Genomic DNA, 44,232 nt, shown 5'->3' with positions numbered 1-44,232 from the left:
ACTTTCTACGCCGTTAGTAACATTGGTGAGCTCTATGTCCCTGTTGAATGTCGGGATGCGGTTTTCGCGCGCGCACGCGTCAAGTTGTTCGCGCATCAGGAATTGAGACATCTCAACCGGATTTTCACACACATTCGGCACGGTGGCGTTGCGGTCGTGGAGGGACAGTGGGAACAAATTACCACTGTTATGGACTATATCCAACGCCACAAACAGGATTTGATCCAGCAACCTGATCGTAACACTAAACGACGGAATCGGAGAGATTCGCATCAGAGATCTGCGAGTGGCGCGCTGAAAGAAGCCTTAGCGCGACTCATGTGTTGGGCAGATGCTGACGGAATCTTACAAGTTGAACCTACGCCCGCCCTTCCTTATCTATTGGAGTTTGCCGGTGAGCCAGCAGAAGTGAATGAAGGCAAACCTTTTCTCCTGCCGCTCATAAAAATTCAACAGATTCAAGACGCGCTCGCGGAGACCTACCCTATCCGGGCACTTGATGTCTCGCTCGTTGCTTCCGAAAACGTTCTCGCGCCGCGTTCACAAGAGACGGTTGAATGCTTTCAGGAGGCACTACAGTATATCCGTTCACACGCCCCTACTAATAAAGTTGCTGACATCGGGTGTGGCAGTGGGTGTTTGACCCTGTTAGCACGACAGGAATTAGGTAAGCAGACTGAAGTGTATGCATCCGACCTGCTCCCAGAAGCAATCGCGACGACGAAGTTGAACATCCAACGCCTCCTCCCAAATTCAGACGCTATAGCGGTTATGCCTGTCGGTGATCTGTTTGATCCTTTTGCTTCCTATCAGTTTGATGTGATTATCTTCAATGCCCCGTGGGTTGTCGCCCGTGTACGCAACCGCGCTGAACTTGCTATTCACGATGAAAAACAGCAAACAGTGAAACGGTTTTTTGCACACGTCTCAAATTTCCTGAAACCTGATGGTGCTGTTGTGTTGGGGTATGCAGACGCTTCCGGTCCGAAGGCGATTGAGAATCTGGAGGCAATCATTACGGCGGCTGGTTTTAGGGAGGATGCCTGCTTTAAGAGACGAGTCGCAACGCATCGGTCGAAACGGAAGTGGGAGCAGATTCGGGTGTCCGTTTTACGTCGGAAATAGAGGCATCAAATTTTTCTCTAATTTTTACCCTAAATCCGGTAGGTGCGGTGTTTTTGCTGGGGTGTTTCTCTCCTAACCGCACCATAGGTGTCAATTTAGGGATTTTTCGTGCCATTCTCGTCCTATTAAGCCTGAACTGTGATTTCTGTGATTTTTCTGATTTTTGTGATAAGATCTCTGATGGAAAATAAGATGCTGATTGTGGTGTTGAAGTTTCTACAGAGATGGCGTTCCTACGGAACTGCTGAGTCGTCAGGACTCGGTTTTCAGTTTTCAGTTGCTTGTGATGGGTTCTCTTATCATGGGAATCATAGCAATCAGAGAAATCACAGTCCCGTAGGTTGGGTTGAACGGATACCCCAAAACGCTGAAAACTAATACAAGACTCAACCTACACCAGAGGGGGCACGCCAAACCGAAAACCGAGAGAAACCCAACGCTTTGTCGGTTTCCGGGCACCTGAGGGTTTCAAGTTGGGTTTCACTACGTTTTTGGATGTATATGACGACAAGTTGGATTTAGGGGTATTGGCAGACCAACATCTACTTTCTTAACACCATTCAACCTAACGGAAATCCGCAGAAATACGCAGAAACACCCTATCAAAGACCCCTATCAAAGACCCCAAGCAAAAACACCTACGGGACTAATCAAAGACCAAGACGATCCAGATTACGATTTCACGGAAGATGAAATAGACATGCTCGGTGCTTTCGGGGATGCTCTCAAGGATTTCCGAACACAATCTGAGCTATCCACAGATGCGGTTGAAGATGACAATACAGTGGATAACGAAGATGCAGCGGCGAAGCCTAGGTCTTCAATAGCAGAGCACTATGTTAGGGAGACAACCGAGGAAGAACGTAACACACTTGCGGTACAGATCGCGGAAATGCGTATAAACGCAGCGGGTTCCAGACCCATCGCGTGGAAAGATATCCGCGAGCAGTTCGGTCTCAAGAACGACCAGTTCCATAAGGTTATTAGGTTGTCAAAGGGCTACAGAGATGCCGTTATCGCTCGGATTAAGACTCTCAAAGCCCAAGATGGTGGTTGGGAGTATAACGGCAAACTCGGTAGCCTAACTGGGATTGACAATATAGAGGATTTTCTCAAGTAAACCACTTTTGAAAAAAGAGAACCGTTTCCATCAATTGTCTATAGCATTAAGAATATTCTCCAGGAACCTATCTTTCGGCATAGCTCCTGTGAAACGTCCGATAACCTCTCCATCTCGAAATACGATATAAGTTGGGGTGGCTCGGATTTGATACCTTTGTGGTATTTCATTACTTTCATCAATGTCGATCCTGGCAATCGTGAAGGTGTCTTGGTTCTCTAATCCGACTTCGGAGACAACTGGCTCCATCATACGGCAGAAGGGTCACCATTCCGCATAAAACTCAACCACGACAGGGAGTTCCGATTCGAGGACAACTGTATCGAATGTCTCATCGTCGACGAGAATGGGGATCTCTGGGGGCTCATCGACAGGTGGGAACGTAATCGTGTAACCGATCTCATTACCCGCAGTGTCGATGGCATACACCTCAATAATATAGGTAAACCCACTCTCCAGTGCTTTCGCGTAGCGGCGTTCAACGATCCCTTTATTGCCCTCAATTTCACTCGACCAACCGACATTAGTCCCCGCTGCTGTGAAGAGTATAGCCTGACCAATTACCGGTTCGTTGAACGTAATTTCAAACCGTGTCGTGTTTTGCGTCGGTTGCGGCTCAATGTTGCCGTCGCTATCCATGGCGATTACATTCGTAATCTGAGGCGGCTCAGTATCAGGTTCGCGAACGGTATACCGGAGTGTTTGTGTGCCATCTGCCCAAGTGACGACCAGGACAAGCGTCCCTGGGTCAAAAGGACCTGATAGTGTCACTGTGTTATCAACGACCGTTGCGACTCCCGTGCTGGTGGTAAAGGCTTCTGGCGTATTATCGAAAGTGAGGACGATTGTATCGTCAATCTCCAGCTCCGATTCAGGTTCTGGGTCCGCACTGACGAACACCGCAGGCGGCCTGACAGTTTCACCAAGATGGTTCGCGACAAACACCAAGTCAAGAATATTGACAGTACCATCCGCGTTGACATCTGAGTTCAGAGGCTGATCTGCGGTGGATGTCGCGCCCAAGTCCGCGGCAATCTGTACCAGATCAAGGATGTTTATCGTTCCATCAGCATTGACATCAGCTGCCCTCAAGATGTCAATATCCGTCTCTTCTTCGGCGTAACTTGCTGCGAAAACGGATAGTGTTAAACTGAGTGTTAGCAATGAACAGATCAATTTTCTCATCGGTTTCTCTCCTTAATAATAGGACTTACACAAATCGCTCTACAGAAGGCAAACCGTAGGGGTGAGGTCCCCTCGCCCGTCTGAAAGAGTGTGCAAGTCCTTTCAAAATCTACTATAGTATACTAAAGTTTGGACAGTTTGAGTGGCATTTAAATTCCCATCAATCAGAGTTCAGATATTGCTTGGTGTTTGAACTGTGATTTTTCTGATTTTTCTGATTACTATGATAAAAGAGGTATTCGTTGTGATAAACGCTTTAGGTATTGCGTTGTCTTTATCTCGTAAATCATATAAATCCGATCAATCACGGTTCAGAACTTGGAGGAAGCATTCTCACAAACGCTTCAGCGGACATGGAGGTTATCTTGTAATCACATAAATCCCATAGGAATTCTCAAAAATTGTCCAAAGTTTAGTATAACGCCAGTTTGAAAAAAGGTATTAGAAACCGAAGCGGACGCAAATTAAGCAAAAAAGCAATATATTCACCCCAAAAGAGGTAATTTTTAGGGATTTAACCCCCTAAATCCCCCTTATCAGGGGGACTTTAAGACGAATGCTTCCGCCCTAAATATTTATCAAACTCACGTTAGTATAGTATATGAAGATTAAGAATTTAATCGGGTAATTCTAAGACGTATGATTAACAAGTGGATCGGTTCGTAGTAGTGCGATTCATCGCACGTTGCGTAGCTGCGACTATCCAATTTATTTGTTAAACCTCATTAAGCAATATTAAATAATAGAGTATCAATTTTTCGGTTTTTCCGCAGGCACAAACCCCGTAGGGTGTTTTTGCTTGGGTGTTTCCCCCAGGGTTTCCCCGCCCGACATTGATCGGAAATGTGCAAATTTAATATTGAAACTTGCTTAACTATAGAAAATATTACTTCGCTATCAACATCTTACGCGTCGCAGTAAATTCGCCTGCGGTGAGGGTGTAGAAATACACGCCACTTACGACCGACTCACCTTGTGCGTTCCTGCCATCCCAATACGCCGCACGGCTTTTGCTCTGATACATCCCCGCGCGTTGATGCCCTAAATCCAAATCTCGCACGACGCGTCCTTGGATGTCGTATATTGTTAGTGTCACATCCGCAGGGGTTGCCAATTGATACGGAATCCACGTCTCTGGGTTGAATGGGTTCGGATAGTTTGCTAACAATGCCGTCTCTTTTGGCGTGAATGCTGCGAGTAGCTGCGCCAGGAAGCGGATCCCTCGGACAGAAGTTGCATCCGTGAGGTTTGCCTGCTGTGCCTGTGTAATCCAGTGCTGCACGTCTTCCTGTGTGAGGTGCGCTGCGCCTTGTTGACGCAGAACAGCAGGTGCCGCTGCGACTTCTCCGATTGCTGCAGCGACGGCGACGAGGTCTTGTATGTTGACTTCACCATCGCCATTGACATCCGCAGCGTTTTCACCGACTTCACCTAATGCTGCAGCGACGGCGACAAGGTCTTGGATATTGACTTCACCATCACCGTTAACATCCGCTGATAATTGAGGGAACTCATCAGCATCCGGAGTCGGTGTAGGTACAACCTCCCAGAAAATAATAACGGAATCCGCATCTCTGATCGTAGCGAGGGTGCTACCATCCGGACTGAATGCTATATCTCTGACGTGCCCCGCACCTTTGAAAGTTTTGAACTTATTCCACATCCCGACATACCACAGATGGACGCTATCATCGTGTTCCCCTCCCGTAGCGAGAAAGTCGCCATCCGGACTGAACGCTACCAATACGCCGAATCCAGCCCACGTATTTCCTGTGCCTGTGAGCAGAGCAAGTTCTTTTCCTGTTTGTACATCCCATACACGGGCGGTACTATCTACACTTCCTGTAGCGAGTGTGTTGCCATCCGGCCTGAACGCAACACTCTTAACAAAATGACTATGCCCCGTGAATCTTCTTAGAGATTGGCCCGTCTTCACATCCCACAGAACGGCATCTTTACCATCCGTCAAAGCGATCATAGTGCTATCTGGACTGAACGCTACGCTCTCAGAGCCTAGAAGGTAATCCACTCTGAGGGTGTGCCGGAGGCTTCCTGTCTCCACATCCCACAGATGGACGGAGTGATCATGATAACCCGCTGAAGCGATCAGAGTTCCGTCCGGACTGAATGCTACGCTATTGATGTAATGTTCATGTTTTCCTAAGACTTGCAGTTCATCTGTTCTTAGGTCCCACAGATAGAGGGTACCAGCACCTCTACTCCCTAATGCCAGAAGAGTTCCATCCGGACTGAATGCTATGGCCTCGACATTGGTGGGTGGTGTAAAGCTTCGTAGGTAGTTACCGGTCTTAGCGTCTCGCAGAACGACCGTTCCTCTCCCCGCTCCTGATTCTTCCAGAAGGGTTCCATCCGGACTGAATATTATTTTTTTTGTCCCCAATTCTGCCAGAAGGGTTCCATCCGGACTGAATACTATTTTTTCCCCCCCCAGTGGGCTATGGTCTATGAGCGTTCGCGGGCTACTATCCGCATCCGGTATGATTCTGATGAAACGCCCACCAGAGATATCGGTGGAACTGGTTACCAGACTCCCCGTATCCAAATCCCACAGATGGATAGTGCTGTACCACCCTCGGATTGCGAGCGTCCCTCCATCCGGACTGAACGTTACACCATACGCATACCCTTCAGGAACGTTGAAAAAGTTCACATAACCCCCTGTGGGGTATGGCGGCCAGACGACTTCCCCCGTCTCAGCATCCCATAGACGAACAGCAGCATTATCACTCGCGGATGCGATGATATTGCCATCGGGACTAAACGCTACGCCCGTGACCGAACTCATGTGCCCAGTGAGGGTTCGCAGCAGGCTCCCCGTCTCGGCATCCCATACACGGACAGTATCATCATAACTCCCCGAGGCAAGAGTGGTTCCATGGGGACTGAACGCTACGCTCCCAACCGCGCTTGTATGCCCAGTGAGGGTTCGCAGCAGGCTCCCCGTCTCGGCATCCCACACACGGATGGTTCCATGACCAATTCCCGATGCGATCATAACTCCATCGGCACTGAACGCTAACCGGCCGCCATGGATGCTAGGGACCAGAGGGATATACCCGCTGAGCTGGGCAAGTTCTTTGCCTGTGTTCACATCCCACACACGGATCGTCCTATCATAACTTCCCGATGCAAGCGTGGTTCCATCGGGACTGAACGCTATGCTATCATCAACCTGCTCCGTATGCCCAGTGAGGGTTCGCAGAAGGCTACCCGTCTCGACATCCAGTAGACGGATTTCTCGCCCAATCCCCAATGCAAGAATGGAGGCATTTGGGCTGAACGCTACGCTACTGGGCACCTGCTCATCCGGGGTGAGTAGGTCAAGTGCTTCACCTGTCTCCGCGTCGTAAAGCCGAACACCGACACTGCTCCGGACGGCTAACTTTGTACCATCAGCAGAATAGGCCATGCCATAAATATAGCCCTTGCCGATACGGAGTTTCGCACCTTCGGGTAGCCCCCATTTCGTTGTATCTACCGCAGCGGTGTGCGGTAATAATATGAAAAGTGAAAATGCGAACAGTATCAGTGTCCAAACCCAAGTCGTTTTCATGATAAAATACTCCTTTTTGGCATGGGTTAGGCGGTTCGGAAACCGCCCAACCTATCGTGCGCGCTTTCAATCGGCTATCCTATTTCCGTATCAGGAGTTTCCGCGTGGCAGTGAAATCGCCAGCGGTGAGCGTATAGAAATAGACACCGCTTGCGACGGGTTCACCGACAGCATTCTTACCATCCCAATACGCCGCACGGCTTTTGCTCTGATACATCCCAGCACGCTGATGTCCTAAGTCCAAATCTCGCACGACGCGTCCTTGGATGTCGTATATCGTCAGTTTCACATCCGCAGGGGTTGCCAATTGATACGGAATCCACGTCTCTGGGTTGAACGGGTTCGGGTAGTTCGGCAAAAGTGCCGTCTCTTTCGGTATCATTGCAGATAGCAGCTGCTCCAAGAAGAGAATGCCCAGTTGTGTCCTCGCATCTGTCAAATTTAACTGCCGTGCTTGAGTGATCCAGTGCTGCACGTCTTCTTGTGTTAGGTGCGATGCGCCTTCTTGCCGCAGGGCAGCAGGTGCCGCTGCGACTTCACCCAATGCTGCAGCGACGGCGACGAGGTCTTGGATGTTGACTTCACCATCCCCATTAACATCGGCATCATTTTCGTCAGTTTCTCCGATTGCTGCGGCGACGGCGACGAGGTCTTGGATGTTGACTTCACCATCCCCATTGACATCTGCCGTGACGCGCGCTGGTTCTGGTGGCGTGGGAGCAAGGTCCCACAGCAGGACGGTGTTATCACGACTTGCGCTGGCAAGCGTCTGTCCATCCGGACTGAAAGCAATGGACGCACCCCCGTGAAATCCGTGACCGAAGTTATGTCCTGTGAGTGTGCGGAGGCTGCTGCGCGTCTCAACATCCCAGAACTGGATGTAAGGCAACCCTCCCTTGAACGGGTCAGGAGATACCAGGGCAGCGAGTGTTTTGCCATCGGGACTAAAGGCTACATCCATGAAGGTCAGCTCCCTGTCCCTGAAGGTGTGGCGGATGCTGCGCGTCTCAACATCCCACAAGTGAATTCGAGAGAATCCGGAGGCAGCGAGTGTTTTGCCATCGGGACTGAGGTCCATCTGAAAGGACGAACCTATACCCATGGCAGGATCCAGACGGTTGCCCGTGTCAACATCCCATAAAATGATGTTGTCAACGTTGGAGTGGGTTTGAGAACTCAGGCTTGCGAGCATCGACCCATCACGGTTAAAACTTATATCAACTACAGGAAGCGTATGTTGGAGTGCGCGGAGCAGTCTGCCTGTGTTGATGTCCCATAAACCGATAGCCCCGTCGTGACTGCCACTTGCGAGTATCTGTCCGTCCGGAGAAAACAATGTTTTGGCGACAGTGTGGGCATGTCCTGTGAGAGTGCGGAGCAGTCTGCCTGTGTTGACGTCCCATAAACCGATAGCCCCGTCGTGACTGCCACTTGCTAACATCTGTCCATCCGGACTGAAAGCGACAGAATGAAAAGGATGGCCTGTCATCGTATAGAGGATGCTGCGTGTACTAAGATCCCATAAACGGATGGTGGGGGCAGTGCCGGCGTGACCGTCGCTGTCTCCACTCGCGGTTGCTAACATCTGTCCATCCGGGCTGAAGGCGACATCATTGATATTATTTGTATGGTCGTCTAAGGTGTGGAGGAGTTGTCCGGTCTCAACATTCCAAAAACGTAAGGTGCCCTCTCCACTCGCGCTTGTGAGCGTCTGTCCATCCGGACTGAAGGCAACATCCAGGATATAATAACTATGCCCGACAAGTGTGTGAAGGAGCGTTCCGGTGTCAAGATCCCATAAAGTGAGATCCCCACCATCATTTCCACGTATAGTATAACGGCTTCCAATGGCGAGTGTCTTTCCATCCGGGCTGAAGGCGATACTGTTGATATCATATCCATGTTCGGTGAAGGGGCGGAGGCGTTGTCCGGTTTCAACATCCCAAAAATATAAGATATCACTATGCCGACCTGCAATCGCGCTTGCGATCGTCTTTCCATCCGGGCTGAAGGCGACATCCGTAAAATAACTTTCATGTTCAAGCGTGTGAAGGAGATCCCCTGTTTCAACATCCCATAACTGGAGAATCTTGCCAATACTTGTACTTGCAAGTGTCTGCCCATCCGGACTAAATACAACATGAGCAGGCACAGCACCTTGGATAAGATTCAAATGAACCATGTCCTTCAGCACGAGGGTATGGAGGAGATTTCCAGTGTCTACATCCCACAGATAGATATCACTTCCGATGCTTGCGAGGGTCTTCCCACCCGGACTAAAAGCGACATAAGTGGCTATTAGGTCAGGCACGGTGAGGGTCCGAAGGCGTTGTCCCGTCTCAACATGCCATAGACTGATGGAGTTATAGTCCGCGCTTGCGAGGGTCTTCCCATCCGGACTAAACGAGACACTATAGCCCACGGTCCCGTGGCCAGTGTCAGTGAAAAAAGAGACTTCTTGATAAGTTTGTGTATCATAGAGCAAAATACCGGCAGAATTCGCAACTGCCAAACGTCTACCGTCCGGTGAATACGCGACTTGATTAATGCCACCTTTACCCAGACGCGCTATGGCACCTTCGGGTAAATTCCATGTTGTGTACTGCGGACGTATCTGACCAATTCTATGTTGCACGTGTACTTCCGAATGTGAGTCCAAACTTGACGGAACCTCGGAGGGTGGCAACAGAAGAGTCGTGTTAACCCGATACGTAGCATACGTAGAACCCAGGAAAATGTTTCCCTGCATATCAATAACATCAAGGTTTACGTCAAACGCATTTCCAGTGAAAATTGTCGGATCTGGGATGATAAATTCAAGTGTGCTGTCTGTGCTTCCATTTAATCCCTCATAATCGATCAGTGCAGGAAATCTAGGGAATCTATTAATTGCCCTTGATGTTAATTGTGCTTGATGCAGACCCTCCGGATCGGTTACTTCAAAGCGGAGGCGGATCGCATTGCTGGGGGATACAAGGCTGGGGGGCAGCATTTTAATCGTTGTGTTCCTATTGGTGAAGTATCCACCGGTGTTAAAAGCCGGATGGACGTCCAACCATTCTGCACTACTATAGGATAATTGGTTTTGTGTTCCGTAAGCCATCAGGTAGCCATCATTGCGAAAATTGTGTCCCAATCCAAAAAGGTGCCCGAGCTCATGCCCAAATGTGTAAACATCAAAACAACGACTCGGAATGTTTGCGCTTCCACCAATCGCGTCTCCGGGTACCCAGGCGACACCACAAGTGTGTAACCCGGCGAACGACAGCAACTCATTGCTCTCATACAACAAGAGTAGGTAATGAGGTCGCGGAAAGTTTTTTGGCTCATGATGCACGACTGCTTTTCCATGCGCGTCGGTTTCATACAAGAATGTTTTTCTCTCGAACCCGTGTGCTTCCATTTGGTCTGCAAAGAACTGCTGTGTGTCCTTTATCAATGTATCCAATTTCGCATCAATATTTGGCTGTGGGTTACCGCCACTCAGATAAACGAGGTGGACGATAGGTCTCTCACCTTGTTCGGTCTGTGCCAAAGCAACGTGCGGTAACAATATGAGAAGTGATAATGTAAATAATATCAGTGTCCAAACTAAAGTCGTTCTCATGATAAAATACTCCTTTTTGTAATGGGTTAGGCGGTTCGGAAACCGCCCAACTTATAGTGCGCGCTTTCAATCGGCTATTCGTCTGTCCACCCTTAAGTTGTAGGTGGATTCGTTCGTAGTAGTGCGATTTATCGCACGTCCAGCGGTCAGAACGGGCAATGAATTGCCCTACTACGAGCCGAGTTACTTGCAATTTTGGACTGAACAGAGTATATCCTACTTCCGTATCAGGAGTTTCCGCGTCGCAGAAAATTCACCTGCTGTCAACGTATAGAAGTAGATACCGCTTGCGACGGGTTCACCGACAGCGTTTCTGCCGTCCCAATACGCGGAGCGGCTCCGATTGTGATACATCCCCGCACGTTGATGCCCTAAATCCAAATCCCGCGCGACGCGCCCTTGGATGTCGTAGATCGTCAGTTTCACATCTGCGGGCTCTGATAGTTGATACGGTATCCATGTCTCTGGGTTGAACGGGTTCGGATAGTTTGGTAACAACGACGTTTCTTCTGGCATCTGCCACGCTTCAGAGTTTCCAGCTGCGGTGCTTGAAAACTCACCGAAGTATTGGAGGAGATATTCCTGAACTTCCGGTGAGAACGATTGAAATGGTGGATAATCCGCAAGCGACATCGGGTGAGCACTGGGTGCTGCACCGATATTATCTTTTAGATTCCATGTTGCTTCCCACTTATAACGCGACGACACACCATCAACGTTGTAATTTTGAACCACCGTGATATCTATGCTTGATAAGTCCTCTCTGATCACAAAGAGCATAGGCGGTAGAAACGGTTCGTATTGGTAATTTTCTAATCCTAACAGGCTCTCAAAAGCTAATTTTCCCAAGGCTTCAAAAATATTGCTTGGCGGCTCTACCGTTAGTGTGGGAGGAGCTGTAGGATCATCAGGGGCAACAAAATCAATAACTAAATCTATAACAACTCCGGCAATATTAAGTAAACCTAACACCTTGCTGGCAAGTTTGAGTACCCCATTCTTCAATTTGTCGAACCATCCACCTTTTTCGGTTAACCCATCAGGCACCATACCGACTACATTTAAACCAAATTTTAGAGCTTTTTCAGCTTTTTCAGCTGTCTCCTCTGCCCCCGTTTTCTCTCCTTGCGGTGATTCAAGGGGGAACATAAAATAACCGCTATCTGGGGTATGCAGCGTAACAGAGCATTTTGTGACATGACGTAGTGCTCCAGAGCCCGAAATATCTTTTAGCGAATGCTTCGTTAGAGTTTCGGATGAGTAGCGTTCAAGAGGCAGGGCTATACTGGCAGGCGGATTCACGACAAAGTAGGTATAACCGTCTGCACTGTGTGCTACGTTTTCTATTAACCATCGCGGAAGGCCCGCTTTGACATGGACCAGGACAGCTTCATCTTCAGAGGAGCAGTTATCCGCGGTCTGGATTTCATTCGACACACTGTCTACGCAAGCACTGTAATAGTAGAAACCCTCGATGTCGGGTGCAGTGACCATTAGTTCCATTTGAACCGCTTCATTACCAGATAGTGATACTTTGTTGCCCTCTCGGATCAGTTTTTTGGAAACAGGATTGGAATTGGGGGCGCGATAGTACAGGACCCGTGTTTGGTCAGATGTCGCAGCTCCCATATTTTTGAAGGAAACATAGAGTTTAAACTTATCTCCGGGGTTTACGGTGATGCCTTTATCTTTACTTTTACCATCCGATTGAGATACCGTAAGGGATTCAATCACTAAATTCGGTTCATCCTCCACTAAATTCGGTTCATCCTCAGACGGCTCACCGATTGGATTACCCTCAAGCCATAAAGTTGCCCCCAAGTCTTTGATCGGTGTAATATCACGTATCTGATTGTTCCGGAGCCCCAAAGTCCGTAGGTTTGTTAAACCCGACAGCGGTGAGACATTATCAATCTGATTACCATTGAGATGCAAGTACTCCAACTGTGTCAAGCCTGCAAGGGGTGTAAGATCACGTATCTGATTAACACCCAGTCCCAAATACGTTAAGTTTGTTAAGCCTGCAAGGGGTGTAAGATCACGTATCTGAGCATTATAGACGACGAAGTAATCTAACTGTGTCAAATTTGCGAAAGGGCGAAGGTCTCCAATCTGATTCCCTTCTCCGATAATACTGAGACGCCGCAATTGCGTTAAATCTACATTGCGGCGAAGATTCTCCATTAACGCCACGCTCGTCACAGATACCTCTAACTGGGCGAGTTGCGTTAATCCTGACAGCGGACTGAAATCGCTGATTGGGTTATACTGAACCTCTAAGGCTTTCAGTTGTGTGAATCCTTTGACGGGGGCGAGATCGCGAACCTCGTTGCCTATGAGATCCAAGTGTGTGAGTCGTGTTAATCCTGATAGCGGACGTAGATCGCTAATACTACCGAAGGAAAGTTCCAAGTATGTGAGATACTCTAATCCTGACAGCGGGCGCAGATCTTCAGTGCGGTGGGCAGCATGAAGTACCAACCAACTGAGTTGTGTTGCATGCTCCAAACCGGTCAAATCTGTTATCTTCTGCTGTATGTCACCTGTTAAATCTTTTATGTCCCAATTAGAAACGTTTAGCCGGTATAATGTCTGCATCTTCGATTTCGTGATTGGCGCGTTAGGTGCTAAATCCAAAGCATCTCGCAGAACACTCGCTAAAACCGGATCCGGAATATTTACGACCTGCGCAGAGGCGCCGTTCATCCAACAGCTGAGAACACTCAAGAAAACAAAAAGTCTATAAAATCGTTTCATTGTTTCCAACTCCTTTCATTTTTATACTTCATTGGTAGGTGCGGTTAGAAACCGCACCTACCGGTCCTGGGGCCACGAGGGTTGTTTTTCTAAAATTGACACTTATGGTGCGTTTTCCTAACCGCACCGGGCCCGACAAGAAAACCGAGAATTACCCGATTAAATTCTTAATCTTCATGCGGAGTGCTATGTGGATAAAAAGGTGGCAACTCGCGTTATCTCATAATTAAACTCGTCTACCTTTTCAGATCCGCCCAACCTGTTAGCAGTTTACCAGTTGCCGACACCAATCCTCTCAAGCGGACGGTTGCTAACTGTTTACGCGCACCGGCATACGATATATCTTCTATCCGATAATAGTAGACGGTATTCGGTGTAGCGGTGGTATCTGTCCACGTGTAAGTGTTCCGTTCACTCGTTGTGCCAACCCCTTGCAAAGGAATTGTGTCTGTCCTGTATCAGACTATTGTTCCTGCTTGATTTGCCCCCAACTTGTCGTCAACTTGCCGTGGGCAGTGACTTCCATAGAAACGCCTTCAGGCGATATAGTCCATAGGAAGTATTGACTATCCACCCAATCTCCATCTATTATCTCTCTTTGATCTTCAACAGCATAGAATGTGCCGTCTGGACTCACCCCGGCAAACATAGAGGGTTCAGAGATTTTTTTACTTTTCTCGTTGAAAACATTCCATAAATAAAGTCCATCCACATTAACAAAAGTATGACCAACAGCATTAGTGCCAGTAGTAGCACCAGTACCTGCCAGTATCATACCGTCTGGGCTAAACGCAAAAGGGGCATTCCACGCCCGACCATAATACCCGAATAGACGACCTGTTTCTTTTCTTGTAACAACATCCCATAACGTTATTAGAAGGCTGTCTCCAATGCCAGCTGCCAAAGCAGTTCCATCTGGACTGAACTTTAGATAGTCAACACCCCAAGGAGGCGTAGGTGTAACTATTTCGAGTTTAGCTATTTCGAGGTTTTCGTGGATATCCCATAAAAATAAATTAACGGCTTTTTCTCTAAATCCTGCAGTCCCAATCGCCAAGGTAGTTCCATCTGGACTAAATGTACTACACGTAGGGAAATCAGGTACTTCGATTTCAGATTTCTTCTTTCCCGTTTTAACATCCCATAAATATATAAACGCAGAAGATGTTCCCCATCTTCCAGCAGCACAACTCACCAACGTGGTTCCATCTGGACTGAAAGATATACTTGAGATCGTGTTTGCTCCAACATGTTCGAGTACGAATTTTGCGTTTCCGGTAGCGACATCCCACAAAGTTACCCGACTCTGTTCAGAACCACTGGCAAGTAGTGTGCCATCAGGACTAAAAGTAAGAACGGCACCGGCACCTATGCGGAACTCGCTTATGAAAACATCTTTTTTTGAGCCGGTAGCGGTATCCCACAAATGTATATCTCCCTTGAAATTAGAACCTGCCAATGTTTCACCATCTGGACTTAATGCGAAAAGGTTTAATGAAAGTCTTAAGACTTCTGGAGTCTCTTTCAATCGGACTTGAGCAAAAGCGTTTAGGGAAAGAAAGCTGAACAGTACAAAAAACGTCAATGTTGTTTTCGTTTTCATCGTAAATTCTCCTTTTTCATCGGTCTCCTTCCGGCGATCATAAGGTCTTATGTTTTTTCTCTTCAGATAAGTTGGAGGATTGGAAGATAGTGGACACGTTGTTTCTTCCATCCTTCCGAAAAACCTAAAATTTGCTTCTTAATATTTATTTAGCAAGATTCATGCCGGGCCAATTTTGCCAATATTAGGTGGAAAGACGACGATTCCAGCATAACTTTTGTAAAAATTTACAAAAGTTTTGTAGGAATTAGCATCGGTTTTGTAGAGAAAGTTGGATGTAAGATATTTTATTGAACCGTCTGTCTAACCTCCAAATACGAGAAAAAATATGGGGTGAAACAGGGGCAGGCACGAAGACCTACCCCTATGGCAATAGAGAAAGTCACTTTCGTATTAGCATCTTCCGCGTGGCGGTGAATTCGCCGGCGGTAACGGAGTCGCGTGTGGACTCCGTGGACAATGTATAGAAATAGATGCCGCTTGCGACGGGTTCACCGACAGCGTTCTTTCCATCCCAATACGCGGCACGGCTCCGAGTGTGATACATCCCCGCACGCTGATGCCCTAAATCCAAATCCCGCACGACGCGCCCTTGGATGTCGTATATTTTTAGCGTCACATCCGCAGGCGTTGCTAACTGATAGGGTATCCACGTCTCCGGGTTGAACGGATTCGGGTAGTTCGGTAGCAGTGCCGTCTCTTTCGGTGTGAAAGCTGCGAGCAGCTGCTCCAAGAAACGGATCCCTCTTACGGAGGTTGCATCTGTGAGGTTTGCTTGTTGTGCCTGTGTGAGCCAATGCTGCACTTCTGCCTGTGTGAGGTGCGCTGCGCCTTGTTGCCGCAGGACAGCAGGTGCCGCTGCGACTTCTCCGAATGCACCTGCAACGACAACGAGGTCTTGAATGTTGACGATGCCATCACCGTTGACATCCGCCTCGTTTTCGCCGATTTGTCCAAGTGCGCCTGCGACGATGACCAAGTCTTGAATGTTGACTTTGTCATCGCGATTCACATCGGCAGCGGGCCATCCGACCGACCAGAGAAGGATTTTCCCGTCCGAACCCGCGCTTGCCAACGTCTTACCATCCGGACTAAAAGAGACACTATTGACGAAACCGGTGTGTGCCTGAAGTGTCCGTAGGGGCTCGCCAGTGATAACACTCCATAGACGCACTGTCTGATCACCGCGCTTGCCAGAATCCGACCATCCGGACGAAACGAGACACGATTGACATCAAAGGTGTGTCCTTCAAGGGTATGTCGGAGTTCACCTGTTATAACATTCCATAGACGCACTGTCTGGTCCAAACCCGCGCTTGCCACAATCAGACCACTCGGATTAAAGGCAACACTTAAGACCGAATCGGTGTGTCCTTTAAAGGTATGTCGGATCCTGCCCGTCGCAGCATCCCATAGGTACACCTCCCCGTTAGAAACCCCGCCGGCAAGCATCCGAGCATCCGGACTAAACAGGACACTTTGGAAGCCACCGTACCAATCATACTCAAATGAATGATTGCGCCCAGTCGCAACATCCCATAGAAATATTTCATGGCGACCCGCGCTTGCCAACTTCTTACCATCTGGACGAAACGAGATACTTACGCGCCCAGAGTGCACGTGCCAGCTCCATAGGCGCGTGCCAGTCGCAACATCCCATAGATAAACGTTCCCGCTCGAATCCCCACTTGCCAACATTTTACCATCCGGACTAAAGGAGATACTAACGACCGAATCGGTGTGTTCCACGAGGCGCGTGACCTCTTGATGCGTTACGGTATCGTAGAGCCAAATACCGTTGGCACTTGCCGCTGCAAGAAGTTCTCCATCCGGAGAATACGCGATATCATTTATTGCTTCTCCGCCCAGATGCGCAATCGCACCGACCGGTAAGTGCCACTGCGGTGCGTCTGCGGCGAAACTTCTGGTTATGTGTATCGTTGATGCGAAAAAGAAAACAATCAGCGAAGCGATCAAGGGTCTCATCAAAATCTTCATAAAAAACTCCTTTGTCGTTAAGACAAAAATTCTCTTGCAATCTTGTGGTCTTATGGTACTATTTTCGTATTAACATCTTCCGCGTGGCGGTGAAGTCGCCTGCGGTGAAGGTATAGAAATACACGCCGCTTGCGACGGGTTCACCGACAGCATTCTTACCGTCCCAATACGCGGCACGCGCCTGACTGTGGTACATCCCTGCGCGTTGATGCCCTAAATCCAAATCCCGCACGACGTGCCCTTGGATGTCGTATATTTTTAGTGCCACATCCGCAGGCTGTGCTAACTGATAGGGTATCCACGTCTCCGGATTGAACGGGTTCGGGTAGTTGGGTAGCAGTGCCGTCTCTTCGGGGAGCGGGTGCCGTTCGGATGCATCGAGCTCCCGGTGTTTTTGGTCTCCGAAGTGATCCAGCAGTAACGCTTGGACTTCGGGGGCGAGTTCTTGGAACGGTGGATAATCGGCAAGTGACATATCGCGGGCGTATGGTGCTGCCGCGGCTGCCGACCGAAGCTGAAGTGTATAATTCGCCTCAACCCCTTCATGTATCGATTTAAGATACGGTAATTCCAATTTAAGAATAGGGTGGACTTCGCTCTCCTGATCCCATGTCGTAAAACTGTTGATTTCTGTCTGAGATATAGGAAAGAAGAGCTGATCCCACAGTGTGAGGAAATAGGTAAACTGAGTTTTTATATCTGCTTTCGTAGAGTTATCAAGCTGCGACGCATCATTGGCATTCCATTCGCCTGGCCATTGAAACCAGCGCGTCCCGGTGGATTTCCAGTATTCAAAAAGCGTCTCTACACTCTTTCCTACTTCCTCACCGTCTACTTCCGCATCGTCCGGTAGGTGGAGTCTTATATGTCGTTCACCCGCATCCCAAAATAGATCCAGATTACCCTTGAAGAATCCACGAGCACCTTCGTTTTTCATGATTGTGAGTGTCGTGGGGCTTACATCGACATCCTGCGTAAAGTAATGTGTTTTCGTCCGTATCGTTATTGCGTCTAATTTTTCAGGGATCATGACTAGATACCGTGGCTTTCTGTGATCCGAATCACTGCTCTCAAAACCAAAAACGGAATAATCTTCTATTACTTCGGACGGGTCCTTTAATGCATCGAGAATCACATTTTTGGCAACATTTTCCTCGGCGATTAAATCACGAGCATCCACAAATACGGAGTAGTATACCTTGCTCCGCGAGATCACTGCGTCCACGACTAAACTCCACGGTTGCGGAATTAGATCTATCACAAAGTCTACCGCGTCCTCTATTGCTTGTTTTGTTAGCTCTGTAACAAGATTTTTTGCCACCTTCCACCATGTGAATATCTCTCCCGCCGCCTTATATTCCTTCATAGGGTTTTCGGCGAGCGGTACTATAAAATACGGATATTCTGAGGGAAGTTTTCCTGCCGCCTCGAGTTCATCAATATCTTCGATGCCTTCTAAGGCACGGTCGTCGTCGTGGCGACTTATATCCAACGCGATGTTGCTTTGATACGGAATATCGTTCATGCCTCGCAGAACTTCGGGCACATCTGGTTTCCAGACGAAATAGGTTGCATTTTGCGTCACAGCGATATCCGTGAATTGATCGTCAAGTGTCCATTTCTTGACCACATTATTATTTGTATCATTGAGAGTTATGCCACTCTGTAAGGCAACCGGCCTACGGACGTTTAAGACAATATCGCCTCCTGCCGGTGTTTCTGTGTCTTCCGCTGTCTGTGTCGTGCTACCCCCCTGTATAGCAACAGGTTCTATCTCAGCAGCCAACCCATCATCACCAACCAGTAAGAAAGGTAAGACATTCCATTCGCCTAAAGCGTGACTACTTTTGAACAACAGATCATTATCACCAGGCACAAGTGTAATGCCCGCCGCCGTACCGCTAATGTCATTACCTGTCGCGGCTATATAGTTCAAAATCTCACTATCATTTAGCCAGACTTTAGCACTGGTATTACCGTGTACGACTACATGTAAATTAGCACCTATATCCTCAGTGTGATGATTTTTGATGTTCATCCGCGCATAAACCGTATGGTGATCTATATCCTCGTCCTCTTCCGCAAAACCGAGATCATTTAAGATTTTGTTGGTGTTCCCGAATTCCAATGCATCGGCACTAAAATCCATGTTATAGAGGCTAGTTGTGATGTCCGAGGTGGCCCCTACTAACTCACCAGGTGACGCGGCAAGTGGCCCAACTGCCCACTGATTTCCGTTTATTTCTGGCAGCGTAGGTTCTTCCAAGAACGCTAATTCTCTGAGTGTTCTACCTGTTGAAAAGTATAGTAAATCTACGTTTATATTGTTGATATGGTCTCCTGCTCTATTAGGTACCATCATTATACTCCACGGCGGAGGATCTAATCTATTGTCAAAAAGCGGTATAATAGTCTCAGCGTTCGCAACCTGGACTATTAGCAAAAGCGTTATGAGACAGAAAATCGTTGTTGATAGAAATCTGTTGCGTTTCATTGTCCAATTCTCCTTTTTCGTTAGAAAGTGCGTTATGAGACAGAAAATTGTTGTTGTTAGAAATCTGTTGCGTTTCATTGTTCAGTTCTCCTTTTTGGAATCGGTTAAATCGCAAACTGGGTCGACTTTCGTATCAATCTTGCCACGTAAAACCTTTTAGAACATAGACAGTGAGGGCATAAAAAAGGATAAATAATGCTAACACGATTAACGCTTCCTTCCACCCACGCTCGGGAACTTTCATAAACAGGAGCATAGTACCCAGTGGAATCCATAAAACACCCATGAGCCTGGAAAATCCTTTTCTCCAATTTATGAACATTGATCTCACTCCTGAGATTTGCATGAAGCCGTACGGGATTAGAGCGGTTGTCCGAAATCGAAGTCCGATTTTAGTATCCCGCATGCGACGACATCCTCAAAGTTTCCATCTTTTTTAACATGTTGCCGGAGACACCCCTCAGTGTGCATCCCGATTTTCTCAAGGACGCGTGCCGAAGCAGGGTTCCGTGTGTAGTAGTAAGCATAGATGCGATTCAGTTTCAGCACTTCAAAACCATAAGCAACCACAGCACGTGCCGCCTCGGTGGCATACCCCTGGCCCCAATAAGGTTTTCCGAGCCAATAACCGAGCTCGCCTTTCTCATGCTTTTGGTCAAGTTGTTCAAGTCCTATGGTGCCGATGAAGCGCTTGTCAGTTATTCGTGCAATTGCGAAGTGCACACCTTTTCCTTTTTCAAACGCGTCGTAACAGAAACGGATCCATTCTTCAGCCATGCCGTCTTCATAAGGATAAGGCACAGAAGTTAAGGTTGATGAAACATCAGGGTCACCCGCGGAACGTTGCACATCTGGTGCGTCCTGAAGCGTAAAGGAGCGTAGGAGCAGTCTTTCTGTGTGAAGCGTCGGAGCGGTTTTCATTTTTTAATTTCTCTTTCATTATTGGATTTATCCTAATAGGATTCTCGGTTTCTTGTTTCGCGGAACTGCTGTTTCGCGAGAGCTGCATCTAAAGGTTTTCGCGTAATATCCGTTTCGGTTAGAAACCGAACCTACCGGGCCTGGGTAATATCCGTTTCGGTTAGAAACCGAACCTACCGGGCCTGGGGCCCGCTAAATTGACACCTATGGTGCGCTTACAACGTGCACCAATATCGCTAAAAGTCGGACGCATCGTTCAACGGCGCATCACTTGTGACTTCAACCTCTACAACCCGTATTTCCATTATCGGAAAATAAGTTGCAAGATTCGTGCCAAGCCAATTTCACTAAGTATTGGGCAGAAAAACGGCGATTCCCGCATAAGTTTTGTAAAAATCAACATCCATTTTGTAAAAACCAGCAAAGGTTTTGCAAAGAAAGTAGCAATTCCGTTTACTTTTTATTCACATTTTTTAGCGGAATTTTAAAGTGGTTTCCTCGCCCTCTAAATATAGGGTTTCCGTAGGTTGGGTAGAGCGGAGCTGAAGACAGAGATGTGAGTGCTTCAAATACCCTGAAGTTCGCCCTGTCGTGTGCACGCAAGAACGCAGCGAAACCCAACTTCATACCGTCAATATCTCGGAACCGCAAAAGCGTTGGGTTTCACTCAGTCTGCGTTGGATGTAGTATATATGGAGAAAACCGCTTTTTTTCTATTGCTTTTCAGGGTTTTGTTGGTGTACGTTCAACCCAACCTACGATGCTATGATCAGTTTCTTCTTAAATTGACACATATCGTGCGATTACAAACCGAATCTACCGGGAAAGGGCGTGAGTCGAAAAAAGGAATAATCAACTGTGAAAAGTACAGATACCCCTCATCAGTAAATCAAAAAAATTGGGGTGTTTGGACGTTGTATTTTCAGATGCATACCCAACAATTGCCAGTTGGGTGGAGACGGGAGGTAGAGGGCCTACCCCGTTCATCCGTCTCCAACGTCCATTCGTAAGGATACAGGATTTTCCAAAGAAAACCGAGTAAAATTACGACGCTTGTTTAAAATATCAGACAAATCAATTATGATCTATGATATAATTAAACCCGCACTGACAATCTACGCTTGGCAGTGCCGCGGTTCGGGAGACTAGCCCTCTCGCCGAACCACCTGTAAAGGATTTTACGGATGCCAAGAGACATTATAGCAAAAAGGAAAATAAAATACAACATTTTTTCCTATCAGCCCAATTTTTATGCAAATTTCGGTCATCATCCTGCAGATTTTGAGGGTTCATGAATATTTTCCATGCACTTTCTGCATGCCGTCTTGCATTTTTGTTATCGAGCTCGCGCCGAGAAATATAATAGCAAGACTCATGCCAAGCAAATTTTGTCAAATATTGGGCATGAAAGTGGCGATTCCAGCACAGGTTTTGTGAAAATCTGCACAAGTTTTGTAAAAATCTGCATAGGTTTTGTAGATAAGATTGGATGTAAGACATTTTATATCCTGAAATCTTAAGTTGAATGCTTATTATAGTAAATCCCATAATTATTTCCACACACGGTAACTCGTAGGGGCTGGGTCACCCAGCCCCTACGAAGGGGAAAAGTGTAAACATATTTTCCGATTTTACTATAATAGTGAACACACGAGGCAAGCTAATGAAAAAAATATTAATTATTGATGACAATCAGAGTTCTCATGCCTTGGAGTATTTCCTAAGGACCGAGGGCTATTCTCCTATCATCGTTGGGGGCGTTGATGAGGGCTTGGAAAAAATTACCGCATCCGAAAATTTGAAAGTCGTCTTACTGAATGTGGAATTGTCAGCGAGAAGAGGTTTGGATGCGTTACGGAGAATTAAGCATGAACACCCACAGGTTATTGTAATTGTGATCGGAGCGGGGGTACAAACAGCGAGAAAAGCCCGCCCGCTGGGAGCCATAGAAGTTCTGTCTAAACGCACTGATATAGAAAATATCCGTAGGGCAGTTGATCGGGCGTTTGGCCGGATAGATAGCCGAAGCAGCACATTCTCATTTCCTGAAGAGGAAATTGAAGAAGACATGTCTGAGGAACAGTACGCTCTCGTTGGGGAGAGTGAAGCAATGTTTGAGCTGAATAGCGAAATTGGAGGTGCAGCCTGCTTTAACATTTCAGTGCTGCTTGAGGGTGAAACAGGCACTGGGAAAGGGCTGGTTGCGCGCCTCATTCACACAGAAAGTGAACGCGCAGACGCGCCGTTTATTTCAGTTGATTGTGGCGCGGTGCCGCATGAACTCCGTGAAGCTGAACTACTCGGTCATGAAAGAGGGGCATTCACAGGGGCGGAATCGGCGCGTCCCGGCGCATTTGAACAGGCTGATGGTGGCACGCTGTTCCTCGATGAAGTCAGCAATATGAGTCTATCACTACAAGAAACACTCCTCAATGTCTTGCAAGAAAGAGAGGTCCAACGCGTGGGCGGAACAGAGACACACACCGTGGATGTGCGCGTCATCAGTGCTACGCATCAGAAATTGCGGGAAATGGTCGCGCAAGGAACATTCCGAGAGGATTTGTACTACCGTCTCTGTGGACATCAGATATCTCTGCCGCCCTTACGGGAACGGACAGAGGATATTCCATTATTGGTCACGTACTTTCTGCAGCGTATTGAGGAAGAAAATGAGAGGGCGAGGTCCGATATTTCTGAAGAAGCGATGGGATTGCTCCAAACGTATAACTGGCCGGGCAATGTTCGCGAGTTAGAAAGATGCCTCGAAAGCGCGACGGTCACTTCCCAAGGCGAGGTAATTATGCCGAGGGACCTCCCGCAAGAAATCCGGATGTATAGTGGAGATGAAGGTTCAGAGGGGAGCGAACCAGAAACCCGATCTTCGGAAACGCCAGAAACACCGATATATCGAAACCTGATTGATTTGCCGGTCATGGTGTTCTGTCAGTTTTTCTCTCAGGGACAGTTCTGTCGGTTTCTCGCTGATGGAGCGTCAGGTATCACGGATCGCCAAATCGACGAGTGGTGGGAAGCGTTCTCTACTGATGGACGTGCCCGTGCCAATGGAGCGGAACGCGAAATTTATGACTGGCGACTCGAATTTAATACGACTGACTTGGAGATTCCAATCTTCTCGGACGACTGGATTAAACGGGTGATTGACGATGCCATTTCTCAGTTATCGAATCTTCGGTATAGTTCCGAACCCATAGAAGAAGCGGAGCCTGTCAGTATAAAAGGAAGAACCCGCAAAGGCAGCCTGACTGCAGTGCTACACGAAGTCGTAAAGGGTTACGGCGGAGACAGAAGAAAAGCCGCAAGAGAATTGCGTATTTCCCGCGTGCAGCTTGAAAGGTGGTTGTCGTATCGGACAGAAGATGATGATTCACTTTTCACATCTATAGAGGCTTCGCGCCGGATCGGACAGTTTCCTTCTGACGAGATCAGAAAACTTCTGACAGAACCTATCAACCTTTTCATTTTGGAGAATTTCTCACGTCCAGCATGGCGAAACAAAAGTCTGAATGGTCAGAAGCAGGCTGTTCACCTCGCTTTAAAAGTGCTATCTAAGCGTTTGGATAAAGATCATGGCTGTATCTATTTCGGCGGCATGACTTTTTCGCAAATTGAATGGAATGTCTATCGCCGGGCACCCTACCTATACACGGACCATGCTGAAGCGGCTACGGCATTAGACGTAGATATCAGAACCTTTAGGAGGTACTGGCCTGAGAACAAACCCTTCCCAAGTCATCACACGCTTTTTAGGGAATAGGAATGTAGCCTTAATTTTGTAAGCGCGGTTTGAAATCGCGCTTACCATTCCTAAATCGGGTTTACACGCCGCTATCCATCTAATCGGATGCAATGGACACCTTTGCCCCGTCTTGTAAGCGGTGTTGTTCATCACTAATTACCCGTGTGCCTCTGGCGAGTTGTGAGGCAACCTCAATTTCACCACTATAAACGCCGCCAACGTTCACCTGTTTCGTACGTGCCACGTTTCCCTCAACAACAAAAATAGTACCGCTACCGTTCTGGATATTCAAGACTGAGCGCAACGGAAGCAGTTGGACGTTCTTTCGTTCACCCGTTTTGATGGAAACCGTGATAGCCGTCCCGGGTTTGAGGCTGTTTTCGGAATTCGGTACTGTCGCGTGAACAAGCACGGTGTTGTTGTCAGGGTTAACAGTCGGACTGATGAAAGCAACCGTGCCGACAATATTCCGAATACCAGAATCCGTAGAAATCAAGACGAGATCGCCGTTATTAATGCGGCGCGCGGCTCCGGCAGGCATGTTCCAAACTGCTTTAAGAATATCTACTGCGACCACGGTAAATGTCGGTTTTGCTGTAGGCGATGAGGCAGGTTGGGCATAATCGCTGACGTTCAGGTGTTGCGTTGCGATAACACCATCAATCGGGGATTTGATCGTTGCATCACTTAACTGCTCCTGTGCCAACTTCAGTTGTTCCGAGGCTTGTGTTACTGCCGCTTTAGCGATGTCGATCTCGCCTTCCCAGGACTTTGCTTCGATGAGTTTCTGGGCTGTGTTGAGGCTGGCTTGCGCTTGGGTGACCTTCGATTCCGCTGAGGCGATCTCGCGTTCCCAACCGCGGCTCTCCACAATCTTCTGAGCGACCGCTAATTCTGCTTTCGCCTTCTCCACGGAAGGATGTGTCGCGCCTTCCTCAAACTGCCCTGCTGTAACCTTAGCTTCTTCTAAACGGGTTTCCGCCAATTTCAAACGTTTGTCTACGGATTCAAAATTGCTATCACTGATGAGTTGTTTTTCGTGAAGTGACTTGTTGCGATCAAAATTCGCTTTCGCATCATCGCGCTCCACGCGCGCGCGTTCCAACGCTTGTTCTGCATTTGTTTTAGATTTTTCAATTGTTTCTTTCGCTGCTTGATATGTGATCTCTGCCTGTGTGAGTTGATTACGGATGCGCATTTCGGCGAGAGATTTTGTCTCGACAAGTGTTGCTTGTGCTGCCATCAATGTCTCCTGTGCAACCGCTAATTGCGATTCAACACGTGCTTGTGCACTGGCTTGCGTCGTTATAAGTCGCGATTGTGCACTGCTTAATGCGGATTCGGCACGTATGACGGCGAGCGCAGCTTCTTTTGAGCTGCTCTGTGCAAGCACATCGCCTTTCGCTACACTTTGCCCTACTTTTCCGGCGAGTGAAACAAGTTTACCCGAAACATTGGCAAATACTTTAACTTCAGCCTTGGGTTGTAGATGTCCGGTGTAATCCTTCGCCGAGACAAATGTCCCGCGCCTTGGCGTTGTAACAGATACAGTTACCGGTGATGCAGTATTTTGCGCCACCACGGTGCTAACACTGAAGCAACAGATGACGAAAAGCCATAGTAACTGCCTTTTTAAAACATGTTTACTGCTCATTTTTGAGTTTGTCCTTAAAATCCTTTGTGAATTTTCGCATCTTCGGGTGGATTACAAATTGGCAGTACGGCTGCCTTGAATTTAAAAGAAAATAGTTCTGGTGATAATCTTCGGCAGGATAGAAGGTGTCAATAGGTGTGATCTCTGTGACAATCGGATCGTCCCACATATTAGATTTATCCATCTCTGCTTTAGATTGTTCGGCGATGCGCTGTTGTTCCTCTGAGTGATAGAAAATCGCGGAACGGTACTGCGTGCCGACATCAGCCCCCTGCCGATTTAACGTTGTTGCGTCGTGCGTGTGCCAAAGCACTTCCAAGAGTTCCTCGTAAGAGATGGCTGTCGGATCGAATTGGATCTGGATCACTTCAGCGTGTCCCGTCATCCCCATACACACGGCTTGATAAGTCGGGTTGACGGTGGTGCCACCTGTGTATCCTGAGACGACCTCGTGAACGCCTTCCAATTGCTGAAAGACTGCCTCAACACACCAAAAACAGCCCGCACCGAATGTCGCTGTCTCTAATTTCATTTTTTATCACGGTTTTCGCACCGTGGCGAACCCCGTACTTCTCCTTTTGTGTTTTGTAACGTGGATTTGCTGGCGAGGTTTCTGATCTCGCCTTTCTTCGCTTCGCAACCTTGTATGACTTGAAAGGGCAGAGACGTTTGATTCTCCATTTTCTGATCGAATCTTCACCCCCAGGTGCTGTAACTTGCAAAAAGCAAGCAGCTGTGGTATATTAGGTGCTATGCAACGTCTTCTTTTAATCCCCATACTTCTCTGCCTGATAGCGTGTCAATCGCAGGAACAGCAGGCAGAAACGCTTGTTGCCGAGTTTAGTGCAACGGAGGCAATCCGCCGTACCGAAGCGTCCAAAGCCTTAGTCGCAATGGGATCCGAGGCGATTGATGCCCTCATTCGCGGATTATCCAATGAAAATTCGCAGATTCGTGAGATGTCGGCGTGGACGCTCAGCGAAATCGGGGTCCCAGCTGCCCGCATTGCACCTGCCCTTATTTCAATCCTCGCCGATCCGGACGAAAACATCCGTGTTGTCGGTTCTGTCGCGCTACAGAATTTGGGTGAACCTGCTGTGCCGTATCTTATTGATGCCTTAAAAGCCGAATCAATGGAGATTCGATTGAATGCGGCTTACGCGTTAGGCGAGATCAGCACACCGCTGGATACAATTCTCCCCGCACTTATTAGCACACTTACAGACCCGGAATGGAACGTCCGCCGCCTTGTCGTGCGCGCCTTGGTTACGATTGGATCCCCCGCAGTTGAATCGTTAATCCAAGCACTCAATTCGGATGATCCTGACCTTCGCCGTATGGCAGAACGCGCTTTAAGCGACATCGGGACTCCAGAAGCACGTCGAGCAATCGCTGACGCGAAGCGACAATTTCCCTCTGACCGCTAAGGTTATTGAGACGGAGCCGCCTGTCCCTCAATGCGGAGGCAATCGTCCCAATAGGCGACAGCGTAGTTTTTTACAGGTTCAGGTTGCTGTGCCTGTTCGAGATACTTTGCAATCCAGTCGAGCAGCTGCTGCCGGAAGGAGTCTCGGATCTCACCGTCAACATAAGCCAATTGGTGAAAATCCTGCCGAGCGTCCTCGTCCAACTGGAAGTCAACTTGACGGTAAAGTACAAGGTTAGCTATCAATCCGAGCGTGAGGTATTCAATCGGATTCGGAAAGATACTGAGCGGCGGATCTAACACGAATAGATTATCTAACGGCAAGGCTTTCACGTAATCGCATCGATGCTCGATGCATGCCAGTTGTCGGTCAAGCATTTCGACTTCAGCCAAGTGGAGGAGCGGACGTGGGGTCTCGGTATCCCTGATTGTCACCTGAAGTGTCCGGATGGAGGTCCGATATATCAGCAACGCCTTTAGAAATTCGAGTTCTGCTTGTGTATAGATTTGGATGCCTTCGATCTCCAAGTCGGTATAATTGGTGCCGAGAAGCCGCTCTTCATCTCTACTGGGTGGCAGAATCACGGCATGTTCTAAAAGGTGGCGCGCCCTGTCGAGCAATTTCTCCATTAACGTATTACCGATTTGGAAAAACTTAACAGTCCGGGTTTTATGAAGGAGTTGCGCCGCTTTGTCCAGATCACCTTTGCTGCCGTATTCCAATCCGAGACTGGTGAGCGTAAAGGCAGTTTGGATATGCGTCCGAAGTGCTGATTCGTCAGAGAGGTCTGCCGTCTTCATTGTGATGAGTTTATGCGCAATGGCGGCGATATTTTGGTAAAGTGCATCTGCCTGCTCGCGCGAAGTATGACCGAGGGTATCGCCGTGCGCCAATGCTCGCGCGAGGAATAGCCGTCCGTCAAGACTTGCCTCAGCGACGAGAGAAAACTTATTCGTTGTCATCGTCTTCTCCGTCTTCATCAAATGAAATCGAATCTAAGTCAACTTTTTCCATGAGGTCGGCTTCCGTGACATCAACGCCTGCTGCCTTATCGCGTTCGACGACACGCTCGGCTCTGTCTGCCTGTGCGGCATCGAAAATAGCGGCAAGTTCTGCCTCAACATCACCCTCAGTATCAATTGCAAAGAGTTCGGTGATGAGCATCTCAAATACCTCATGATCCGCTTCCCAGATAGCGTCGGAAATTGCCCGGGCGCGTTCGTCGGCGTAATCAATCGCGTGAGAAGTTGGATCCAGAAGTCCACTTTCAAGAAGCAATCCAGCGTGTTGGTCTTGAAGTTTGATACGTCCGTGGAGGAGTGCTGCGAGTAGACGGATATCTAATTCTCTGAGAAACCGCCCCAGTTCGTCCCGATCACACTCAGAGAGTTCAAAGAGCCAGAGGTCCAATGACGCTTCATCAAGTTTGCCCTCGCGCCAGACGGCAATATCTAATAGTTCCTCAAATTGATCGTTTGACAGACACGGCAGCAGTGCCGAGGCGAGTCCTGAGCCGAGCATGGTGTCCAAAACTTGGAGTACATCTTCAGTCGGACTTTCCTGAATGAGTTCCGTACAATCCGGGACGAGATAGTAGAGTTGCTCGCGTGCTCTTGGGTTGCGGGTTGCACTGAGAATCTCCAATTGCTGTTGCTTTCCGTAGCTTTGAAAGAGTTGCTCTGCTTCGCGCGTCGGTAAGGACAGCAGCTTCTTGCTTTCGGAGCGTGGGATTATCGTTTTTGGGCTGTTCATGCCAACTCCTCCATGTAAGACGTTCCGATGTTGAAACTACGAATCTTCGATAACAGATGGCACTTTTGCGGTTGCCTCAAAAATTGTTCCTCACGAAATTGAGATTCTTTGCAGCAGACGCAACCGGATCGTCCTTACCGGGCGTTTCGAGTACAAACCAACTATCATATCCTACAGCGTGCGCAGCGTCAAAGACTGCCGGAAAATCGACATCACCTTCGCCAGCGTGATTGCCACCAGTGTCCTTGATGTGCATCTGTGTGATTGCGCTGCCCAAGCTCCGAATTTCAGATGGCGAATCGTAGCCTAATCCCGTGGCGTTCCCCATATCGTAATAGACCCCAACAGCTGATGAACCGACGTTATCAATAATTTGCTGGTGTTGTTCCGCGCTTAATGTCGATTCAATTGCGAGAAAGACCCCGTGTTTTTCGGCGGTTTCCGCGGCGGCTTTGAGTCCATCAATAAACCGCGGCGCCCTGATATGCTCGTCTTGGATTTGTCCGCCTCCAAAAAAGGGCACCAGAATCACTTTCGCGCCAAGTTGTGGGGCAGTTTCTGCGAGATATTGCAACTTCGCAATCCCTTCGCTGCGTGTGCTGTCGGTCGGATGCATAAACGAAAAAGCAGTGAAACCGCCCGGCGACAGTGAGGACACCTCAATGCCTGCGGCTTCTGCCAAACTGTTCACCGTATCAATCCCACCATCCTGCCAGAGGGCATGTTCACGGTAATTGGCTCCCATACAAAGTTCGATACCATCAAACCCAATATCTTTTGCTTTCTGAAACGATTCTTCAAAGGAAACGGGCAGCATTCCATCCCGAATACCTACCTTCATAATCTGCCTCCTAAAGGAAATAACATGTAATTGAGCGTGAATCTCGGTCAATTCTGAATTTTAACATAGTCTTAACGCGAATTGCAAGGAGATCTGCAATCTTTTTTCGGCTAATTTTAAATACGAAATAGTAAGAAAAAAGTTGAATTTTTCTAATTGGTGTGGTAATATATACAAGATTAATCACCTGTACAGGCGGTACCAAAACGGATCGGTGCTGTTCTGTACGAAAAAATAGAGAGGATATGTAATGAAACAGATTACTTGTATAGTTGCAATTTTGCTTCTATCTGCATACGTCATTCCCGGTGTTTTCGCACAAACATTGATGAGCGATGAATTCACTGGAGCCGGTCAAGATCTTCAATCTTTCTGGCAAGTCAAGGATGGCGACAAAAGCCCCTGGGAGTTGAAGGGTGGCATGCTCATGGCTGAAGCAGGTTTCGATCAAAATGTGTGGACGGATGATACCAGCACACGTTTCTATCAGGTCACGGATCAGGACCAGTTTGACATCGAAACGGCAATGACTGTTGATTATGGGGATGCTTGCACGGTTGCTGGCATTATTGTGTATTCAGCAACGACGAAGGATCACCAAGACCGTGATGGTCAGTGGGTGACGTTGAAGTTGTGGGGGCGCGGTGCTGCGCAAGGCAACAATGCGGTGCTCCAATACCAACGTCGTCAAAATGATTCTGCTGATTTGGGATATGTCGGTACACAACCCGACTACAACCCAAGTCAAGGGGTCATTCCTGTTGAATTGCGCGTCAAGCGTGACGGCGACGACTATGAGTCTTGGTTCAAACCGAACGCGGAAGGGGACTGGGTCTCCGTCGGTAAGGTGACCAACGAACTCGCTGAACCGCTTGAGGTTGGCATCTATGTCGGTATTTGTGAAGGCGCAAGCGATGCTGGCAGGATGACGGTCACATTTGACTATTTCCGGGAAGCCTCAAGCCCCGCAACGCCTGTTGATCCACGCGATCGACTCGCCGTCACGTGGGGTGAATTGAAAAGACAGTAGCAGCGATCAATGTTCGCGGCTTTTTTCAATCGCTGGCGGTTCCAAATACCGCCAGCATTTTTATGGAGACAAAATATGAAAATAGCAATTATTCTATCGTTTATAGGTTTTACGATGCTTTTTGGCACACTCCCTGCTGAAGCGGCACCTTCTCTCGGTGATCCGTTTGATGGAAACGCTCTAAAAAATCCAAATTGGAAATGGAAAACTTCCGACGAAGAGGGCGTTGAACCAAAAAAATGGGATATGGGCAAAACGAAAGCCGGATGGCTTCATGTCACCGGTGAACTGAATCGCAATCTCTGGCCCTCGGACACAACGAACCGCCTCTATCAGGAACATGAAGGTGATTTTGATGTAGAAACGCATCTCTACATGGATTATGAAGATGCTTGCGTGGTTGCAGGTATCGCTGCCTACTCGCCAACAACGAAGGACCGTCAAGGCCGTGACGGCGAATGGGTGACGATCAAACTCTGGGGACGCGGACCCGCAAACGGAAATAATGCCGTTATCCAGTACCAAAAACGGCAGTTTGATGGTGGCGAAGGGCTTGCTGGTACAGTTCCCAATTTCCAAGACCCTGCAGGCGAAATGGATATTTACATGCGACTCCGCCGTGAGGGTGATGCCTTCACAGCGTGGTGGAAACGGAAAACCAACGACAAATGGATTGACATCGGCGAAACCGAACAGGAATTTGATGAACCGCTTGAGGTCGGCATTTACGTCGGTATCTGTGACAGCAAAGGCAAGCAGATTGCGCAGTATGAGTACTTTGAAGACCTTCTCGTGCCGTTTGATGTTTCGCCGCGTGCGAAATTGCCAATCGCTTGGGGCGACCTAAAACGCCGGCATAGCGTGCCACGTGGTCGTTAGCGTTACTTAAGAGAAGCTATCATGAGCATGTATGAAATGCGCGTCATTGATTTGAAGGAGCTGTCGGTCAGTAATTTCATTGAATTCTTGCGTATGGAAATACTTAATGTGCATGGATATGGACCTACCTTTTTCGGACGGGTTCGGTACGCTCTCAATGGTGTTGAACAAAAAGAAGGATTGCCCATGGATCTGAGCAAAGGAATTTTCATTGCGACTCTTAGGGATGACCAATTAGGAGACATTCCGCGCGAGAAATTGGAAAAAACTTTGCAAAAGGCATCGGGAGAGATTATTGATATTGTTCGGAAAGCCCTAAGTAGGAAGGAGTTTTTGCTTAATGATGATTATATAGGACATGATGAAGACTGTTCTGTGGGGGAATTGGGCGAAATTTCTGAAAGCATTCTTGAGAATATCTTAGAAGATTACCCTTATCTGGAATATGATAAATCCTTTTCTAAACCGCCTGATGTTTTGAAGTGCCGTGTTACCAAGCCCAAAAGTCCACGGGATGTAGAAGATATTTTTGAAATAGCCAATAGATTCCGCATCGCCACCGGCGAGAATTATATAGTAGCATACGGCGGATCCTCTAGCACTGGCGATAATCTTGATGAAGTCTGGACCAGATTTTCTTTAAGGAGATTTGATTTTCAAGAAGCTAAGTCGAAATGAAATGTGCCTATTTTTCGATGCTTGTTCTCATTCTTGTGATCTGTGGTGATTTTGCTGTTGCTGAAGTTAATGAAGCAGCTCGGCGAATTCTTGAGACTATAGAATGGGTCGCTATTCCTAAAGGTGCGTTCCTGATGGGTTCAACCCCTGAAGAAGCAAACGCCGCTTATCAGGACGCAAAATTGCGGAGTTCCATGCTTGAGCAGCACACTTTTGATGCCGAACTGCCACAACATCAAGTCTACCTGAATGCCTACGAAATCTCGCGGTATGAAATTACGAACGCACAGTATCGTGCTTTTATTGAAGCAACGAACCGCCCTACACCCCGCGGACACAACGGCGAAAAAACGTGGGAAGATGAAACCCTCAACGGCGACACGCAACCCATTGTCGGTGTAACGTGGTTTGATGCCCAAGCGTTTGCAGAATGGATTGGCGGAAGCCTCCCGACTGAAGCGCAATGGGAGCGCGCAGCACGCGGCACAAAGGCGCGCGTATACCCTTGGGGCGATACACCCCCGAAAGCGCGTCAGCATGCTAACTTCGCACGCCGCTACAATCGTCCGATGCCGGTGGGTCAATTTCCGAAAGGCGAGTCCCCGGACGGTATCGCGGATCTCGCTGGGAACGTGTGGGAGTGGTGCCTCGATGAATACAGTCTGACAACCTATCAGCGAAACGGAGAAGATGTATCCCGAAATCCGCTCAATCTCCGTTTTCGCGACGTACTTCGCGCAAGAGTTATTCGAGGCGGTGCGTGGGATGTCGGCAGGGCGTTCCTCCGTTCAAGTTTGCGCTTCAAATTTTATCCGCTGGATTCAACACATACTATCGGGTTTCGAGTCGTCCGTCCGCGCCCAGAAATCAAAAACTAATCCGCCTATCGCTATGTTCCAACTCAAACACTACCGGTCTTACTTGTTGACCCTTTTCCTTCTCATGCTTCCACTGCTTGGTAGGGCTGAACCTTATTTCCGCGACCTGACCGATGCCATGGGGCTTGACTTCAAGCATATCAATGGCTTTTCTGCCGAGCGCCGACTCGTTGAAACGATGGGCAGCGGCGGCGCACTCTTTGACTTCGATAACGATGAAGACCTGGATCTTTACCTCGTTCAAGGCAATGCGCTTTCTTCATCAACAGCATCTCTGCCCACAAACCGTCTATATCGAAACGACGCTGGTGTTTTCGTTGATGTCACAGTATCTGCAAACGTTGCAGATACAGGTTACGGACTCGGTGCTGTCGCTGCGGATTACGATTCTGATGGGGACCGCGACCTATACGTAACGAACTTGGGAGAAAATGTGCTTTATCGCAACAATGGTGATGGCACGTTTACCGACGTAACCGAGCAGGCGCAAGTCGGTTGTCCGCTACTGAGTGCGAGTGCCGCGTTCGCTGATATTGATAGGGATGGGGATTTGGATCTCTATGTTTGCAACTACGTTGAATACGCACTCGAAACCGACATCCCGTGCTATTACAAGAACATCTTGCGTATCTACTGTGGCCCCAACGAATATCACGGCATCGCCGATGTGCTTTACCGTAATAATGGTGATGGCACGTTTACAGATATTACCGAAGCCGCCGGGGTCTATGAACCGACGACGCGTGGGTTAGGTGTTGTCTTTACAGATGTGGACAGCGATGGCTGGTTGGACATCTATGTCGCAAACGATATGTCTCCGAATACGCTTTTTATGAATCAAGGTGACGGGACTTTTCGCGAAGAAGGTGTCCTCCGCGGCGTTGCCTACAACGGCGACGGTTTGGCAAACGGGTCAATGGGAATAGACGCAGCAGACTATGATAACGACGGCGACATTGATCTCTGGGTATCAAATTTTTCGTTGGAAGCGAACTGCCTCATGCAAAACGATGGCGACGGCTATTTTGAGGATGTAACATTTGACACAAACCTCGCTGACCCGTCCTTCTATTCCCTCGGCTTCGGCACCCGTTTCATTGATTTCGATAACGACGGTTGGTTAGATATACTCGTGGGAAATGGACACATCTGGGACAACGTAAAACAGATTGACGCGAAGATGCGTTACGCGCAACCTGTGCAACTGTTTCATAACCGAGGCGGTACCTCAGAGAACGATGTAGTCTTCACTGAAATTACTGCTGAAGCGGGTTTGGATGAAACGCTTTATGTGGTGCGCGGCATGCTGTTCGGGGATATAGATATGGATGGCGATGTGGATGTCGTGCTGTGTCAGTCCAACCGTCCGGCGGTCATCTTGCGTAACGAGATCGGCAATGCGAACGCGTGGCTAACGGTGAAATTGGTCGGTACAGATGGGAACACGGATGCAATCGGTGCGCAGGTTCAACTGGAGACGCAAGGTATGACATTCCTGAGAGAAGTCATCTGTGGGGCAAGTTATCTGTCAGGCAATGATCTCCGCCTCTCATTCGGGTTAGGCGATGCCTCAGGCATAGATAGTTTCAAGATTCGTTGGCACAATGGGAGCGTTCAGCAATTAGATGGCACACCAGTGCGGCAATTTATAATATTTTCACAGCATTGACACTTTTCGCTGTTAATACTACAATGGACGATAAGGTGGCATTAAGAGATGGCTATTTTTTTAAGAGCCAAGGTGTGTAGCCCGTAACGTAGTGGACGGGTTTTGCTTGGGGGTTTCTTCAGATATACGGAAAGGAACGTGAAATTTCTAACCTACTTGACCGAACCGCAAGGTAAATTAAAAATATGAAGATCGTTGAAGAGAGAGAGGCGTGGATTCACACGCATTTTATCGTTGATAGTTTTTTCATCACGGTGCAGGAGTGTCAGCAAATTTCTATTAGCGTTGAACCGGAACTGATGCAATTGGGGATCCAATATGGGTTGACGTATAACATCGCGCCATCAAAACATCGCGCTATCATCGTTCTTGAATGTATACCGTTTGATTCGGTCAAAGTGGTTGTAAAAGAATTGATTGATGCCGCGATTAAAGATTTCCCCGTCCGACTTCCTGAACAGCGAAATGTTGTTACCAATATTACTGTCTCGGATCAGGAAACAGCAGGGACGGATGTTAGTGACCAAGTCCAGGTGCAGTAAGGATTTGCGTTCCGACGGTGCCATCGGTAATATTGAAGATTGAGGGGAATTCATCTCGCCAACCGTCGTTGGCACTCGGACAGAATTGGCGTGAGTTGCCTTCAATCGCTGTCACACCGGGGATACGCGCGGCGAGTCCGGCGGAGTGTAAAAACGATGCTCCGGGGCATGTCAGGTCCTGTACGGCGAGGAACATATTATATTCTGCGGCGGCAGCACCCATTAGCAATGCCTGAGACTGTCCTTTGCATGCCTTGAGCGCGACACCGGAATACCCTTGCTCACGTGCCAGTAAGAAAGTTTCAAAATCAGTCAGTGATTCGTCTATCACCACCGGTTTGATCTCGGCGGCTTTTTGCATCTTGTTTTCGGGATGTGCTTTCAGGTCCCGATCGGTCGGTTGTTCGATGTAGGCGAGGCGTTGAAAGGCGTTCGGTTCTGTTTCTTGGATCTGACTAAGGAATTCCAGTAGGTATTCGACGTTTTGACAGGTTTCGTTAAAATCAGCGGAGTAGTGCCAAGTGTCAACACCATGTTTCGCCTGTGTTTCCGCGGTGACTTTATCAATCGCGAGGACGCGCGCGACATCCCAATCGAGATCGTCGCCGTTCAATTTAATTTTCAGGTGCGTCAATCCGTCAGTGACAATCCATTCGGGAAGCGTCTCCGGTAGACCGTCATTGAGACGTTCTGCGATATCCGCGTCCGTAAGAGGATCCAGGGCACCAATGAGATGGTAGAGCGGCATATTAGACTTCGGTTGGCGCGCGGTATATTGGTCGAGATATTTTCCAGTGAACCGTTCATTCAAAAAGTGAGATAAATCCGCCTGAATGAAGGCTTTACCTAAACCATTGTAACTATTGATACCGTTTGCTTTTCCGAATGCATCGTGGATAGCGGCATCAATAGGGCTTGTTGTAACGACGGTGCAGAGTTTCGGCATCGGCGATGCGAGCTGCATAGCCTCTGACAATTCATCGGCAATACGTAAGAATTCGGGTTCAAGCACTTCAGAGAGTTCCAGTGGATGCGCGCATAATTCGCAATCTTGTGTTGCTGCTACCGCCAATTCGGCGAGTTTTTTCATCGCTGTGAGGCTCTGGTCAAAAGGCGCGTAGCGCGGCGGGAATGCCCAGACGTTTCCAAGCGGCATGGAACCTTTCCCTTCTGCCTCTTTTCCATCGCGCGTCTGGACTTGCATGCGGACGTTAAAGAGGACGCAGTGATCTGTCGGCACGCCGCCGAACTTCAATGGGGTGCGGTATTGGTGTTCTTCAAAGTCGTAATGAACGTCAAGGATACGGATATCTGTCGGTTTTGGCATAATGTCCTCATTGCAGTGTATATTTTCTTTCATCGTAACCGATTTTTGACCCCACGTCAAGCAATTTATCTTTTTGTGGACGGCACACGGTGTGTGCCTACTACTTTGTCAACGGAGGTTTCTTCCTATGACACATAACGCGAAAGTCCAAAAACTCACTTCACTTCTCGATAAACATCAAACATATCGGGACACCTGTCTCAATCTCATCGCTTCGGAGAACACACCTTCACCGTTGGTTGAAGAACTTTTTGACGAACGGTTGGCACGGCGGTATGGGAATTATTCTGGAGTTGACATTTATCAACGGAATTACAAGGGCAACCGCTATATTGCCGAAATAGAGGGATACACACAGGCGTTAGCTAAGGAGCTTTTCGGCGCAGCACATGTCGATTTCCGCCCATTATCAGGGAACATCGCAGGGATTGCAACGACGTTCGCGTTAGCAAAGCCGGGCGATACAGCATTAGAGGTCCATAATGGACACCACTATGCCGAGAAACTACTCTCCTCACCGCTCAAGATAGGACTCCAATCCATTCCGATTCCCTGGGACGGACAGCGTTCAAACATTGATCTGGATGCAACGCTTGAACTAATTGCGAAACACAAACCGAGAATCGTCAACGTCGGCTCTGGTGTGTTTCTCTTCCCGCAACCCGTGCGTGAGTTGAAAGAAGCAATGCGCCAAGCGAATCCTGATTCCTACCTCATCTACGATGCTTCACACGTCATTGGACTCATCGCGGGTAAGCGGTTTCAATCGCCGTTTGAAGAAAGCGCGGATGTGATTATTTCCAGCACGCATAAGACGCTTGCGGGACCGCAGGGTGGGATGGTTTTGATGAACGATGAATCTATTGCTGAGCGGGTTGCGCGGGGTGTCTATCCGTTGTTGATGAGCAATCACCATCTGAATCGGTTACCGGCGTTAGCAGGAACGTTTATAGAGTGGATGGAATGCGGTGAAGCACAGGCAGACGCGATTGTAGCGAACGCAAAAGCACTCGGTCAAGCGTTAGCCGAACGCGGTGTTCCAATGCTCGGTGCCGATCTCGGCTTCACAGAATCGCATACCTTGATACTGATTGTAGATAAGTATGGGGAAGGCAGCGCGCTCGCAAACCATCTCGAAGCGTGCCATATTATTACGGGGGCGGCGGGATTATCGCCGGAAGTCGGAACATCCGGATTGCGTATCGGTGTTCAGGAGGTCACCCGATGGGGCATGACACCAGAAGACGCACCAGACATCGCAGAGTGTATTGTCTCTGCACTCTCTGGCGGTACCCCTGAAGAACTCAAACCAAAAGTCGCAAAAGTCGCACGTCGTTTTGATGCGATCCAGTTCACTGTTGACTGAGAACGGGAACATAGGTGCAGTTTCCCCAAGGTCCGGTAGGTGCGGTTTTGCGGTGTACTCACCGAAATTTGGTTTCCCACACGCGGAGACCAAATTTTGCTTCGCAGCGAGAATGCTTTACATTTACGATCTGCATTCCCAACCGCACCGGACTGCTACTTTCGTTTCTCCAAAAGCACACTATTTCTGCTTCAATTTCCCCCACGTTGTGGTTAATAATTCTACATTAGGTTGAACAGGCAACGCTGCAGGATCAAACCAATCTGCTCTACTGTTATGTCCCTTATGTGTGAGTTGCGTCTTTGCACGACTTCTCACATCAATCTTAAAGAGTTGTGTAGAACCTCTGACTTCCTGTTGATAGATGATTTCGTCTCCGTCCGGGGACCAAGTCGGTCGGAGTGCGTCCGGTCCCTTTTCTGAAACAAGTTTTCGCAATTGGCTTCCATCACGGTTGATAAGATAAATTGTTTCTTCATCCTGCCAAGCGATTGCGTCTGCCTGATTTTGTATTGCCCTAAATTTATGTAGAACAAAAGCAATTTGCTTTCCATCCGGAGACCAAGCCGGATGGCTCTTATATGGATACTTCTCAAGTTCGCCAAGAAGGACTTTTTGTTTGCGCGTTTGGACGTTAAGAAGGCGAAGTTCATGACCTTGCTTGCGTTTATAGTAGATAAAGGCAATTTGATTTCCATCCAGAGACCAAGCGGGATCCCCAACACTTCCAAAGCCAGTCTGTGCTACAGGTTCAATTGATTTACCATCTACCGTTGCAATGTAAAGGACGGCATCGCTCACGGACGCAATTCGCTTTCCATCAGGAGACCACGTTGCACTGGATCTACTGCGCCAATTGTCAAGAACTTTTCTTATCTTATTTCCATCTGCATCCATGAGATACAGACTTTCACCGCCTTCTCGGAAGGAGACAAAGAGAATTTGTTCGCCTGTTGGAGACCAGACTGGCGAAAAATCTGCTGCTGCATCTTGTGTAAGGTTTACAGCATCACTGCCGTCAGGGTTCATGGTCCAGATATCCCAATTCCCATCTCGGTTGGATGAAAATACGATTTTAGCGGTCGATGGTGCTTTCGCCCATACGGGTGTTCCATTGTTGAACAGTAAAAAACTAATACAACAAAGTAGGACAAAAAATCTGATGCTCATAGTTTTTCTCCTTTCGGATTTGGAATTCTTCATTGGTTTCGCTCGATTTCTTGACTCAGTATTTGTAACTAAGCAATATTAAATAATAATCTCTCAGTTTTTTCGGTAGGTGCCGATGCCGAGCTCGTAGGGGCGGGGTTTCCCCGCCCGTCATTGATGTAAAATGTGCATATTTAATATTCAAACTTGCTTATAATGAAGTAAAAAAATGAATAAACATCTTGTAGCGGAAACCGTCTTGTGAGTGCCCGCAAACTTACTTAAGGTTCGTCCGGCGATGTCGGAGACACAAACCAATCTGGGTCCCTATTGGCTCCCTCGTGTGTAAGTTGGGTCTTGGCACGGCTATTCACATCAATCTTGAAAAACTGCCGGATATCTCCGACTTCTGGTAGATGGATTCCCTGCTGATAAATAATTTCATCGCCATCTGGGGACCACGTCGGATGGAGTGCGTCGGGTCCCTTCTCTGAAACGAGTTGTTGTAAGTTACTCCCATCGCGGTTAATAATGTAAATCGTTTCTTCATCCTGCCAAGCGAATGCGTCTGTGTGACTTAATATCGGTCTGAATTTGTGTAGAACGAAGGCAATTTGTTTTCCGTTGGGAGACCACGCTGGATCAAGCTTAACTGGATACTTCTCTAATTCGCCGAGAAGGACAGTTTGTTTGAGCGTTTCAACGTTGAGAAGGCGGAGTTCATAGCCCTGTTTGGGCTTATAATGGATGAAGGCGATTTCCTTTCCATCCGGGGACCAAGCGGGATCACCAACACTTCCAAAGCCCGTCTGTGCCACTGGCGCAACTGATTTGCTATCTATTGTTATAATATAGAGCACGCTATCGCTCACAGATGCAATTCGTTTTCCGTCAGGTGCCCACGTCGCGTCAGATCTACTGTGCCAATTATCAAACACACGCCGTATATTGCTTCCATCGGCATCCATGAGATATAGACTTTCACCGCCTTCTCGGAAGGAGACGAACAGAATCTGTTCGCCTGTTGGAGACCAAGTTGGCTTAAAGTCACTTGCCACATCTCCTGTAAGATTCACAGGATCACTTCCGTCTGGATTCATCGTCCAGATATCCCAATTGCCATCTCGGTTAGAGGCAAAAACGACTTTTCCGGTTTTCGGTGCTGTCGCTGCGAGAGAATCTGCGGAGTCAGAGGACAACCCGAAACGTTTGAAGTAGTGATACCCGATGCCTAACACCAATAATGCTGCAACCAGAATAGATGCAGTGATTGCCCACGGTGCAAACCTTTGACTTCCACCGGTAGACGGCGTAGGCGTGATACGCGAAACCTCCCTCATGATATTCTCAGTGAAATTCGGCGCGATTTGGAAACCGCTTAAAGCCTCTCGAACCATCGGTTCTTCTCTCTTCAAACGCTGCTGCGCACGACGGAGCCGACTTTTAATCGTGCCCACCGATGTCCCTAAAAACTCACTGATCTCTTCATGCGTCATTTCTGCAAAGTAATGGAGCGTGATAACGGTCCGTTCATTCTCCCGTAATTTGGAAAGCAATTTTTCAACGACCTCGCGCTGCGCTTCTGCTGTCATTTGCTCGTTCTCCTGAATCACGTACCCCGAATACGTTGCTTGTTCCAATTGCGCATGGCTTGTGTGTTCCAGCGACTGTGTGGACAAACGCTTTTTACGCAGCCATGCAATACAGCCCCGTGTCGCGATTACAGACAGCCAACGGGCAAAGCGGTGCGGTTTCTTCAACGTTGCCAACTCCTTATATGCTTTCAGGAAAGCGTCCTGCGTAATCTCTTCAGCGATGTGGAAATCTCCGACTTTCCGCCACACAAGTGCGTGAACCGGCTTCTGGTATTTTCTCACAATCACAGAGAACGCGTTCTCATCGCCTGCAAGGACGCGTTGGATCAGTTCGACATCGTCGTTTTTCATCGGTCATCTCCAGAAAGGGATAATTTCATAATTTCGCAATCAGACATATAGTGACGCGACTTACCGCTAAAATAGATGCATAATTCCGAAAAAAGCGAAAGAAATTTATAGAAAACTAAAAATTCTGACATTTATCGAAGTTATGTTCACACGACTAAAGGCGTTGCCTAAGAGCGTGTCGTGTTATGAAAATGCGTTTTGTTTTCAAAAAGTCGCTTAAAGTATATGTTGAAATAAAATAGCAGATTTGATAATTTTAGGAAATAGAACAGTCGAACGAAATGGAGGCAAAAATGCGTTCACCGAATATAATTTTAATGATGTGCGACGACCTTGGATATGGCGATGTCGGATTTAACGGAAATGAAATTATCAAAACTCCGAATTTGGACAGACTAGCGAGTGATGGGATCCGATTTACGCGGTTTTATGCGGGCGGACCGGTCTGTTCCCCGACGCGCGGGACGTGTTTGACCGGGCGACATTATTTTCGGTACGGCATAACACATGCCAATCGTGGGCACTTACCCGCACAGGAAATGACACTCGCGCGCATGCTAAAATCGTTTGGCTATGCAACCGGACATTTTGGAAAATGGCATCTTGGAACGCTGGACCCGAATTATTCGGGGAAGCCTAATCGTAATCCGGCACGTAATTACGCGCCGCCGTGGGAGCGGGATTACGATGCATCTTTTGCCACGGAGTATGCAGTGCCAACTTGGGACCCCGCAGTAGGTGTCCAGGGTGGCGGTAGGCGTTCGGACCGTCCGTGGGCGTCGCCTTACTACGAGAATGGAGAACTGGCTACGGAGAATCTAAAAGGATGCGATTCACGAGTGTTGATGGATCGCGCAATCGCATTTATTGAACAAACGCTTGAAAAGGGTGAACCGTTCTTTACGACAATCTGGTTTCACGCGCCGCATACCCCGGTCTTTGCCGGACCGGAATACCGCAAAATGTACGCCGAATACAGCGAAAATGAGCAACACTATTACGGCTGTATTACTGCAATAGACGATCAGGTGGGACGGTTGTATCACACTTTGGCAGCATGGGGCGCATCCCAAAACACGATGATCTGGTTCTGTTCGGACAACGGACCCGAAGGGCGCACAGGTCAAGAGGGTCGTAACCGTGGCTCAACAGGCGGCTTGCGCGGACGCAAACGTTCTTTGTTTGACGGTGGTGTCGGCGTGCCTGCCCTCTTGCACTGGCCGGGTCATGCAGACCCCGGACGTGTGGTCGAAATGCCGTGCAGCACCTTGGATTATTTCCCAACAATCGCCGAAACTATGCAATTTGAAATGCCCGATCATCGTCCTATTGACGGTATCAGTCTGCTACCGACCATTGAAGGAGACATGACAGAACGTCCGACCCCGATTCCGTATCGGTTCAATAGTGGAAAAGAGTCGATGTTTCACGCACCGACCCTCGCTATGATGGATAACCGATATAAATGCTTGACCAATCTATCAAGTGATGGCAGCGAAGATTTGTGTTTTGATATGATTGAAGACCGCGCGGAAACCATCAACTTGGCAGACGGACAACGCGAGCGGTTAGGGCAAACCCGCGAGTCCCTGCGTCAATGGCTCCAGTCATGTGAGGTGAGTCATAAGGGTGGTGATTATGGTGAGGCGTTTGAACCTGTTGCGCCGTTTGAAGAAGTCACAGGTGATTGGTTGTCAAGAAGAAACAGAAATTAGTTCAGGGTCATATTTGTCTCTAAAAGCGGACTATTTCTGTTTCAATTTAGCCCAGATCGTTGTGAGCAGTTGCGGTTGCGGCCGGACAGACAAGGCAAACGCTGGATCAAACCAATCTGCCTCTTTATTTGTCCCATGCCGTGTCAGTTGTTTTAGATCACCACCGTTTAAATCGGTTTTGTAAAGTTGTGTGTCCGAAACATTTCTGCCCTCTCTTGGCGGTTTTTCAACAATATGTTCGTAGATAAGTTCGTTGCCATCCGGAGACCACACCGGATTGACTTCCGAAAGCGCAGGGTCCCCAATCGGTGCCAGAATCCGCTTCACTTTTTGTCCGTGACGATCGGCAATGAAAAGCGCGCTATCTTGTCCAAGTCCCAACTTTCCCCAAGAAAAGGCGATTAGGTCCCCTATTGGAGACCACGCAGGTGTTTCCATTAAGGGTAGTTCTTCGGGCAAAAATGACTCTTCAACACGCGTCTGTACGTTAAAAAAAACAATTTTGGTATTCACCAGCGGTCCGATCCCATCTATAAACGGAACGTTCACAACAAAGGCTATCTCGGTTCCATCAGGGGACCAGCTCGGATCTGCCACCGCGTGACCCACCCAAGTGATTCGCTGTTCAACTCGGTTATCTATCGATGCAATGTGGAGTTCCCGATTGTCGTGCCAACGTCCTTTCTGATAAGCAATCCATTTTCCGTCGGGCGACCACGTGGGAGCACTTCTATGCGTCGCCTCGTCAAAGACGCGTCGCACATCTGTTCCATCGGCGTCCATGAGATAGAGGTCGGCTTCTCCATCACGACTGGAGACAAAAAGAATTTGTGTGCCTGTGGGTGAGAAGGCGGGCATATAATCCTGGCTGGGGTGGTGCGTTAAATTGATTTGTCGGCTGCCATCGGGGTTCATCAGATGGATTTCCCTATTACCATCTCGGTTGGATGAGAATGCAATTTTAGAGACTCCGGGTGCCTGAGCGAAGACGAGGCAGGCACTTATACATAACAAATTCAAAACCAAACCACATAAAATGAACAAATTCATATTTTTCATAAAAGTATCCTACTCCTGTTTCAATTTGCTCCACATCGTTGTGAGTAATGCTGTGTTAGGTTGGACAGGCAACGCTGCAGGGTCAAACCAATCGCTTGCGTGATTATTCCCGTGATGTGTCAGTTGTTTGACCGCACGACTGTTGATATCGATCTTGAAGATTTGTTGTGTCTTATCTA

At 48.2% G+C, this 44,232-nt stretch carries 32 protein-coding genes and 2 pseudogenes; 13 read left to right on the top strand and 21 right to left on the bottom strand.

Going from position 1 to position 44,232, the window contains the following annotated elements:
- The 3 genes from OXH00_17800 to OXH00_17790 form a co-directional block, all read left to right on the top strand.
- Positions 1 to 1,125, top strand: a 1,125-nt coding sequence (locus OXH00_17800) for a class I SAM-dependent methyltransferase (protein MCY3742872.1), incomplete at its 5' end; no start/stop codon positions are given.
- A 180-nt stretch (positions 1,126 to 1,305) separates the two neighbouring features.
- Positions 1,306 to 1,503 (top strand): hypothetical protein, encoded by a 198-nt coding sequence (locus OXH00_17795; protein ID MCY3742871.1) that lies wholly within the window; start codon positions 1,306 to 1,308, stop codon positions 1,501 to 1,503.
- Positions 1,504 to 1,825: 322 nt separating this feature from the next.
- Positions 1,826 to 2,245: a hypothetical protein gene (locus OXH00_17790; GenBank protein MCY3742870.1), complete on the top strand. Its 420-nt coding sequence runs from the start codon at positions 1,826 to 1,828 to the stop codon at positions 2,243 to 2,245.
- A gap of 30 nt (positions 2,246 to 2,275) precedes the next feature.
- Here the strand turns inward: OXH00_17790 and OXH00_17785 are convergent, their stop codons facing one another.
- The 12 genes and pseudogenes from OXH00_17785 to OXH00_17730 all read right to left on the bottom strand — a co-directional run bounded on the left by OXH00_17785 (position 2,276) and on the right by OXH00_17730 (position 20,384).
- Complete coding sequence (locus tag OXH00_17785) at positions 2,276 to 2,497, bottom strand: thioredoxin family protein (protein MCY3742869.1); 222 nt, start codon at positions 2,495 to 2,497, stop codon at positions 2,276 to 2,278.
- Positions 2,498 to 2,509: 12 nt separating this feature from the next.
- Positions 2,510 to 3,430: a dockerin type I domain-containing protein gene (locus OXH00_17780; protein ID MCY3742868.1), complete on the bottom strand. Its 921-nt coding sequence runs from the start codon at positions 3,428 to 3,430 to the stop codon at positions 2,510 to 2,512.
- 886 nt (positions 3,431 to 4,316) lie between these two features.
- Positions 4,317 to 7,004 carry a T9SS type A sorting domain-containing protein gene (locus OXH00_17775; protein MCY3742867.1) on the bottom strand — a complete coding sequence of 896 codons (2,688 nt, stop codon included), beginning with the start codon at positions 7,002 to 7,004 and terminating at the stop codon, positions 4,317 to 4,319.
- A 79-nt stretch (positions 7,005 to 7,083) separates the two neighbouring features.
- The gene (locus OXH00_17770) at positions 7,084 to 10,611 is read right to left on the bottom strand and encodes a T9SS type A sorting domain-containing protein (protein ID MCY3742866.1); all 3,528 of its coding nucleotides are present in this window, start codon (positions 10,609 to 10,611) and stop codon (positions 7,084 to 7,086) included.
- A 216-nt stretch (positions 10,612 to 10,827) separates the two neighbouring features.
- Entirely contained in the window at positions 10,828 to 13,368 is a 2,541-nt protein-coding gene (locus OXH00_17765) for a leucine-rich repeat domain-containing protein (protein MCY3742865.1), read from the bottom strand.
- A 236-nt stretch (positions 13,369 to 13,604) separates the two neighbouring features.
- The gene (locus OXH00_17760) at positions 13,605 to 13,805 is read right to left on the bottom strand and encodes a hypothetical protein (GenBank protein ID MCY3742864.1); all 201 of its coding nucleotides are present in this window, start codon (positions 13,803 to 13,805) and stop codon (positions 13,605 to 13,607) included.
- Positions 13,806 to 13,831: 26 nt separating this feature from the next.
- Positions 13,832 to 14,971 carry a hypothetical protein gene (locus tag OXH00_17755; GenBank protein ID MCY3742863.1) on the bottom strand — a complete coding sequence of 380 codons (1,140 nt, stop codon included), beginning with the start codon at positions 14,969 to 14,971 and terminating at the stop codon, positions 13,832 to 13,834.
- 382 nt (positions 14,972 to 15,353) lie between these two features.
- Positions 15,354 to 16,046 carry a T9SS type A sorting domain-containing protein gene (locus tag OXH00_17750; protein ID MCY3742862.1) on the bottom strand — a complete coding sequence of 231 codons (693 nt, stop codon included), beginning with the start codon at positions 16,044 to 16,046 and terminating at the stop codon, positions 15,354 to 15,356.
- Positions 16,047 to 16,058: 12 nt separating this feature from the next.
- Positions 16,059 to 16,145: pseudogene (locus OXH00_17745) on the bottom strand (WD40 repeat domain-containing protein).
- 23 nt (positions 16,146 to 16,168) lie between these two features.
- Positions 16,169 to 16,957, bottom strand: a pseudogene (locus OXH00_17740) (WD40 repeat domain-containing protein).
- A gap of 70 nt (positions 16,958 to 17,027) precedes the next feature.
- Complete coding sequence (locus OXH00_17735) at positions 17,028 to 19,463, bottom strand: T9SS type A sorting domain-containing protein (protein MCY3742861.1); 2,436 nt, start codon at positions 19,461 to 19,463, stop codon at positions 17,028 to 17,030.
- Between the two features lie 360 nt (positions 19,464 to 19,823).
- Positions 19,824 to 20,384 (bottom strand): GNAT family N-acetyltransferase, encoded by a 561-nt coding sequence (locus tag OXH00_17730; protein ID MCY3742860.1) that lies wholly within the window; start codon positions 20,382 to 20,384, stop codon positions 19,824 to 19,826.
- A gap of 1,663 nt (positions 20,385 to 22,047) precedes the next feature.
- On the opposite strand from OXH00_17730, the gene OXH00_17725 reads away from it, so the two are divergent.
- A complete protein-coding gene (locus OXH00_17725) occupies positions 22,048 to 24,159 on the top strand; it encodes a sigma-54 dependent transcriptional regulator (protein MCY3742859.1) in 2,112 nt (703 codons plus the stop codon).
- 79 nt (positions 24,160 to 24,238) lie between these two features.
- Here OXH00_17725 and OXH00_17720 read toward each other — a convergent pair whose 3' ends face one another.
- Both OXH00_17720 and msrA read right to left on the bottom strand, forming a co-directional pair.
- On the bottom strand, positions 24,239 to 25,795 hold the full coding sequence (locus tag OXH00_17720) for an efflux RND transporter periplasmic adaptor subunit (GenBank protein MCY3742858.1): 1,557 nt from the start codon (positions 25,793 to 25,795) through the stop codon (positions 24,239 to 24,241).
- Positions 25,785 to 26,327: a peptide-methionine (S)-S-oxide reductase MsrA gene (gene msrA, locus OXH00_17715; protein ID MCY3742857.1), complete on the bottom strand. Its 543-nt coding sequence runs from the start codon at positions 26,325 to 26,327 to the stop codon at positions 25,785 to 25,787. The genes OXH00_17720 and msrA overlap by 11 nt, the downstream gene beginning before the upstream one ends.
- 220 nt (positions 26,328 to 26,547) lie before the next feature.
- On the opposite strand from msrA, the gene OXH00_17710 reads away from it, so the two are divergent.
- A complete protein-coding gene (locus OXH00_17710; GenBank protein ID MCY3742856.1) occupies positions 26,548 to 27,222 on the top strand; it encodes a HEAT repeat domain-containing protein in 675 nt (224 codons plus the stop codon).
- A 2-nt stretch (positions 27,223 to 27,224) separates the two neighbouring features.
- On the opposite strand, the gene OXH00_17705 is transcribed toward OXH00_17710, so the two are convergent.
- The 3 genes from OXH00_17705 to OXH00_17695 all read right to left on the bottom strand — a co-directional run bounded on the left by OXH00_17705 (position 27,225) and on the right by OXH00_17695 (position 29,815).
- The gene (locus OXH00_17705; protein MCY3742855.1) at positions 27,225 to 28,184 is read right to left on the bottom strand and encodes a DUF6178 family protein; all 960 of its coding nucleotides are present in this window, start codon (positions 28,182 to 28,184) and stop codon (positions 27,225 to 27,227) included.
- Complete coding sequence (locus OXH00_17700; GenBank protein MCY3742854.1) at positions 28,171 to 28,974, bottom strand: DUF6178 family protein; 804 nt, start codon at positions 28,972 to 28,974, stop codon at positions 28,171 to 28,173. The genes OXH00_17705 and OXH00_17700 overlap by 14 nt, the downstream gene beginning before the upstream one ends.
- Before the next feature lie 76 nt (positions 28,975 to 29,050).
- Positions 29,051 to 29,815: a sugar phosphate isomerase/epimerase gene (locus OXH00_17695; GenBank protein ID MCY3742853.1), complete on the bottom strand. Its 765-nt coding sequence runs from the start codon at positions 29,813 to 29,815 to the stop codon at positions 29,051 to 29,053.
- Between the two features lie 250 nt (positions 29,816 to 30,065).
- Here OXH00_17695 and OXH00_17690 point away from each other — a divergent pair, with 250 nt between their 5' ends.
- The 6 genes from OXH00_17690 to OXH00_17665 all read left to right on the top strand — a co-directional run bounded on the left by OXH00_17690 (position 30,066) and on the right by OXH00_17665 (position 35,491).
- Positions 30,066 to 30,845 carry a hypothetical protein gene (locus OXH00_17690; protein MCY3742852.1) on the top strand — a complete coding sequence of 260 codons (780 nt, stop codon included), beginning with the start codon at positions 30,066 to 30,068 and terminating at the stop codon, positions 30,843 to 30,845.
- A 75-nt stretch (positions 30,846 to 30,920) separates the two neighbouring features.
- Complete coding sequence (locus tag OXH00_17685) at positions 30,921 to 31,724, top strand: hypothetical protein (protein MCY3742851.1); 804 nt, start codon at positions 30,921 to 30,923, stop codon at positions 31,722 to 31,724.
- A 21-nt stretch (positions 31,725 to 31,745) separates the two neighbouring features.
- Entirely contained in the window at positions 31,746 to 32,402 is a 657-nt protein-coding gene (locus OXH00_17680; GenBank protein MCY3742850.1) for a hypothetical protein, read from the top strand.
- Positions 32,399 to 33,280 (top strand): formylglycine-generating enzyme family protein, encoded by an 882-nt coding sequence (locus OXH00_17675; GenBank protein ID MCY3742849.1) that lies wholly within the window; start codon positions 32,399 to 32,401, stop codon positions 33,278 to 33,280. The genes OXH00_17680 and OXH00_17675 overlap by 4 nt, the downstream gene beginning before the upstream one ends.
- Before the next feature lie 46 nt (positions 33,281 to 33,326).
- Positions 33,327 to 34,949: a CRTAC1 family protein gene (locus OXH00_17670; protein ID MCY3742848.1), complete on the top strand. Its 1,623-nt coding sequence runs from the start codon at positions 33,327 to 33,329 to the stop codon at positions 34,947 to 34,949.
- A gap of 185 nt (positions 34,950 to 35,134) precedes the next feature.
- Positions 35,135 to 35,491: a hypothetical protein gene (locus OXH00_17665; protein MCY3742847.1), complete on the top strand. Its 357-nt coding sequence runs from the start codon at positions 35,135 to 35,137 to the stop codon at positions 35,489 to 35,491.
- Here OXH00_17665 and OXH00_17660 read toward each other — a convergent pair.
- A complete protein-coding gene (locus OXH00_17660) occupies positions 35,466 to 36,818 on the bottom strand; it encodes a mandelate racemase/muconate lactonizing enzyme family protein (GenBank protein MCY3742846.1) in 1,353 nt (450 codons plus the stop codon). The two genes, OXH00_17665 and OXH00_17660, sit on opposite strands and share 26 nt — an antisense overlap.
- Before the next feature lie 127 nt (positions 36,819 to 36,945).
- Here OXH00_17660 and OXH00_17655 point away from each other — a divergent pair, with 127 nt between their 5' ends.
- Entirely contained in the window at positions 36,946 to 38,184 is a 1,239-nt protein-coding gene (locus tag OXH00_17655) for a serine hydroxymethyltransferase (protein MCY3742845.1), read from the top strand.
- A 180-nt stretch (positions 38,185 to 38,364) separates the two neighbouring features.
- Here the strand turns inward: OXH00_17655 and OXH00_17650 are convergent, their stop codons facing one another.
- Positions 38,365 to 39,354 carry a hypothetical protein gene (locus tag OXH00_17650; GenBank protein ID MCY3742844.1) on the bottom strand — a complete coding sequence of 330 codons (990 nt, stop codon included), beginning with the start codon at positions 39,352 to 39,354 and terminating at the stop codon, positions 38,365 to 38,367.
- A 260-nt stretch (positions 39,355 to 39,614) separates the two neighbouring features.
- A complete protein-coding gene (locus tag OXH00_17645) occupies positions 39,615 to 41,279 on the bottom strand; it encodes a sigma-70 family RNA polymerase sigma factor (GenBank protein MCY3742843.1) in 1,665 nt (554 codons plus the stop codon).
- A gap of 293 nt (positions 41,280 to 41,572) precedes the next feature.
- Between OXH00_17645 and OXH00_17640 the strand changes: the two genes are divergently transcribed.
- Positions 41,573 to 42,994 carry a sulfatase-like hydrolase/transferase gene (locus OXH00_17640; GenBank protein MCY3742842.1) on the top strand — a complete coding sequence of 474 codons (1,422 nt, stop codon included), beginning with the start codon at positions 41,573 to 41,575 and terminating at the stop codon, positions 42,992 to 42,994.
- Between the two features lie 30 nt (positions 42,995 to 43,024).
- Here OXH00_17640 and OXH00_17635 read toward each other — a convergent pair whose 3' ends face one another.
- A complete protein-coding gene (locus OXH00_17635) occupies positions 43,025 to 44,053 on the bottom strand; it encodes a hypothetical protein (GenBank protein ID MCY3742841.1) in 1,029 nt (342 codons plus the stop codon).
- Positions 44,054 to 44,232 lie beyond the last annotated feature (179 nt).

The organism is Candidatus Poribacteria bacterium, assembly GCA_026706025.1.
Classification (GTDB): domain Bacteria; phylum Poribacteria; class WGA-4E; order WGA-4E; family WGA-3G; genus WGA-3G.
Note: the sequence above shows the minus strand (reverse complement) of the source record. Positions and strands in the feature narration are given on the sequence as shown.

Excerpts from the sequence above, each read along its gene's own strand:
- OXH00_17795 (MCY3742871.1), top strand. The coding sequence starts at position 1,306 with ATGGAAAATAAGATGCTGATTGTGGTGTTGAAGTTTCTACAGAGATGG.
- OXH00_17790 (MCY3742870.1), top strand. The coding sequence starts at position 1,826 with ATGCTCGGTGCTTTCGGGGATGCTCTCAAGGATTTCCGAACACAATCT.
- OXH00_17785 (MCY3742869.1), bottom strand. The coding sequence starts at position 2,497 with ATGATGGAGCCAGTTGTCTCCGAAGTCGGATTAGAGAACCAAGACACC.
- OXH00_17780 (MCY3742868.1), bottom strand. The coding sequence starts at position 3,430 with ATGAGAAAATTGATCTGTTCATTGCTAACACTCAGTTTAACACTATCC.
- OXH00_17775 (MCY3742867.1), bottom strand. The coding sequence starts at position 7,004 with ATGAAAACGACTTGGGTTTGGACACTGATACTGTTCGCATTTTCACTT.
- OXH00_17770 (MCY3742866.1), bottom strand. The coding sequence starts at position 10,611 with ATGAGAACGACTTTAGTTTGGACACTGATATTATTTACATTATCACTT.
- OXH00_17765 (MCY3742865.1), bottom strand. The coding sequence starts at position 13,368 with ATGAAACGATTTTATAGACTTTTTGTTTTCTTGAGTGTTCTCAGCTGT.
- OXH00_17755 (MCY3742863.1), bottom strand. The coding sequence starts at position 14,971 with ATGAAAACGAAAACAACATTGACGTTTTTTGTACTGTTCAGCTTTCTT.
- OXH00_17735 (MCY3742861.1), bottom strand. The coding sequence starts at position 19,463 with ATGAAACGCAACAGATTTCTATCAACAACGATTTTCTGTCTCATAACG.
- OXH00_17730 (MCY3742860.1), bottom strand. The coding sequence starts at position 20,384 with ATGAAAACCGCTCCGACGCTTCACACAGAAAGACTGCTCCTACGCTCC.
- OXH00_17725 (MCY3742859.1), top strand. The coding sequence starts at position 22,048 with ATGAAAAAAATATTAATTATTGATGACAATCAGAGTTCTCATGCCTTG.
- OXH00_17720 (MCY3742858.1), bottom strand. The coding sequence starts at position 25,795 with ATGAGCAGTAAACATGTTTTAAAAAGGCAGTTACTATGGCTTTTCGTC.
- msrA (MCY3742857.1), bottom strand. The coding sequence starts at position 26,327 with ATGAAATTAGAGACAGCGACATTCGGTGCGGGCTGTTTTTGGTGTGTT.
- OXH00_17710 (MCY3742856.1), top strand. The coding sequence starts at position 26,548 with ATGCAACGTCTTCTTTTAATCCCCATACTTCTCTGCCTGATAGCGTGT.
- OXH00_17705 (MCY3742855.1), bottom strand. The coding sequence starts at position 28,184 with ATGACAACGAATAAGTTTTCTCTCGTCGCTGAGGCAAGTCTTGACGGA.
- OXH00_17700 (MCY3742854.1), bottom strand. The coding sequence starts at position 28,974 with ATGAACAGCCCAAAAACGATAATCCCACGCTCCGAAAGCAAGAAGCTG.
- OXH00_17695 (MCY3742853.1), bottom strand. The coding sequence starts at position 29,815 with ATGAAGGTAGGTATTCGGGATGGAATGCTGCCCGTTTCCTTTGAAGAA.
- OXH00_17690 (MCY3742852.1), top strand. The coding sequence starts at position 30,066 with ATGAAACAGATTACTTGTATAGTTGCAATTTTGCTTCTATCTGCATAC.
- OXH00_17685 (MCY3742851.1), top strand. The coding sequence starts at position 30,921 with ATGAAAATAGCAATTATTCTATCGTTTATAGGTTTTACGATGCTTTTT.
- OXH00_17680 (MCY3742850.1), top strand. The coding sequence starts at position 31,746 with ATGAGCATGTATGAAATGCGCGTCATTGATTTGAAGGAGCTGTCGGTC.
- OXH00_17675 (MCY3742849.1), top strand. The coding sequence starts at position 32,399 with ATGAAATGTGCCTATTTTTCGATGCTTGTTCTCATTCTTGTGATCTGT.
- OXH00_17665 (MCY3742847.1), top strand. The coding sequence starts at position 35,135 with ATGAAGATCGTTGAAGAGAGAGAGGCGTGGATTCACACGCATTTTATC.
- OXH00_17660 (MCY3742846.1), bottom strand. The coding sequence starts at position 36,818 with ATGCCAAAACCGACAGATATCCGTATCCTTGACGTTCATTACGACTTT.
- OXH00_17655 (MCY3742845.1), top strand. The coding sequence starts at position 36,946 with ATGACACATAACGCGAAAGTCCAAAAACTCACTTCACTTCTCGATAAA.
- OXH00_17650 (MCY3742844.1), bottom strand. The coding sequence starts at position 39,354 with ATGAGCATCAGATTTTTTGTCCTACTTTGTTGTATTAGTTTTTTACTG.
- OXH00_17645 (MCY3742843.1), bottom strand. The coding sequence starts at position 41,279 with ATGAAAAACGACGATGTCGAACTGATCCAACGCGTCCTTGCAGGCGAT.
- OXH00_17640 (MCY3742842.1), top strand. The coding sequence starts at position 41,573 with ATGCGTTCACCGAATATAATTTTAATGATGTGCGACGACCTTGGATAT.
- OXH00_17635 (MCY3742841.1), bottom strand. The coding sequence starts at position 44,053 with ATGAAAAATATGAATTTGTTCATTTTATGTGGTTTGGTTTTGAATTTG.